The sequence below is a fragment of the Paenarthrobacter sp. YJN-5 genome, from assembly GCF_015040095.1.
Classification (GTDB): domain Bacteria; phylum Actinomycetota; class Actinomycetes; order Actinomycetales; family Micrococcaceae; genus Arthrobacter; species Arthrobacter ureafaciens.
Genome location: NZ_CP053548.1, coordinates 1 through 56,553, shown reverse-complemented (window position 1 = coordinate 56,553; position 56,553 = coordinate 1). Strand labels below are relative to the sequence as shown.

The 56,553-nt window shown below is 63.8% G+C and carries 54 protein-coding genes and 1 riboswitch (1 of these 55 only partly in view); of the genes, 23 read left to right on the top strand and 31 right to left on the bottom strand.

Features of this window, described 5'->3' with window-relative positions; genetic code table 11:
- From HMI59_RS25550 to HMI59_RS25535, 4 genes are all read left to right on the top strand, one after another.
- A protein-coding gene (locus HMI59_RS25550; protein ID WP_193594637.1) for a HEPN domain-containing protein crosses the window boundary here: on the top strand, nt 1–1,236 show its 3' portion. The gene continues 177 nt to the left of window position 1, outside the view; the window shows 1,236 of its 1,413 coding nt (coding positions 178–1,413); the start codon falls outside the window, past its left edge; its stop codon occupies nt 1,234–1,236.
- A 61-nt stretch (nt 1,237–1,297) separates the two neighbouring features.
- Nucleotides 1,298–2,251 carry a hypothetical protein gene (locus tag HMI59_RS25545; RefSeq protein WP_193594636.1) on the top strand — a complete coding sequence of 318 codons (954 nt, stop codon included), beginning with the start codon at nt 1,298–1,300 and terminating at the stop codon, nt 2,249–2,251.
- Nucleotides 2,252–2,307: 56 nt separating this feature from the next.
- Entirely contained in the window at nt 2,308–2,940 is a 633-nt protein-coding gene (locus tag HMI59_RS25540; RefSeq protein ID WP_193594635.1) for an NYN domain-containing protein, read from the top strand.
- 249 nt (nt 2,941–3,189) lie between these two features.
- Nucleotides 3,190–4,353 carry a hypothetical protein gene (locus tag HMI59_RS25535; protein WP_193594634.1) on the top strand — a complete coding sequence of 388 codons (1,164 nt, stop codon included), beginning with the start codon at nt 3,190–3,192 and terminating at the stop codon, nt 4,351–4,353.
- A 98-nt stretch (nt 4,354–4,451) separates the two neighbouring features.
- Here HMI59_RS25535 and HMI59_RS25530 read toward each other — a convergent pair whose 3' ends face one another.
- From HMI59_RS25530 to HMI59_RS25485, 10 genes are read right to left on the bottom strand one after another with little or no spacing between them, the layout of a single operon-like run.
- Nucleotides 4,452–5,033: a hypothetical protein gene (locus tag HMI59_RS25530; protein ID WP_193594633.1), complete on the bottom strand. Its 582-nt coding sequence runs from the start codon at nt 5,031–5,033 to the stop codon at nt 4,452–4,454.
- Complete coding sequence (locus tag HMI59_RS25525) at nt 5,030–6,109, bottom strand: peptidoglycan DD-metalloendopeptidase family protein (protein ID WP_193594632.1); 1,080 nt, start codon at nt 6,107–6,109, stop codon at nt 5,030–5,032. The genes HMI59_RS25530 and HMI59_RS25525 overlap by 4 nt, the downstream gene beginning before the upstream one ends.
- Entirely contained in the window at nt 6,102–6,752 is a 651-nt protein-coding gene (locus tag HMI59_RS25520) for a hypothetical protein (RefSeq protein ID WP_193594631.1), read from the bottom strand. Before HMI59_RS25520 ends, HMI59_RS25525 begins: the two co-directional genes overlap by 8 nt.
- The gene (locus HMI59_RS25515) at nt 6,749–8,572 is read right to left on the bottom strand and encodes a type IV secretory system conjugative DNA transfer family protein (protein ID WP_193594630.1); all 1,824 of its coding nucleotides are present in this window, start codon (nt 8,570–8,572) and stop codon (nt 6,749–6,751) included. Before HMI59_RS25515 ends, HMI59_RS25520 begins: the two co-directional genes overlap by 4 nt.
- A 14-nt stretch (nt 8,573–8,586) precedes the next feature.
- On the bottom strand, nt 8,587–10,170 hold the full coding sequence (locus HMI59_RS25510) for an ATP/GTP-binding protein (protein ID WP_193594629.1): 1,584 nt from the start codon (nt 10,168–10,170) through the stop codon (nt 8,587–8,589).
- Nucleotides 10,170–11,789 carry a hypothetical protein gene (locus HMI59_RS25505; RefSeq protein ID WP_193594628.1) on the bottom strand — a complete coding sequence of 540 codons (1,620 nt, stop codon included), beginning with the start codon at nt 11,787–11,789 and terminating at the stop codon, nt 10,170–10,172. The genes HMI59_RS25510 and HMI59_RS25505 overlap by 1 nt, the downstream gene beginning before the upstream one ends.
- Nucleotides 11,790–11,792: 3 nt before the next feature.
- A complete protein-coding gene (locus HMI59_RS25500) occupies nt 11,793–13,292 on the bottom strand; it encodes a hypothetical protein (RefSeq protein WP_193594627.1) in 1,500 nt (499 codons plus the stop codon).
- Nucleotides 13,293–13,313: 21 nt separating this feature from the next.
- Complete coding sequence (locus tag HMI59_RS25495) at nt 13,314–13,982, bottom strand: hypothetical protein (RefSeq protein ID WP_193594626.1); 669 nt, start codon at nt 13,980–13,982, stop codon at nt 13,314–13,316.
- Nucleotides 13,982–14,341, bottom strand: a complete 360-nt coding sequence (locus HMI59_RS25490; RefSeq protein ID WP_227471760.1) for a hypothetical protein — start codon at nt 14,339–14,341, stop codon at nt 13,982–13,984. Before HMI59_RS25490 ends, HMI59_RS25495 begins: the two co-directional genes overlap by 1 nt.
- Nucleotides 14,338–15,513 (bottom strand): hypothetical protein, encoded by a 1,176-nt coding sequence (locus HMI59_RS25485; protein ID WP_193594625.1) that lies wholly within the window; start codon nt 15,511–15,513, stop codon nt 14,338–14,340. Before HMI59_RS25485 ends, HMI59_RS25490 begins: the two co-directional genes overlap by 4 nt.
- A gap of 304 nt (nt 15,514–15,817) precedes the next feature.
- Between HMI59_RS25485 and HMI59_RS25480 the strand changes: the two genes are divergently transcribed.
- The 11 genes from HMI59_RS25480 (at nt 15,818) to HMI59_RS25430 (ending at nt 24,547) form a co-directional block, all read left to right on the top strand.
- A complete protein-coding gene (locus HMI59_RS25480) occupies nt 15,818–16,147 on the top strand; it encodes a helix-turn-helix domain-containing protein (protein ID WP_193594624.1) in 330 nt (109 codons plus the stop codon).
- A gap of 62 nt (nt 16,148–16,209) precedes the next feature.
- A complete protein-coding gene (locus HMI59_RS25475; protein ID WP_139770718.1) occupies nt 16,210–16,464 on the top strand; it encodes a hypothetical protein in 255 nt (84 codons plus the stop codon).
- Nucleotides 16,465–16,943: 479 nt separating this feature from the next.
- Nucleotides 16,944–18,461, top strand: a complete 1,518-nt coding sequence (locus tag HMI59_RS25470; RefSeq protein WP_227471770.1) for a hypothetical protein — start codon at nt 16,944–16,946, stop codon at nt 18,459–18,461.
- A 777-nt stretch (nt 18,462–19,238) separates the two neighbouring features.
- Complete coding sequence (locus tag HMI59_RS25465) at nt 19,239–19,874, top strand: AAA family ATPase (RefSeq protein ID WP_193594622.1); 636 nt, start codon at nt 19,239–19,241, stop codon at nt 19,872–19,874.
- Nucleotides 19,875–20,035: 161 nt separating this feature from the next.
- A complete protein-coding gene (locus HMI59_RS26025; protein WP_255527698.1) occupies nt 20,036–20,170 on the top strand; it encodes a hypothetical protein in 135 nt (44 codons plus the stop codon).
- A 73-nt stretch (nt 20,171–20,243) separates the two neighbouring features.
- On the top strand, nt 20,244–20,531 hold the full coding sequence (locus tag HMI59_RS25455; protein WP_193594620.1) for a hypothetical protein: 288 nt from the start codon (nt 20,244–20,246) through the stop codon (nt 20,529–20,531).
- Between the two features lie 85 nt (nt 20,532–20,616).
- Nucleotides 20,617–21,144, top strand: coding sequence for a hypothetical protein (locus HMI59_RS25450; RefSeq protein WP_193594619.1), 528 nt, complete (start codon nt 20,617–20,619; stop codon nt 21,142–21,144).
- A gap of 690 nt (nt 21,145–21,834) precedes the next feature.
- Nucleotides 21,835–22,443: a recombinase family protein gene (locus HMI59_RS25445; RefSeq protein WP_193594618.1), complete on the top strand. Its 609-nt coding sequence runs from the start codon at nt 21,835–21,837 to the stop codon at nt 22,441–22,443.
- A 658-nt stretch (nt 22,444–23,101) separates the two neighbouring features.
- A complete protein-coding gene (locus tag HMI59_RS25440; RefSeq protein WP_193594617.1) occupies nt 23,102–23,377 on the top strand; it encodes a hypothetical protein in 276 nt (91 codons plus the stop codon).
- Between the two features lie 9 nt (nt 23,378–23,386).
- Nucleotides 23,387–23,641 carry a hypothetical protein gene (locus HMI59_RS25435; protein ID WP_193594659.1) on the top strand — a complete coding sequence of 85 codons (255 nt, stop codon included), beginning with the start codon at nt 23,387–23,389 and terminating at the stop codon, nt 23,639–23,641.
- Between the two features lie 600 nt (nt 23,642–24,241).
- Nucleotides 24,242–24,547: a hypothetical protein gene (locus tag HMI59_RS25430; protein ID WP_227471768.1), complete on the top strand. Its 306-nt coding sequence runs from the start codon at nt 24,242–24,244 to the stop codon at nt 24,545–24,547.
- A 65-nt stretch (nt 24,548–24,612) separates the two neighbouring features.
- Here the strand turns inward: HMI59_RS25430 and HMI59_RS25425 are convergent, their stop codons facing one another.
- The 6 genes from HMI59_RS25425 to HMI59_RS25400 all read right to left on the bottom strand — a co-directional run bounded on the left by HMI59_RS25425 (nt 24,613) and on the right by HMI59_RS25400 (nt 30,168).
- Nucleotides 24,613–25,236, bottom strand: a complete 624-nt coding sequence (locus tag HMI59_RS25425; protein ID WP_227471767.1) for a copper resistance CopC family protein — start codon at nt 25,234–25,236, stop codon at nt 24,613–24,615.
- Between the two features lie 61 nt (nt 25,237–25,297).
- On the bottom strand, nt 25,298–25,912 hold the full coding sequence (locus HMI59_RS25420) for a hypothetical protein (RefSeq protein WP_193594658.1): 615 nt from the start codon (nt 25,910–25,912) through the stop codon (nt 25,298–25,300).
- 94 nt (nt 25,913–26,006) lie between these two features.
- Entirely contained in the window at nt 26,007–26,696 is a 690-nt protein-coding gene (locus HMI59_RS25415; protein WP_193594657.1) for a thioredoxin domain-containing protein, read from the bottom strand.
- Nucleotides 26,696–27,613, bottom strand: coding sequence for a cation diffusion facilitator family transporter (locus tag HMI59_RS25410; RefSeq protein WP_193594656.1), 918 nt, complete (start codon nt 27,611–27,613; stop codon nt 26,696–26,698). Before HMI59_RS25410 ends, HMI59_RS25415 begins: the two co-directional genes overlap by 1 nt.
- Entirely contained in the window at nt 27,600–27,986 is a 387-nt protein-coding gene (locus HMI59_RS25405) for a helix-turn-helix transcriptional regulator (protein ID WP_193594655.1), read from the bottom strand. Before HMI59_RS25405 ends, HMI59_RS25410 begins: the two co-directional genes overlap by 14 nt.
- 70 nt (nt 27,987–28,056) lie before the next feature.
- Nucleotides 28,057–30,168: a cytochrome c oxidase assembly protein gene (locus HMI59_RS25400; RefSeq protein WP_193594654.1), complete on the bottom strand. Its 2,112-nt coding sequence runs from the start codon at nt 30,166–30,168 to the stop codon at nt 28,057–28,059.
- A gap of 188 nt (nt 30,169–30,356) precedes the next feature.
- Here HMI59_RS25400 and HMI59_RS25395 point away from each other — a divergent pair, with 188 nt between their 5' ends.
- From HMI59_RS25395 to HMI59_RS25375, 5 genes are all read left to right on the top strand, one after another.
- Complete coding sequence (locus HMI59_RS25395) at nt 30,357–30,782, top strand: helix-turn-helix transcriptional regulator (RefSeq protein WP_193594653.1); 426 nt, start codon at nt 30,357–30,359, stop codon at nt 30,780–30,782.
- 42 nt (nt 30,783–30,824) lie between these two features.
- The gene (locus tag HMI59_RS25390) at nt 30,825–31,793 is read left to right on the top strand and encodes a cytochrome c oxidase assembly protein (protein ID WP_193594652.1); all 969 of its coding nucleotides are present in this window, start codon (nt 30,825–30,827) and stop codon (nt 31,791–31,793) included.
- On the top strand, nt 31,790–33,409 hold the full coding sequence (locus tag HMI59_RS25385) for a cytochrome c biogenesis protein ResB (RefSeq protein ID WP_370583608.1): 1,620 nt from the start codon (nt 31,790–31,792) through the stop codon (nt 33,407–33,409). Before HMI59_RS25390 ends, HMI59_RS25385 begins: the two co-directional genes overlap by 4 nt.
- A complete protein-coding gene (locus tag HMI59_RS25380; RefSeq protein WP_193594651.1) occupies nt 33,406–34,251 on the top strand; it encodes an SURF1 family protein in 846 nt (281 codons plus the stop codon). Before HMI59_RS25385 ends, HMI59_RS25380 begins: the two co-directional genes overlap by 4 nt.
- Nucleotides 34,252–34,437: 186 nt before the next feature.
- A riboswitch (cyclic di-AMP (ydaO/yuaA leader) is annotated at nt 34,438–34,635 on the top strand.
- A 4-nt stretch (nt 34,636–34,639) separates the two neighbouring features.
- On the top strand, nt 34,640–35,434 hold the full coding sequence (locus HMI59_RS25375; RefSeq protein WP_227471766.1) for a M23 family metallopeptidase: 795 nt from the start codon (nt 34,640–34,642) through the stop codon (nt 35,432–35,434).
- Nucleotides 35,435–35,464: 30 nt separating this feature from the next.
- Here the strand turns inward: HMI59_RS25375 and HMI59_RS25370 are convergent, their stop codons facing one another.
- The 8 genes from HMI59_RS25370 to HMI59_RS25335 form a co-directional block, all read right to left on the bottom strand.
- Nucleotides 35,465–36,895 (bottom strand): TrkH family potassium uptake protein, encoded by a 1,431-nt coding sequence (locus HMI59_RS25370; protein WP_227471765.1) that lies wholly within the window; start codon nt 36,893–36,895, stop codon nt 35,465–35,467.
- 87 nt (nt 36,896–36,982) lie between these two features.
- The gene (locus HMI59_RS25365; RefSeq protein ID WP_193594650.1) at nt 36,983–37,651 is read right to left on the bottom strand and encodes a vitamin K epoxide reductase family protein; all 669 of its coding nucleotides are present in this window, start codon (nt 37,649–37,651) and stop codon (nt 36,983–36,985) included.
- 41 nt (nt 37,652–37,692) lie between these two features.
- Complete coding sequence (locus HMI59_RS25360) at nt 37,693–38,304, bottom strand: TlpA disulfide reductase family protein (protein WP_193594649.1); 612 nt, start codon at nt 38,302–38,304, stop codon at nt 37,693–37,695.
- A 38-nt stretch (nt 38,305–38,342) separates the two neighbouring features.
- Complete coding sequence (locus HMI59_RS25355; RefSeq protein ID WP_193594648.1) at nt 38,343–39,092, bottom strand: cytochrome c biogenesis CcdA family protein; 750 nt, start codon at nt 39,090–39,092, stop codon at nt 38,343–38,345.
- Nucleotides 39,093–39,095: 3 nt separating this feature from the next.
- The gene (gene lspA / locus HMI59_RS25350) at nt 39,096–39,587 is read right to left on the bottom strand and encodes a signal peptidase II (RefSeq protein WP_193594647.1); all 492 of its coding nucleotides are present in this window, start codon (nt 39,585–39,587) and stop codon (nt 39,096–39,098) included.
- Complete coding sequence (locus HMI59_RS25345) at nt 39,584–41,542, bottom strand: cation-translocating P-type ATPase (RefSeq protein WP_193594646.1); 1,959 nt, start codon at nt 41,540–41,542, stop codon at nt 39,584–39,586. The genes lspA and HMI59_RS25345 overlap by 4 nt, the downstream gene beginning before the upstream one ends.
- A gap of 98 nt (nt 41,543–41,640) precedes the next feature.
- A complete protein-coding gene (locus HMI59_RS25340; RefSeq protein WP_193594645.1) occupies nt 41,641–41,967 on the bottom strand; it encodes a helix-turn-helix transcriptional regulator in 327 nt (108 codons plus the stop codon).
- Between the two features lie 166 nt (nt 41,968–42,133).
- Nucleotides 42,134–42,490, bottom strand: a complete 357-nt coding sequence (locus HMI59_RS25335) for a zf-TFIIB domain-containing protein (protein WP_210730856.1) — start codon at nt 42,488–42,490, stop codon at nt 42,134–42,136.
- Between the two features lie 112 nt (nt 42,491–42,602).
- Between HMI59_RS25335 and HMI59_RS25330 the strand changes: the two genes are divergently transcribed.
- Both HMI59_RS25330 and HMI59_RS25325 read left to right on the top strand, forming a co-directional pair.
- Nucleotides 42,603–42,929, top strand: coding sequence for a helix-turn-helix transcriptional regulator (locus tag HMI59_RS25330; RefSeq protein ID WP_227471764.1), 327 nt, complete (start codon nt 42,603–42,605; stop codon nt 42,927–42,929).
- Between the two features lie 155 nt (nt 42,930–43,084).
- Complete coding sequence (locus HMI59_RS25325; RefSeq protein ID WP_193594644.1) at nt 43,085–44,110, top strand: PD40 domain-containing protein; 1,026 nt, start codon at nt 43,085–43,087, stop codon at nt 44,108–44,110.
- A 61-nt stretch (nt 44,111–44,171) separates the two neighbouring features.
- On the opposite strand, the gene HMI59_RS25320 is transcribed toward HMI59_RS25325, so the two are convergent.
- The 3 genes from HMI59_RS25320 to HMI59_RS25310 all read right to left on the bottom strand — a co-directional run bounded on the left by HMI59_RS25320 (nt 44,172) and on the right by HMI59_RS25310 (nt 51,578).
- Nucleotides 44,172–48,914, bottom strand: coding sequence for a DUF4082 domain-containing protein (locus tag HMI59_RS25320; RefSeq protein ID WP_193594643.1), 4,743 nt, complete (start codon nt 48,912–48,914; stop codon nt 44,172–44,174).
- A 349-nt stretch (nt 48,915–49,263) separates the two neighbouring features.
- Nucleotides 49,264–50,499: a ZIP family metal transporter gene (locus HMI59_RS25315; protein WP_193594642.1), complete on the bottom strand. Its 1,236-nt coding sequence runs from the start codon at nt 50,497–50,499 to the stop codon at nt 49,264–49,266.
- Nucleotides 50,496–51,578 (bottom strand): multicopper oxidase domain-containing protein, encoded by a 1,083-nt coding sequence (locus tag HMI59_RS25310; protein ID WP_193594662.1) that lies wholly within the window; start codon nt 51,576–51,578, stop codon nt 50,496–50,498. The genes HMI59_RS25315 and HMI59_RS25310 overlap by 4 nt, the downstream gene beginning before the upstream one ends.
- Before the next feature lie 125 nt (nt 51,579–51,703).
- Between HMI59_RS25310 and HMI59_RS25305 the strand changes: the two genes are divergently transcribed.
- Nucleotides 51,704–52,378 (top strand): metal-dependent transcriptional regulator, encoded by a 675-nt coding sequence (locus tag HMI59_RS25305; protein ID WP_193594641.1) that lies wholly within the window; start codon nt 51,704–51,706, stop codon nt 52,376–52,378.
- A gap of 638 nt (nt 52,379–53,016) precedes the next feature.
- Here the strand turns inward: HMI59_RS25305 and HMI59_RS25300 are convergent.
- The 4 genes from HMI59_RS25300 to HMI59_RS25285 all read right to left on the bottom strand — a co-directional run bounded on the left by HMI59_RS25300 (nt 53,017) and on the right by HMI59_RS25285 (nt 56,260).
- Nucleotides 53,017–53,379, bottom strand: a complete 363-nt coding sequence (locus HMI59_RS25300) for a hypothetical protein (protein WP_193594640.1) — start codon at nt 53,377–53,379, stop codon at nt 53,017–53,019.
- Between the two features lie 219 nt (nt 53,380–53,598).
- Nucleotides 53,599–53,763, bottom strand: coding sequence for a DUF3188 domain-containing protein (locus HMI59_RS25295; protein WP_370583609.1), 165 nt, complete (start codon nt 53,761–53,763; stop codon nt 53,599–53,601).
- A gap of 578 nt (nt 53,764–54,341) precedes the next feature.
- Nucleotides 54,342–55,592, bottom strand: coding sequence for an IS256 family transposase (locus HMI59_RS25290; RefSeq protein ID WP_193591830.1), 1,251 nt, complete (start codon nt 55,590–55,592; stop codon nt 54,342–54,344).
- Between the two features lie 365 nt (nt 55,593–55,957).
- Entirely contained in the window at nt 55,958–56,260 is a 303-nt protein-coding gene (locus tag HMI59_RS25285) for a hypothetical protein (protein WP_227471762.1), read from the bottom strand.
- Nucleotides 56,261–56,553 lie beyond the last annotated feature (293 nt).

Genomic DNA, 56,553 nt, shown 5'->3' with positions numbered 1-56,553 from the left:
GTCGCTCCGGATCAAATCGCAGCAGACTTTTCGGCACGCGTGATTTTCGGCCGCCTCAGCGATGGATCGCTGATTACCTTCCTGGACGCTCATATGCAGCCAGGCCCCGACTTCACCTTTCACAGCCGCCAGCTATTCGAGGGCCACCGACGCCTGCATGGGGCTCACATATCAGGTGAGGATGAAGAAGTTGAGGGGATTCGCTGGTCCTGGCCAGTTTCTGCTTCGACGGTCAACTGGACAACAGAAACGGAGGTCGCTGGCCCCATTCCAGGGCAGTTGGCACCGTGGGAACATGACCGGAATGCCGGCCTGACTTTCATGGCCGGAACCCCGACGCCCTTGGAAGTGCTGACACAGAATGTCCAGTCGTCGGCTGCGCAGCTTATTGGCCTCTGGACCCGAAAAGAAGCACCCATGCCACTGGTGACCGAGATCTTCCTTGTGGAGCACGGGTGGTGTTCGTACGTCCACAAGGAGGAAGAAGAACAAAAGCTCCTCCGGTCGAGCGCTTTGCTACCCCTAGGAAAGCTGGGGCTGGAGCAAATGGCCTCATGGCTGCCACTGGCGGCCAAACTTGAGCCGTTCCCTTACATTGCCAACCTCCAACCAACTGTTGTGCAGGTCGAAGCACAGGTTTTGCTGACGGCGTTGGAAGGCCTGCATCGCAGGCTGCACAGCAACGAGCGCCCGTTCCATGAAGTGAGCGTGCGAGGGGTAGAGCGTGCCATGAAGGCCGCACGCCTGGCTGGCGCCCAGGCGCTGGCAAATGAAGGCCTCACAGATCAAAGTGCCGCGGAGAAGGTCCTGCGGGACGCGCTGAGTCATGTGGACCAACCCAGCTATCACGAGAGACTCGTTCAACTGGTAAATCCAGTATTGGAGGTTGCCCCAGGTGTTTGTGGACCGGAACTGGAGTCGTGGCTCGCGATCGTCAAGAAGATCCGCAACGACCAGAGCCACCAGCTGCTTGGGACCTTCGGTAATGCCGAACTCGGTCCCTACTTCGTTGCCACAACCTCCTGTAAATGGATCCTGATCCTCCGAATTCTCCTTGAGATGGTTTCCCCCGAGGACCTCAGGGAGGCAGTGAAGAAATCCCAGAGCTTCATGTATGCCCTTGCCAACATGGACGAAGAGCATATCTGGGGTGAGCCGGGTGCATTGGGAACATTCACCGCAGCGGGATCCGACAGCAGTGACCATGAGAACGGCGGTTACGAAGTAGACACGTAATGGCGTCCGGCCTGAGGAATGCACGCCGTTGTCCTAGGTGACTGGGCGCTAGGATTCCAAAGTGAATCATCAGCAGAAGAAGAGCGGTATCGTCCAGAACTCCGCTGCCGGCGCAATAGGTGGAGTCGTAGGTGCGGGGGTCATTGCGTACTTCGTAGCAATCTGGACCGGGACAGTTTCCGGACCCCAGAATCCTGCCTTCGGGCGGGACGTGGCACCGTTCGTTGTGGGTGTAGTGGTCGTTATTCTTCTGGCCGTAAGGCAAACACGAAGGTTGATCTTCAGCATATCTAGGCCCCTGAAAAGGCTCGCTATATGGCTATCCGGCATTCGGGTCTACGACAAAACGAGACGGGAGGCTCTCGTGATCCGGGGCGTGGAGGAAGCTCTGGCAGAAGTAGCTAGACGAAACGCCACCTCCACCAAGTTCACGATCAGCTACCTACCGGACTCTCCCTTGGATGGCGACTGGTTCTCTCTTACGGACTACTCGGGCATTGGCAGCCGAGGCCAAGGACCAATGACGGAAATCCATATCAGTGCACCCACGGATCAGATAGAAATGCCGGAGAAGGACGGCCCGACGATCCCCGGAGACAACCCCGAGGACCCCTACGATTTCAGCGGCCGCGTAACCGACCATGGGCACCTACACGGCGTCAACTTCAGGGTTCTCTCGAAAGATAAAGACGGCTATCCCCGCTGCAACTTTTACCGGGTCGGCCCCACCGGCCAGACATTGAAAGGGGTTAGAACGGGCGTCCCAGGCCAGATTCAATATGGGCCACTCGTCACTAATTCCAACATCAGCGACGGAACGCTCAGCGTCGAATGGACCTCTACCGGGCAGGTTATGGGAAGGCTGGTCCCGAGCGGCAATACCTGGATCGTCGAATCTGGGCGGTGCGAGGGGCGTCTAAGCCAGGTTTTCATAGTCGAAGACGAGCTAGGCGTGGCCAGCACGGCCGCCGATGGTGTTCACCTCTTACGGACCCACGCCGAACAAGATGACTGATTCGGCAAGTAACTGCGGATCACGGGCTAGTTGGATCTTCCGGCTAGCATCAACCTATGGCAAATCCGACCGTGAACGTCTACATCGATGGCTTCAACCTGTACTACGGCAAACTCAAGGGACAGCCATACAAATGGCTGAACCTTCAGGGTCTCTTTGAAGACCTGATGCCGGGCTACGAGGTCAAGCGCGTCAAGTACTTCACGGCCCGGGTGAAAGCACGTACTGATGACCCTCAGGCCCCTGCGCGGCAGAGCGCCTATCTTCGCGCACTGGCCACGCTGCCGAAGGTCACCATTCACTATGGTCAGTACACGGTTCACAACGTGCGGATGAAGCTGTCGGACCCCAATGCGGTCCCACGCACCGTGGAAGTCATCAAGACCGAGGAAAAGGGCTCGGACGTGAACCTGGCCGCCCACCTCATGATGGACGCCTTCCGGGACGATGCAGACGTCTATTTGGTGGTCAGTAACGATTCCGACCTGACTGAACCACTCCGCATGACGAAGACCCTTTTGCGCAAGCACATCGGTATCGCCAAGACATATGAGAAGGTCAGCAAATCTCTGATGAGGTGTAAGCCCGATTTCGTCAGGGACATCCGTGTTGGTGCCCTTCAAGCGAACCAGTTCCCCGACGTGATTAGCGACGGGAACGGGAAAATTACAAAACCTGCTGGCTGGTAACCCCCAAGAGAAGCTGGTTAAAAAGCAGAGACTCCCGAAGGAGTCTCGCGGCCAGCCGCCGAAGCGGACTGGGGTTATGTGTAAATACTGTCGTGGTATAGAGCAAGTGTCAAATCTGGGAACCCCATGCATTATGTCGATGTCAAGCCCTTGACAGCCTTTTAGAGGCTTCTCGGCCACGAAAAGAGCGCCAAATGCCAGATCCGGACCTGCCGGTAGGCTTTAGCTTTCGGACGAAGAAGGCAGGGCATGGGGGGAATGCATGGCTTCGGCCTGAAGGACAGGCCGCTGGCGGAGCTGTACCGGACCACGACAGGCCCTGTGGCCTTCATTGATGAGTCCTATAGGGAGCCGCTGCACACGGATGAACGGCCGTTTTATTCGATGTCGGCAGTCATCGTTGGCCGTGACCAGGGGGCCCTTGTCCGGGATGTCCTGATGGACATTCCCGGGAGCACTTACTGGCACACCACCGAGGCGTACCGCACCCCGGCCGGGAAACGGGTCATCAAGGAGATGATCGAGTACATTGCCGGCGCCGCGGAGTACAACATCGTCACCGTGCAGACCCAGATCCGCAAAGACGATCCTTCCATGAAGACCGCACGGCATGAGTGCCTGGGCGCTTTGACGAAGGAGCTCACGCGCGGTTCCGGCCCGAACGCTGTACGGCTCTTGGTGGTCGAGTCCCGCAACGCCCGTGCGCACCCGGGCGGAGACGCCGACGACGCCAACGTACTCAAGCAGTTGCGTTCCGCCGGCAGCATCGATCGTCTCGTGCATGTCCATCACACATCCCCGAGCAGGGAGCCGCTGTTGTGGGCGGCGGATCTGAGCGTGTGGGCTTTCCGCCGGAACTTGGCTGTCGGCGATAAGCAATGGTTCGAACCTCTGCAGGACATCTCCACGGTGCTGCACGTGGACGGCGCGGATGTGTCTGTTAAACGAAGCAACCCCCATCTGCCGCAGCAAAGTCCGGGGGTCCAGCAGACTGTCTCCCATGAATCCGGCCGTGGCCGGGGCAGAGGGCCCGCTGTTGCTTCTGCCTCAAGTGTAGTGTTTGACGGCTCCGAAAGCGAAGCTCTGGCCCGGATCCGGCGCATCGCCGGAGCCGCTGGGAAGACCGTGGAACAGGAGGTGACGTTGGCCGTGGCCACCAACGAACCACGCCGCCTGGTCGCGGCCGCGAACGCCTACCTCAGGCAGTCACGCCAACCAGGTGCACCGGCGAAACCGCGCACGGAAGAGGCCATCACCCAAGCGGCGCAGACCATCATGAAGCCCGAAGGATCCCAGAAGGTCAAAGACGCGTTGGAGCAGCTGCGCCAACAGCGCGCGGCCGCCGCGGAGAACCGCCCCGAGACGGCTGCCCCGAGGCAACAAAAAGACCACCGCCCCGGCTATCAGCGATAACCAGGGCGATGGCCCCCACTCCCTTTGACGGAGAGGAACGAAGGACCGGCAGAAGGTGGGAGGGCTGCCGGCCCTCCGAGACTATGGGTCGTCCTTCCTCAGGCGGCGAGGTCTTCGGTGACGTAGTCAGCCACCGACCACGCACCGTTGCTGCGCGTGAGGACCAGGAAGATGTTGCGTTTCCGTTTGTCCGCTTTCAGGTGCTTTCCGTCGGCGTCGCGCCACGTCCACGTGGCGGTGAAGTTCCGGTAGGCCACGTCCTCGGTGTCCGTGCCTTCCTCCCCATCGATGGGTACGCCAGGGCCGATCGTGGGTTCGGAGAAGGCCCCCAGCGGGGCCAGCTCAAGCCATAACGCCTGTGAGGCGTTCCGCTGTGGCTCTACTGTCCGCTTGGCCAGGGCGGGGATCATTAACGGGTGCGCCCGGACCGCGGCGGCCGTTTCCGTCCTGTCGGTCGCGACTTCCCAGCGGGTGATGAGTTCGGCGAACGCGGCCGCTACTTTGTCCGGGTTCCTCCGGTCCACCTCGAGGAGCTGCTTCACCGTGTCGTCCATGGCGGCCGGTCTCGGTGTCGCCGTTGCAGTCGGTGTTGGCGCGGACGGTTGGCTTTCTTGGCCGCATCCGGCAAGGGGCAGTGCCATTGCCACGACGATGACGGCGAGTGTCTTGGGGAGCCTCATAGAACGCCCTTGCCTTTCAGGATGGGTGTCGGGTCAATGGGTTTCACTTCGCCCAACTTGGGATCCACCGCGCCCAGGCGGGGGTCCACCGGGGCGCCGGAGTACATTTCGAAGTGCAGGTGCCGCCCTGCCACGTTGCCGGTCTCACCTTCGGTACCAAGGGGTGTGCCGGCCGATACCGTGTCGCCTTCCTTCACGCGCAATGACCCGGCGGCCATGTGCGAGTAGGTGGCCGTGAGTTTGCCGTCGAGGCTGACACCGGCGACCCAGGTTCCGCTGCTGGACTGCAGTTCGTGGGCGATGACGATCTTCATGTCCATCACGGCCACAACGGTTCCGCCGGCCCCTGGGGTGGAGAAGTCGATGCCGTAGTGGAAGTTCCCGCCGATGTTCAGCGTGCCGGGAGGTGTTGGCCGTGGCCCGTACCCGGAGGTGAACGTCGATCCGGGCAGCGGGTGGGACCATTTGCCGTTCAGGGCCCCGATTTCAACGCCGCTGGCCGGGCAGGACTCGCCGTACTTGGTTTGGGCGGTGTCCATGATCTTGTCCACGTAGGCGCGGGTCTCCGCGTACGGCGGGATGCCCTTGTGGGTCTCGACCGCGCCGGGACCGGCGTTGTAACCGGCCAGGACGAGCTTGATGATGTCCTGGTTGCTTGCCTTGGCCAGCGGAAGCAGCTGCTTGACCAGCGCTCCCATGTACCGGCCTTGGGCGGCGATCGCGTGGGCCGGGTTCCGGATGTCCCCGCCCTGGCCGTAGGTGGCCCACGTGCCGGGCATGAACTGTGCCAGGCCCGATGCCCCGACCGGGGAGGTGACGTTGGGGTTCCAGTTGCTTTCGGCCTCCAGCTGCGCGGCGAGGACCGACGCGGGCACACCGGCGACGCCGGCGGCCTTGGACACGAGTGGCCCCCAGCCGTTGGGTACTTCTTTCTCGTTAAAGGTTGTCCCGTTGACGTTCACGCACGCGGCAGCCTGCGCCGGGGAGGCGTTCCCGCCCACGGAGATCAGCGCGACACCGACCAGGGCGATGACAACCAGGATCGGCAGGGCCAGGACGAAGAGGACCTTACGCATCGGCCGGTTCCGCCTGGTTTTCCGTGTGGGCGCCGTCGGTGCTGGTTGTGTCTTCGTCCACGAACGCTTCGAAATCTTCGCTTTCGGTGCGGAGTTCCAATCCCTGGCTGGTCGAGTCGGCGTGGCTCTGGTTCTCCAGGCAGTACTTGAAGGTGCTGCGCTGCTTGAAGGTCTCCATTGTTGGCCACAGCCCGCGGCTGAACCATTCGGTCAGCTCAAAGCTTGGCTTCTTCGACTTCGCCCCGTAGGCGGCTTTGTGGGCCACCATCAGCGCGGTCAGCAGCTCCACCGCATCGGGGTGGCGGTACCAGCAGGCCGGGATCCAGCCTTCGGAGTTGGACCAGTGACGCAGGATCCGGTTCTGCAGCCACACGACAAAGGTGTCCAGCTCCGCCCACAGTTCCTTGCGCTGCTCGGGCTTCAGCTCCTTCCAGAACCACGGCCCACCAGCGGGATAACTGGTCAGTTCCTCGAACAGGTTCGCGGCGAGCTCTTCGACGCTGTCCAGCCGGTCCAGCACCTCGGGAAGGACATCCGCCAGACCCGGCCCTTCGCCTGTCAGTTCGCCCGTGGTGGTGTCCACCCCCGCCGGGACCGGTGCCCCGTCCGGTGCCCCGCCCTTGGGGAATGGTTCGCTGCTCACGACGCGGCTGCCAGGTTCGCTTCGGCTTCGGTCTCTTCGGCGGCGGCCTGTGCTGCGGTCTCGGCGGTGATGCCTTCCTGTTCCAGGCACCACACGCGGGAGGCTTTGAACTTTGCGCTGTCGGGCCGTTCCCACCAGGGAACGACGTTGACGACGGCTTCAATCTCCCGGTACATCAGCAGGACCTTGCCCTGGGAGAGCTTGCGGATCTCATCGACGCGCATCTTCGTGTCGAGCTGCTTGGTCTTGGAGGTGCTGACCGATGGCACCCCGTCCTTGCCGGTCGATGATGACGTGGAGGTGTGTTCCACCCAGTGCTTGCCGATCAGATCGGAAATCTTGGTCAGGAACTTCACGTCCGAGATACCGCCGAAGATGGTTTTCGCTGCCGCCGAGTCGAAGATCGTTTCCGCGCCTTCCTCGCCCCACCGGTTCACCAGCTGTGAGTAGGTCTGGACGAACACGGAGGTGTGGATGCCGTTGCCGCCACCTTCGGACATCAGCGACGGCAGCGACGGAAGGGCACAGGTGTTGGCCGCTTCATCCAGGACCACGGACAGCGGAACGTTCAGTTTCCCGGAGGCCAGGGACCCGGACTTCCGGATCGCCGCCTGGACCAAGGATTCGACCAGTGCGGTCACGATCGGTGCGGTGGAGGCGTTCATGGAAACACGGGTGAGGCAGTACAGGCTGTTGGGTGCGTCGGTGAAGGTGTTCAGGTCGATGCCGGGATCGTCCTCTGTCGCGCACAGCATGGACAGAACGTTCTCGTTCTTCATCGGGCCGGTGATCTTGCCCAGGGTGGTCTTGGTGTTACCGATGGTGTCCGGGTTGTTCTGCCGGCACCATTCATCAAGGTTCCCGGCCCAGGTCTTCACCGAGCGGGACTTGGAGCGGAGGATGTTGGCCGGTTCGTGCTCAGCGAAGTTCTGCGACCACCGGATCACGTCACGCATGGATCCGCCGGCTTTCAGCGCGGCGGCGTGCAGGAACGCTTCAAGGATCATCACACACCCGGAATCGAAGTACCGGTCAGCCGAGGACGGGGCGCCGGTCCGTGGCATGGCGTTGACCATGGCCGCGGCCCGTTCGGAGGCCACCTGGGGGTCCTCGCAGCCACCGACCATGTGCCAGCGGATCTTGTGCGGGTACTGGCTCAGGCCGTCGAAATCCGCGACGTAGACCGTGCCCAGGTCCTTCCGCACGCCCACGGTCAGGCGCAGCACGTCAGGGCGGGTGCTGGTGGTGATCACGGCACCGGCAGCGTCAGCCACCATCCCGGCGACCATGTAGGTGGTCTTTCCCCACTTCGGCGGGGCCACGGTGCAGGCGGTGTCTTCGGTGCGGATGGCGATCTCGGTGCCGTCAAGGACATACACCGCAGGGGCCAGGGACGACTTCTCAGCGCCCTCGATGCGCGACTTGAGCCCTTTGGCGGTGCTCAGGCCCTTCTCGCCCGTCTTGGCCTTCCTGCGCCGGGCCCGGAGGGCTTTGAGGCCGAACAGGGCACCGATGTAGGCGGCGATGAGCAGCACGACCAGAATGATCCAGACGGTGAGGGGCCAGCCCCACTGATCGGCGGGGTTGCCGTTCACGGCCACCGGGGACGTGGCCCGTCCGGGGGCTACCAACCCGATGATCGAGCCGAGCAGCGCCTTCCAGGTCTCCATCCAGTTAGAGAAGGCCAGACCCGTCGTCCAGACCAGGGCCACGTGCCAGAGCCCGGCGGAGAGGATGGCCAGGACAATCAGTTCACGCTCAGTCTTCTTCACTGTGGAACCGGACGGGCTGTGCTTTTCTACGGTGATGTTCTCGCTCATGGCTTTTCCCCTTTTTAGGCCACGTCCGCGTACGCGGAGTCGGTTTCGCGTAGTGCCGAGTCGGTGTCGGTCATTTCCACTTCCCAGCCGGAGCGGACGTGCTCAATTTCCACTTCGGGTGCGTCCGCGCCGGATTTGAGCAGGTGGTGTCCGTTGCGCAGGACCATGATGTCGTTCGCGGAGTCCGGGTTCAGCCCGAACGTCCTGACACACCACTGGGCGGCCTCGGGCTTGTCCTGCCGGAAAATGTGCACTGTCTGGGCCTCTTCGATCACGGCCATGCCCGGGGATCCCGGGGGCACGTCGGTGGCGCCCTTGTGGATGTTGTAGATGTTCGACAACCCCAGGCCGCGGGAGAGCTTGATGTTGGAGCGCTGCTGGACGGCCAGCGGGCCGCCCAGGATGTGGCCGGCCTCTTCGTTGATCACGTTGGTCCGGATGCCCCGGTATTCGGGGCGGCGGACCGTGCCCAGCAGCCACAGGTTCGCCAGGCCCATCACCATGGGAATGGCCGGGCCGGTGTCAGGCAGCTGGGAAATATCGAACGATGTCAGGGTCTTGTTCAGCCGCACGTCCTTGGACGTTTCGCCGTCGAAGATCGACCCATAGGTTTCGAGGAGTTCGTTGAAGCAGAACCGCATCGAGATGCCTGCTTCGTGGAGCCGTTCCAGCGTGGCCGTGCTCATGCCGGCCAAGGTGGGATCGGCGGGGTTGATGACGCCAAGTAGGTCATGCAGGTCCGCCGTGGTCGGCGTTCGGCCGTCTTCGAAGTTCTGCAGCATGGTCCGGTACGCCAGACGCAGGGCTTTGCGTTCCCATTCGTCAGGCCCGTGACCGTCGCGGATCAGGGCCGGGACGGTGTTCAGGTAGACGAGCTGGTTGTTCAGGCCGTCATCGTTCACCCCTGAGATGGCGGGGTCCATGATGTTGAAGATGACGCCGGTGCCGTCCATGCGGAACTTGATGTGGTCCCCGTCGAACTCCCGCACGATGGGTGAGTATTCGCCCTCGCCCTTTTCGTTCTTCTTGTCGAAGACCACGGCGCGGCGGTGCCGCAGGATCAGCGGGCGGATCACGTACACCGTTTTGGTGTAGGCGGACTTCCCGGCTCCGACGTCACCAACGACCAGGACGTTCGTTGAGGTGATCCGTCGCGGGATCGAGTTGTAATCGGTGAACGGGTCCTTGCTGATGGCCGTCTGGGACAGCACGTCCCGGCCCGCGGCCACTCCTTCAACACCCGTGGGAGCGGCGATCAGGGCCGTGTTCAGGATCTCGGCCTGCCGGGTGGTCGTCGGAGCGCCCTGGAACGCCGGAGCGTAGAACCCGTTCTTGGCCTTGCGCTCGTTCACCCGCAACCGGGTGCCCTGTTCCGTGTACGGGGGCCACTCCCCCGACTCCAGGACCTGGACCTCTTCGATGACCGGAGCGGAAAAAGTTCTGAGGATGCCGCCCACGATCGGCACCCGCTGGATCCAGGACCCCTTCGCGCCGGGACCATCGATAACGACTTTCTGTTCCGCTTCGGGAATCAGGGGAAAGCCCAACTCGCGGGGTTCAGTGATGGCTTCCTTGCTAAGTTGATCGACCGGGCCCATCAGGCCACCTTCTCTTCCTTCTCGCCACGTCCGGCAAGCTGGTTCATCATCTTGGCTCCAAGCGTCGGTGTCGCCGGACGGGTGCCCCGGTAGATCGGCCACGTGGCCCCGGCAGCCGCGGACTGGTACGAGTCCAGCCATTCAAGTTTCTGGATCCCGGCCGACTGCCCGGCGGTTTCCTCCAGACGGCTGGCGGCTTCGGTCAGGCCGGCCTGAGTTTGGGCGGAAATGGTGATGAAACCAACCCAGTTCACGCCATGCTGACCGGTACCCGGCATCAAGTCCGCGCCCCGGGCCCTCGCCGATTTCAGGTTCACGTCCGTTGCGGGGTCAACCAGTTGGCCCTTCTTCTTCTTCGCGATCACCGCAGCCTCGTCCCGCACGACGTCTTTTGATGCCAACTGGCGGGCCTGATCTGCGGGCACTGTTTCGAGCTGGAAGCTCAACGTGCGCGCCCCGGAGCCGGCGTTGTGCAGCAAGGACAGCAGCCAGTACGGGGTCCTTTCCCCCGTCTCCATGTTCTCTGCGGTGATCATCGCCGTCCGGTGGCCCCAGACGACCTCTTTGCCGGTGATCGGGTTGGTTCCTTTGACCCAGGTGGAGTTCCACTGGTCCTGGGACGGCAGGCCCATCTGATCGGCTTTGACGCCGGAAACCATCAGCGGTGGCCGCGACGGGTTTTGCTGGTGCAGCATCATGGCCACCACGGCGCGGGCGGTCAGCGGGCGGACCGTTCCGAGCTTCGCGGCCCGCAAAGCGCGGGCAAGGGAGGAAATTTCGGCGTCCATCAGCCGTCGCCAGCCGTCCCGGCCCGCCCCGTACCGGGCTGCCGTGGTGTAGAAATCCGGTGTCAGCGGCCAGCGGCCGACCACCAAGTGCCGCTGCACGAACGTGCCCCGGCCGGTCCGTTCAAGAACCTCCTGGTAAGAGCCGACGGCTTTAGGGTGGGCGTCGGCGGAGAGGTGGTCCTGAACCCACGCTTCGTTCAAGGCCAGGTCCGGTGGAAGGACACGGGTGAGGCCCTGGACGCCGCTGACAAGTTTGGACGCCGGGGCGAACCCGGCCAGCATCGAACCAAAGCCCGCCTGGGCCTGGTCCTGCTTGCGCTGGGATTCTGCCCCGCGCAGCTGCCCGGAGACTTCGAACGCGACCGACAGGTACGGTTGTTCACCGATTGGCGCATGCCAGGCAACCCCGGGCTTTCCAGTCCGGGCATCAAGCCAGCCCATGCCATCGGCCCCGTCCGGACGGGACCGGACAGCGGCCATGATCCTGGTCTTTTCGTCCTTGTTCCTGGTCATGTCCGCCAGTGCGCTGGCCTCCTCCCATGCAGCTGCGCTGTAGGGGATGAACCGGTCGGTGCCGGCTTTCTGCCGTTCCTTCCAACGGTCCCGGCGCTTGCGCCGCTCCCAGTAGGAGCCGCGGTGCGTGGAGGCAGTGGCCAGGTACACGACCACGGTCGCCAACACTCCAGCTACCAGGGCCGGCCAGCCGGTGAACATCGTTCCGAAGAAGCCGCCCACAACGCACACAGCCAAACCAACCAGTTGCGTTCTGGACTTGATGCCACCAAAGAAACTCCGGTGCCCCGATTCCCCACCAATGAATCGTGTAGCCATCGTTTATCTCCCGTACCGTTCGGTTTCGTCTTCCATTCCGCCAGCCGCGTACTCTCCCCCGGCCGCACCGAGACGCGTAGCTGTCTCGCCTGCTTCCTTGGCCTTCTCCGCCGCCGCCATGGCACCCGCGGCAAGGAGAGTAGGAACACCAATCGCTGCCCCGACACCGGTCGACGACTCAGCAGCACCCGCCGCGGCCATCTCCTCAGCACTCCCGGCGGCCGCGCCACCGGCCCCAGCCCCGGCACCAACACCGGGCTTAGGAACCCCGGTACCGGTCGTGGAGCCACTGCTACCCGGTTCAGTCGAAGAACCGGCAGTCGCTGCTGCAGGAGTATCAGGGGTGGATCCCGCATCGGCCGGAGAGCCGCCGTTCAGTTCCCGGAGCTTACGGACAAGGGAGCCTTCATCCTGGGACCGTGCCTGATCCTGGGAAGCCGATCCCTGACCTGCCGTCGATGAATCCATGTCGGTCGGATCGCTCCCGGCAGAGTCACCGCGGTTCATGTTTTTCGCGTCCCGCAGGCTCTGGGGCCCGTACTCCTTTTGCGGAGGAGTCAGCGAAGGGCCGTTCTGGCCAGCCGCACCCGCAGGCATGACAGGGGCGAACTTCAGCAACATCATGGGAGCCAGCCCCGCGATCATCAGCGCGATAAAGGACGCGATGATGTTCATCAGCGTTCCCAACCCATCGCTCCACTTCATCCAGGACGCCGACGCGGCAATCATGTTATAGGCGATGCCGAGCATGAAGAACAGCAGCGGGTGGCAGGCAAGAATCCCGAACCACAACAGCGGAATCTTCCGGCCGAACGAGCCGTGCTTGGCCGACGTGAACCAGACCATGCCCAGTGGGGCCATAACGCCCGAAAAATACAGGGTCACCAGCATGACGGCCAGCATGATGACAACCACGAACAGGCCAATGATCATGCAGACCATCAGGAGAATGCCCACGATCACCCCGCCCGGTATCGCGGCGGCGTCGGTTTTGAGCATCGAATCCATGGTGTCGAGCATCCGCTCGGACGAGGACACGATCCCCCAGTTGATAAGACTGTCCGAAAGGGCACCCAGAGCCTTCACGATCATGACCCCGATCAGAGGCCCAAAAATAGCCCCGCCGAAGAACAAACCGGTCTTTGTCGTCAGGACCTCGAGGAATTCCTGGCCCGCCAGGGTGCCGCGGGCAACCTCGACGAACTGAAACAGCAGCAAGAAGCCCCAGACGATGATCGAAAGGGCAAAGCTGATCGCATACGCCTTGATGAACCAGTAGGCCGTTAGATCCGGTTCTGTCGCGTGGGCCAAGGCTGGCACGAGATCCTTCGCCAGGCCCTGGGCCCCTGCGCGGGTGGCAGTGAAGATAGAGCCCAGAGGATCAGCGGCGAAATTCACCGCACCGCTAATGGCATCAGCGGCAGGCTTCGCAGCATTGGCGGCTCCCACGGCAGCATCAATCAAACCGCCTACAAGCCCTCCACCATCTGCCTTATCTTCCATCGGAATCTGCATGAACATGGATCAGCACCCCCCGGAAAACGCGGAACCATCGGCGAAAAGTTCATCAAGAGTCCGCTCGGTTCCGTCGCTGCGGACCTTCCACGAGTTCTCTTCCCAGACAACCGTGACGGTGGAAGCAATCTTCTGACCGGTCGGCTTTCCATTACGGACTTCGGTCCCGCCGACGGTAACGCGTACCATGTCGGCGGTCGATTCTTCGATTGCGAATCTTCCATCAGCGAAGTTCACTGATCCGGAATTAACCCCGGGAAGAGGCTTAGCTGCCGCCAAGTTCGCGGCCAAGTTCGCTACTGTCCCCGTTGCACCCTCCGCGAGGATGGTTCCAGACACCCTAGTCCCATCGGCAACGCTCGGACGGGGGTACTGGGCGATCCACCGGAGGACGGCGGCCGCGAATCCAACCGCTCCGGCTTCGTTGTGCGGTGCTTCCTTCTGCGCCTTCAAGAGGCCGGTGGCGTCGTTGGACTTGCCTGCGAGGCAGCCGTTGGGTGTGTTGGCGACGTCGCTGGTCGCGGACGGTGCTGCTGCAGGTCCGCTGGTTTGCGGGTTGGCCTGGTACCAGGCGACAACTCCGCCAACCAGGGCGATCACTGCTGCGGCGGCGACAACGATCCATGCCCAGCGCGGGAATCCGCGCTGGGTAGTGGCAGTCGAGCTACGGCGAACCATTAGCCCGCCACCGCGAGGATCGCCCCGATGATGACGCCGAAACCTGCCAAGCAGGCCAGACCGATGCCCGCTCCTCCGGCCTTCTTTTTGCCTTCCGCGTGGGCGTGGGGGTTGTTGGCATCAGCCTTGGCCATGGCAACCAAGCCGATGATCAGGTAGACGCCGGCGATGATGATGGCCAGACCCCAGAGCACAGCGAAGAGACGCTGCCACCACTCAGTGAATCGTCCGCCCAGGGACGTGAAGTCAGGGATGCCGGGAAAGGGGTTATCGATCATCGGTACCGGGCCGGCCTGAACGATGGCGGAAGGGTCCACGGTCGTTGACAGTTCTGCCAGGGTCGAAAGAATGACGCTCATCGGTTCTGATCCTTCTCAAAGACGTTCTGGTTGGTTTGGGCGACAACGCCAGCAGCGATGGCGGTCAAGGCCTGCCGGGTGGCCGGGGCTAGCTTGGCGAGGGTGAGTGCACCGCGTTCAGCGACATGGGAGTCGTAGGGAACCGAGTAGATGTGGTCCTCAGCGATGCCTTTGTCCATGAATTGCTTCTTCAATTTCGAGGGTTTGAATTCGGGGCGTCCGTCGGACATCATCACCACGATTGCGCTCCGCGCGAGTCGGGCAGCGTCCTCGCCCTGGTGCTCCAGGAACTCCAGCAGTTCAAGGGCTTCGGACACAGCATCCTGGGCCAACATGGTGGGGATAACGAGTACGTCAGCGACCTCCACGGCAGCGCCGAACGGGCCGGAGCTGTACTGGTTACCGGTGTCCATCACACGGATGGTGAAGTGCTCGTCCACAATCGAAGCCACCTTGAGGACGTTCTCCTTGGTCAGCGGCGGCCGCCACTTGGGCGTGGAGCCGATCACTGAGGCAAAGCTTGTCTGCGTCACCGTATAGCCGCGCAGCTGCGATTGGGTTCGGACGGTCGAGATATTGGCAACGAGCTCTCCCATGCCAAGCTGGGGATCACCTTCAGCGCGGTAGGCGAGCTGGCCCTTATCGTCCGAAGTCTCCAGGATCGCTACCGACCCTCCACGGATCGCTGCCAGCACTCCGCCAAGAAGGATCGAAAGCGGGGTTTTACCAGCCGTGCCCTTCTTGTTGGCCACGAGCAGGCCGACAGCCCGGGTCCAGGTGGACTGTCGGATCAGGTCTTCGAAGCGGCTCTGGGACGCCGCGAGTTCCCGCGCGGCCAGTTCCTTGGCAGACGGAGCAAGCCTCAACAACCCACCGAACAGCTGATTCAGGAAACCGTTGAAGCCTTCCTTAGCCGGGGCGACCGGTTCAGCGTCCTCATCATCTAAGTCTGGCATCGTAACCCGCTCGAATGCAGTCGCCTGGACAGTCGGAGCTTCCTGTTTTGTCTTGCCCACCGGGACCGGAACTGGGTCCCCCACCTCGTCAGGTTCGATAAAAGGGTCCGCAGGCTCCTCGAAAGCCTCCGCTGCGACGGGTGCGGACTCCGGCCGTTCTTCTGTTTCTACATACATGCCCGAGCGCCGAGCACCCGGGAAGTTCAACTCTGTCATTGGAAAGGTCCCACCTTCCTAGTTCCCCAAACAAGGCTCAAATCAGCCCTGCACCTTACAAACACAGCTGTCTCCACCCGTACCAGCGAGGCCAGACAAAATGTCCATCGCGTGGAGCAGTCGCGCGGCCGATTGTGCCCGAGACAGCCTGCCTTCGCATGTCACATCATTCATAAGTGACAGGTTTCACGAGTCCGTGACGGGTTTCGTCACCTAAGCTCGCTATTGAGCATAGCGAGTAATTAAATTCCCCGCTATGCTCAATTTATGCACCTTGATCAATCAGTGCGGCAAGATTGTCCCTATGCCCCGGTACGTTCGTCCCAACACAGCCAACTCCCTGGAGCGGGTCATTAACGCTTTCAGCAACCTCACGAAGGTTGCGATCGTCGGTTATTTGAACGAGCACGGGCCTGCTACTCGGAGCGAAGTGGCGACCGCCCTGGAGATTGGCGTGGCTACGGCGAAACATAACCTCCAGCTGCTCGCGGATGAAGGTGTCGTCCTTCAGGATCCGCCAGCAACGGAGGAGCGCAACGGCAGGAGAGTGCGCTATACGCTGGTGCGTGCCGAGGTCGAACAGCGTTATGCCGAGCTGGGACGAGCGCTCGGCCTAGCCACTAGCGGGGAGTAAAACTTCCGACACGCCGCACCTTAATGATGAGTTTTAAAGAAAACTCATTCGAGGATGAACGCATGACTGAAAAGGCGCGTCCGGGCAGGCCAGCCAAAGCTCCAGGAACCCGTGTCGTGGACTTCCACACGGTAGCAGTGCAACTTCCGCCGGCCTACTGGGCCAAGCTTCAGCAGATCGGAAAGATCACTGGAATGCATCCAGGCCGCTGGACTACTAACCAAGTCATGAATCTTCTAGACCAGATCGACCTCGATGCCCTGGCCGATAAGCAACCCCAGCAAGAGGAGGCATTTGCTTTGGCAGAGGCCAGTTAACTAGGAAGGCCCGCGCTAGGCGGGCCTTCAGTAAGTTCTGTGTTCAGATCTCGTTCTTGGCGGGACCTCGATCTGAACTATTCAAGCTTCCTCTCGCGAGGACGCTCCCTTTTTCGTACCTTCGAAACGAAAGGTAACTGCTGTAAATGGTACCCGAAGTGGACTTGGCGTCAACGCATGCCTCAAGGGGTGTCGGAACGCCGTCTAAACCACAACAGGCATGGCATCTTGCTCCCTTGATCGCTGGCGAGTCTTCTTACCGGCTCGGCCGCTGGATAGGCCAGAAATTTCAATACCCGCGCCCCGCGCGAGCACCAAAAATTACCCCAGTCCTTCCGGACCGCCCAGCGGCAGTGTCAATTCACGGCGCGGACGGCCGTGTTGCCACGTTGTGCCTGGACTTTGATACCTCGAAAGCTCTAAAGGGAGTCGTAGATTCCGACGCCGCACGGGTGGGCCAGCTCCTGTTCGGCTGTGGGATGAGGTTTGTGGAGGACTTTTCCCCCAGCGGCGGCCGTCACCTATACGTTCCGCTACAGGACCGGATGGAGGCGGCCGAGGCCCGGGCACTGGTGGAGGCCTTGGCTTTGATGGCTACGAGTTTGGACCCGAGCCCGCATCAGAACATCACCGATGGGTGTATCCGTGTGCCTGGTTCGGCGCACAAGTCGGGCGGCCACCAAACACTCATCACTCCCCTGTCTCAGGCTTATGACATCCTGCGTCGCCGTAACCCGACGCGGACCCTGGTGGAGTTGCGTGCGGCGTTGGCGCCTGAATTGGCCCGCAAGCGCGCGTTGAAGGCCCGGGAAGCCAAGACGGTGGCCGCTCAGCGTACGGGTGGGTTGCCGGCACTGCCATGGGGTACCGGTAGTGAGTCCCCGTTGCGCCGGGTCGCCCGGACCGGCCTGTACGACACGGCCAGGTACCAGAGCCCGTCCGAAGCTCGCATGGCTGTGCTGAACCACTTCAGCGCCTGCGGCTGGTCTCTGCAGCACGTCGAGAACGAGCTCGCCGGCCAATTCCCTGGCCTTGCCGCTCTCTACGGATCAGCAGAACGCCAGGCACGGCTCCTGCCCTACGAGTGGGCCAAAGCCCAAACCTTCACCAGCACGGTCTCCAGTCCACCAAAAGCTGCTTCCCGTAAACACGGGGAAAAGAGTGCCCTTATTAACAACACAAGCCAGACTTTAACCACAGGGGGGGCGGGGAAATCCAGCGTCGCTGGTGTGTACCAGCTCGTGAACGACCTGGAAAATGTTCTCTACGGAGTCCTTGACCACCGTCTTCAGAAGCGTGGCCGCGAAGGCCTGAGCCTTCGCTTGCTGATCCGTGGACTACTGGGCTACATGCGGGCCAAAGAAACGGACATTCTCGACGTTGGTTGCCGGACTTTGGCAGCGGCTATGGGTAAGCACCACGTCACTATCGCCCGGCTGTTGCCCATCCTCGCAGCAGCCTCCGACGGGATCCTCACCAAGATCGCTGACGCGCGCCAGAAATCAGCCGACGTCTACCTCATTCAACTGCCTGAGCAGTATCAACAACTTGCCAGGGAACTGACCTGGCGGAAAGGAAAAATTCACGCCATCCGCCCCGTGTTCAGGGCACTGGGCGACCCCGCAGCTCTCGTTTATGAGGCCATTGAACGTGGCCAGCACTCCCCCACCACCGCCGAGATCGTCCGCGTCAGCGGTATTAGCCGCAACGCTTGCGCGGCCGCTCTGGCCGAGATGGAAACCCTCGGCATGATCCAACGCCACGGCCGCCACTGGAAAGTCACAGCGGTGAACCTTTCCAACTTGGCGGCACGGCTGGGAGTTCTGGACGATTACCAAGCCCATATCGGACGTAACCGACGGGAACGCGCTGCCTGGCACGCCTACCTCGATCGCTTTAGGGATGGTCACATGAATGAAAAAGACCTGTACGATGCCGAGCGCGACGAATATTGGCTTCCCCCAGACGATGAGCCGGCCATATGGTTCGCGGCCTAAAACACACCACAGCCAAAACGAAGCCAGGTCGTGTTGGGGAAAGCTACTGGCGTCCCCAGCGCTCATGCGCAGCTTGTCTCGTGATTCCCAGCGAGGCTCCGATTAATGCCCAGGAGACGCCGGCCGCTCTGGCCTGAACTACTTTGCGTTTAAGGCGTTCCTGAGCCTGCTTGAGCGCTTCTGCGGCTGCTCCTAGTTCTCTGACTGCATCAGCAGGTCCTGCGTGAGCCATCCACTCCGAACGTATTGCTTCCTCTACGTCGACGGAGGGACAGGCCACACCTAGAAACGGCACATAAGCACGGTGCCGGGATGAGGTCGCTGCCTTCCGGTCGGTGACACGCTGCCATAACGGACCTTCCCAGCCGCAAGAACAAAGAGCGCGCCAGCCCGTAACGTCGTCATCCGGAACTATCTCGTGGTCCCGTCGATCCGGATGCCGTTGGTATCTCCCACTTATGCCTGGGACAAGGACGATTCCGTTCCGCAGATCTAAAGAGTTCCGGCCGTCCGGTACCGTTGCGACCAAAGAACCCTCGTGGGATGCGCTCTCCACTTTCGATTCCACTCCCCTCCGCGTTCAAACCGTCAGGATATCCTGACGGACCACTACGGCGTCGTGATGCTGTGTCACTCGTTCTGAAACCCGGTATTAACGATGTGGTACCACACTGATACCACACCAGTACCGCATTGGTGTGGCATCACACTAGTACCACACCAATGCGGTACTAGTGTGGTATTGACACTAGTTCAGTACCACACTAGTGTGATTCCATGATCATTCTTGTAGGCCACTTGAAAGGTGGCGTAGGAAAATCGACCCTCACCGTCAACATCGCCACGGAACTACAACGGCAGGGCAAGGACGTCCTGATACTGGAAGCAGATCCCACCGTGCGAACAGTTTCAAACTGGGCCAAGGACCGAGAAGAGAATGGTCACCCGCGCATACAGTGCGTGCAGCAGACCGGTAATCTGCACAGTGTCCTAAAAGACCTCGACAAGCGTTATGACGTTGTGTTGGTCGACGCTGCCGGAAAGGACAGCAAAGAGATGCGTACAGCAATGACAGCGGCGCATGTTCTTCTGGCGCCAATGCAGCCCAACCAGACAGACCTTGATGTGACTGAGTCGTTGGTTGAGACCATTGAGCAAGCACGGGATTTCAACCCGGAACTCAGAGTGCTCGGCCTTCTCAATCGTGCCAGCACGCACATCTTCGCCACGGATGTAAAGGACAGTCGCGCCTACCTAGACGAATACCCCGAGTTGCCGATGGCCAACACTGTGGTCTACGACCGGGGTGCGTTCCAGAAGTGTATGGACGACGGCAGGGGAGTGGTGGAAATGAAAGACCGAAAGGCCATGGCTGAAATCCAGCTGCTCACCCAGGAGGTTATGGGATGGTAAAGCCAAGGAGCCGGACGACCCAACCCACAGAACAAGAAATTGAAGCCTTCGGGAACATGGCGGAACAGCCGCGTAGGACCGTAGATACGTCGCCATCTCTGGCTCCAGCAGCGCTGCCTAAGAAGCGTAGGGATCCCAAGGTAACTGGATACAACTTCCGCATGACGGCAGTCGAAAAGCAGCTGCTCACCCGGGCAGCACTGGAAGAAGACATTAGTGAGCAAAAGATTCTTGAACGCCTTGTCTGGCCGGCGCTTAGGGAACGATATGCAGATTGGGGCGAAGACCAGCCGTGACGACTACGGCGAACTCCGGATCTGGCGAGCGTTTTAGGAGTCTGGCGCCCACGGGTGACGAGAGGGACAGTCGATGAGCCATATCGAAACTGTTTACGTAGTGACCGATCCGCAGCCCACCGTCGGGGAATCCGTCAAGCAGCTCGCACAGCGACTGGACAAGAACCTGAAGGACCTCGTGACAGTATTCCAGGAGGCGGGCGATCAGCTGTGGACCGCCGAACCTGCCTCGCACACTGTCACGCCCGTGCCTGTAGTGGAACGCCGGCCAACGGGGATCATCGGGCGCGAGAAGGTGCAGGTTACTCACTACATTGCATCCGCACTGGTCATGGTCTCGTTCCAGAAGAGGATCGACTGACCACAGGCGATGCGGCGCCCTGTTCATTGTCGTAGGCACATGTCACACTTTCTGTCAGGGAACCCTGACAGGAAGGCGAGACGCGGTGGGATGGACATCAAACGACTATCAACATGAAGGCTGGGTCGCGGCCGTTGCGCCCGACGGGCGGCTCACAGGGACCTCGACCGGGGCGGGAATGCTGTTCCACGGGATCACCGGGCACTACAAGCCAGCAGGTGAATTCCACCCCGACGAGGAGATCGTTCCTCACGACCTCATCATGAGCTGGCGCGGGGCCTGCACCTGTGGATGGCAAGGAGAGCTGTGGCAAAGAGTGCTCACGCCTGAAGAGGCTGATTTCGGCTCCCGTCGAGAATACTGCCAGTCAGGGGATGGAGCTTTCGTGTCCGAAAGTGTGGAGGACGCCGTCCAGGACGAGTGGATGATCCACATCGCACCATCTGAAGCGATCCTCGGCGTCGAAGCCGCCGCCAAGGAACACCGCCAAGCGGGGCACCGACTGGACAAAACCGTCGCCGCCGCGAAGGCAGCCGGAGCTTCCTGGACCGACATCGGACGCGCCGCAGGAATCAGCCGCCAAGCCGCCCACGAACGCTGGGCCGACAAATAGCAGGCCGGAGGTGCATCCGGGTTCGAGTTTGACCCAATATCCGTCGAGGATCCACGCCACGACTACATGTTCCTGGCCTCCGAGTCGGAGCCTGATGGCCCGGCGAGCAGGCTAGGGGAATGGGATGTAGGTTAGGAGTCTAGGAGCTTTGCTTGACGCCCAGCCGACCCTAACTCGCTCGCCTGGTGAGTTCGCCCACGCGAACGTTATGTCGTCCAGGTGCTCCATCAGGGATTCGACGCGAAGGGCATCACGGTTGTCGATCCCCACGTGAACGTGCCGCGCTTCTTCACCGGTCTCGTTGGTCAGCAACCAAGTGCCGCCGCCTGGTCGGCCTGCCGGTTCGAGGACCCAATCTCCGGAATTATCAATCTGCACGCTTTGAATTGTGCCAGTACCTGAAGTTTGTGCGCGCGTGAGCACCCAACGACATGCTGCCCGGAGGTGCGGGAGAAGGTTGCGGATGACACTGACTCGTTGCGTCAAGGTCCCAGAAAGCTCATTGGTGGCGTCTCGGAAAACTAAAGGTTTATGAGACGCAACTGGACCGCGTCCAGGAATCCCGGCTGACGGAACGCGAGCCTCAGAATCCCGGCTCTTTCCTCAGCACCGACTTGTCTCGATAAGTCATCTCACCACGAAGCGTCGCGCTTCACCGAGGGGTCGGGGTTTATGAGGCAGAATGGCGGAATGAGGATGCTCGGATACACGAGGGTTAGCACGGCCGCTCAAGATGCACAGCTGCAACTGGACTCACTGCTGTCCGCCGGAGTGCAACGACGAGACACCTTCTCGGACGTTACCTCTGGCAGCAGGGCCGCCGTTGACCGGCCTGGGATGAAGAAGCTTCTCAACTACGCCGAGGCGGGTGACACCTTGGTGGTGTGGCGGGTAGACCGCCTAGGCAGATCCTTAATCGATGTTCTCAACACCGTGAACGTGCTGCAGGGCAGGGGAGTGGCGCTGCGTTCCCTTTCCGACGGGATCGACCCTGCAACCAGCACGGGCCGGCTCATGCTGAACATGCTGGCGACCCTGGCGGATTACGAACGCGAGCTTATTACCGAACGGGTCAACGCCGGCATCGCGGCTGCTAAAGCGAACGGCACCAGGTTCGGCAGACCAGCGGCGGATCCCGCGGTGATCGCCGGCAAGCTGGAGATTGTGCAGCAAGAGAGAGCCAAAGGGCGCACGGCCGAAGAGGCCGCCCAGCTCGTTGGGTGGAGCCGGGCGACCCTCTACCGGCACCAGCAGGCTAGTGGATCGGACGTGAGACCATTAACTCCGGCCAGGGACTAGGAGGCGGCCAAATCCTGACGGAGGCTATCTAGTAGCTCTTCAACCCATGTCCCTGGGGACGCTGCATTGTGGCCATCGGCATCCCGCTGACGAATATCAAGCTTGATCCCATTGGCGTAATGCACCACCGCCTTCGGCTTCGATGTGGCTTTGTTCGCCGGGCGGCGGTCTCTACGGTGAGGGTCACTTTCACCAGTAGGTATGGGACCCAAAGCCTCGGGGACGTCAAAAGAAGAGTCCGGGTTTTCTATAGCTCGACGTCGTCTAGGCAAACTGTCTCACATTGGTTTTCTCAGCTGTGCTGTGTTTAAAGCGTTTGATGGGACAAGAAGTAGCGAGTCGAAAGGCGGCCAGTCGCACCGAAGCAGAGGAGTTCAAGTCGTGCCCGCCGGTGGGACAAGAGGCAGCTGTCGACGGGCAACGTCGAGTTGATTCAAGATTGGCAAGCCGTGGGTTGATACGCCCAGCTCCTGCCGGAAGCTTCGAAGGTGCTGACATTACGAGTCGAAGTCCTGTGGCCCGGGTCCCCTAGCCGCACTCAGTTTGGAGCCGAAGTGCAGAGAGAATCTGGGTCTTGTCATCGCGGACTGCCAGTGCCAAGGTCTAACTACAACGCTGCCGTGCTGCCCATGTCCCGGATCTAGCAAGGGGTTTCACAATGAATCAATGGTTCCTCCCACAAGGTGGGATTCTCGCCAATTACATTGCACCTGGAGCGACCGTCCGTCACGCCTTCTGGTGGGAAGATCGCGCTTTCGGGCCCGCGATCCTGGCTGTTGCCATGCCACCTTCGACAGTGACGTCAACAGGTGGCGTGACGACGCTCAGCAACGGATTCAGCCAAAGCCGTGACCGGCTCACGTATTTCGCTGACTTGCGAGCTGAAAGCTCATACGGCGCCAGCTACCGTCTCCTGATCACAGCGCTGCGCTAGGGGAGAACCATGAAATGTACCGTCATCAGCGACGAGAACGGCAAGGTTCTCGCCATAGGCCCTGAGCCGGGCCCAGTACCTTCCGTTGAGGGGGAAGAGCCACCTCTCTGGCACGAGATCCAGCCCCTTGACGGGCAAACCGCCCAGATCGTGGACGTACCCGATGACCTACTCAACGACCCGGAACGGCTCGCGAATCTGCATGAGACACACCGGCTCCGCGGCGGCAGTGTGGAGGCCGTCTCGGACCTGGGCGCGGAGTAGCTCGACCGGTTCCTAGCGTTGCCCGAATGGCTCTCGACCGCCGGGCCTGTGTGACCTGACGCGGCCTGCGCGCCCTCGCACAGTACCGGAAAACGTGGACCACGCCCTGCACGCATCGGCCGGACTGGTGGTGTCATGGCTGAGGGAGTCGAGCAGCCAACCATCCGAAGGCCCTGCGAAAGTCCATCGTCGCTAGTTTCGTGACCGCCGAGTTGTGTCATCTCTCTCCGAAATCGATGGTGACGGTCGTGACCCCGCGCACTGGCGAGCCCGCACAGGAAACGTAGGGTCAACTGTTCCGTGACACTGCCTCTGGCTTTGTCAGGGTGATTCGGCGGCCATCTATATGAAAGTATGTTCATATATTGGGCGGATCGAGTTGTTTGGCTCCTGCGAAGCGCCCAGTGTCTTCCAGACGGAGTCGGTAGTGGCGCCGTTATTTCCCCGAGGAGTTGCTAGAGGATGTCCCCAGAGCCTGACGCAAGTGCGTCTGTACCAGCGGCCGAGGCCACCAGGATGCCACTGTGGGCCCGGCGGCTCGTGCTCGTGGGTGGTCTATGTGTGCCTGTGGGGCTCTTTGCCGGGCCGTACGTTTTTGGATTGCAGCTGCTTGCTGTGGCGGGCGTGGTGGCGATAGCCGTTGCCTTCTCTTACGGGCACCGTCGGTCGTGGTTTTCGCATTGGACGTGGCTGACGGCTGCTGCCGGCGTTTTATGGGTGCTCGCCACCGTCGCGTACTGGCTTAGCATCATGGCCGCCGTGGATGGTTCATCAGCGCCGTCTGGTCTTCCGAATGTCGTGTTTTATGTCGGCTTGGCTTCCCTGCTGATCATGGTCGCGGGAGTCATCGCCGCCGTGGTCTCGCGCGCCGTGGCACGCCGGCGCGCATCGGCAACGTTGGAATAAACACGATCGCCCGTCAGACCGGGGTTTTGCGGTCTGGCGGGCGATGGCCGTTGTGAGCAGCGGTATTACTGGGCTGGTGTTTTGTCCCGGCGCTTACGGGCGATGAAGAACACCGCTGCCGCCACCGCGAGGATGGCTGCTGCGATTCCTACCGCCATGGGAGCGTTCGAGTCGTCAGGCCGTGCAGCTTCCGGCGGCGACTGATTCGTGGCTGCGGCCGGGGTCGCGCTTTCAGTCGACGTTGGCGTCGGCGTCGGCTCCGCGGACGGTGTGGCGGCCTGTGCAGGGTCTTGGACGGTGAAGGTGTATGTGCCTTCGATCGGGTGGCCGTCGGAGGAGACGGTCCTCCACAGAACCTTGTAGGGGCCGTTGGTCCCGGCTGTGATGGCGGTGGAGATGGTCGCGCCGTCGACGGCGACTTTGCCGTCGCTGAGCGTTTTTCCTGCCTCGTCGGTGACGGTAATGACGCTGAGGTTGAGCTGGCTTGCGTCCATCGGCGGCTCGGAGAGCGTCAGGGTCACCACGCCTGGAGCCGTGGTGACCGTGGTGTCTGCGGCTGGAACGGTGGACTCGAGGGCGTCGTGGGCCATGGCCGGCGCTGCCGACAAGGCCGGGAGCAGCACTGCGGCGGCGAGTGCCAGGCGCAGTCGGAAGCGTCGTTTGTTTCGGGGATTCATGGTGTTCTGCATTTCTGTTCGGTGAGATGGCGGCTTGCGAGTGTGCGCGCCAGCAACGCCCCGAACCCATGGCTCAGGGCGTGAAGGCGGCGGCTGGCCGGGGTGGTCCCCGCGCCGGCGGCCGTTCCGGCCTCCCGGGCCGCAACCGAAGAAGGTCTGCATCAGCCTGAACGACAAAATGCGGTGTCCTGATCGAAACCGCCGCGGGTGGTTCCACCAACGGCCTCAGCCAGGAAGCCAAAGCCCAAACTGCGGCTTCGCCCTTGGCCATCACCAGTGCCGTGGCCAGGACGGCTGCGACGTGCATGGCGAGCATCCCGGCGCTCATGTCCGCGCTGAGATGATCGTGGACCCCGGGCACACCTCCGCCGCCGGGGCCCGGACCGGGAGCCGCAGGGTGGTGCCCGGAAAGGTCATTTACCGGGGTGCCGGGTCCTGAGAGGGCGGAGAAGGCCAGGTGCAGGGCGGCCTGGCAGATGCCCAGGTACGCGGCCAGCACCGGCGTCGTCATTTTCCGTCCGGCCAGGACGACGGCTGTGAGGGTTACCACTGCCGCCAGGGCTGACAGGACCGGCAGGGCGGGCAGTTCGCCTCCTGCCAGGACGTGGGCCGCCGCGGCCAGTACAAGGGCCGTCAGGGCGACGCCGGCGGCGCGGGGCAGAAGGAACGGTGCGCGTACAGCTTTCATCGTCGCACCGGTCCTTTCAGCGGGTTTGGTCAGGTGGGTCAAGGATAGGGACAGGCCGCGGAGCTTGGGCAGGCCCGTCCGAGGGGTGGGCCTGTTACTTGGCCGCGTCCGCGAGTAGTTGCCGGAATTGTTCCTTGGAGTTCAGGGTGAGCATTTCGCCGTTCAGGAAGAACGTGGGGGTGCCTTTGACGCCAAGCGCTGTGCCGTCGGCGATGTCTTTCTTGATGCGTTCCTTGGTTTTGTCATCGGCCACCGCGGTGTCGTAGGCGGCCAGGTCGAGGCCAAGTTCCTGGGCGAAGGTCCGGAACAGGGGCGCCTGGGAGTCGGTCTTCTCACCCCATTGGGACTGGGTTTCGAACATCTTGGCGTACATCTGCTCGTACTTGCCTTGTTGTGCTGCGGCCTCCACGGCCAATGCGGCGTTGGCGGAGTTCTTGTGCGACGGGAGCGGGAAGTAGCGGTTCACGAATGTGATGCGGTCCCCGAATTCCTTCTTCAGTTCCTCGACCAGGGGTTGGGCTGCGAGGCATGCCTCGCATTCGAAGTCCAGGAACTCGACCAGTTGGGCCTTCTCGGTGACCGGGGCGGTGACGCGGTGGCTGTCGTCCCGAACGAGTTGGGCTTCGGCGGCTGGTGCGGCGGCGGTGGGGTCGGGTTTGGTGAGGGAGAAAACGGAGTACCAGATCACGCCGATGGTGACGAGGACGCCGAGCAGCACCCAGATGAAGATCCGGGCCTTCTTGGCAGTGTCCATGGGCGGGGGAGCGGATTTTGTTTGTGTCATCAGTGGTGGATGCTTTCCTGGTCGCGGTGGGCGGCGGGCTCGATCTGGAAGGTGGAGTGTTCGACGCTGATGTCGAAGTGCTTTGCCACGCAATCCTGAAGGTCCGCCAGGATCGTGGCTGCGTGCCCGTCGGTCATGCAGTTGTCTTCCACTGTCACGTGGGCTGAGAGGACGGGTGTTCCGGAAGCGACCAGGGAGGCGTGGAGATCATGGACATCGATCACGTGCGGCAGGGCCAGGATGTGCTCACGGACAAGGGCCAGGTCCAGGCCCTTGGGAGTGGATTCCATCAGGACGCTGACAGTGTCGCGCAGCAGTTTGATGGTGCGCGGGATAATGAGGACACCGATGAGCAAGGACACAAGCGCGTCGGCTTGCAGCCACCCGGTCACGGCAATGATGATGGCGGCGGTGATGACCGCAACAGAGCCCAGCGCGTCGTTGAGGACTTCAAGGAAGGCGGCCTTCATGTTGAAGTTGTGGTTCCGTCCGGAGGCCAGGATGAGCAGGCCCACCGCGTTGCCCGCCAAGCCGATGATGCCGAACCAGAGCATCATGGATTCGCCGACTTCGGGGGGCTCGAAGAGGCGCCGGATGCCTTCGACGATGACAAAGCCGCCCACGGCCAGCAGCAGCGCCGCCTGTCCCGCGGCAGCAATGATTTCGGCCCGCTTGTAACCCCAGGTCCGTTGCAGGGTGGCTGGTTTCAAGGCCAGGGATGCTGCGATCAGTGCTATCAGCAGGCCGGCTGAATCGGTGAACATGTGCCCCGCATCGGCCAGCAGCGCCAGGCTGCCGGTGAGCACGGAGCCGATGATCTCGGCGATCATCACGGTGAACGTGATGGCGAAGACCGTGATCAGTTTGCCGCGCCGGGCGGTTGCCTCAGCCGCGTGGTCGTGGTCATGACCGCTCATGGCGGACCTCCAAAGGATCGTGGGAAGCGGTGGAACGCTCTTCAGTGGATGGGGCGGAACCGGGATCGACACAATCGCCCGCCGGGTCGACCGACAAGATGGTGTCCAGCAGGTCATTGAGAGCGTGGCCGAGCCTTGCGTCGGCGAGTTCGTACCGGATGCGCCGGCCAACAGGTTCGGCAGCGACCAGGCCGCAGTCCCGAAGACAGGCCAGGTGGTTGGACAGGATCTGCCGGCTGACACCAATGGTCTGGGCCAAATCGGCAGGGAAAGCCGGCCCGTCCTTGAGTTCCTGCAGCACCGCTGCGCGTGTCGGGTCAGCCAGGGCCTTGCCGAACCGGGCCATGACGTCGATTGTCGAAAGGATCCGCATACCCGCGATAGTACAGGAATTTCTGGATTCAGAACATTCTGTACTATCTCTGGAAGGTTTGTCGTCTGGGTCAGCCTCGGTCGCCATGGCGCTGGCTCCTCTCGTTGCGTTCCTCCAGCCGGGCAAGCATGGCGTTGTAGGCGTCGAGGTCGGCGTCGTTGGTCCGTGCCGCTGCCCGGTCGCTGCGGCGCGTTTCGCGGGCGTCCGAACGTGACCACATGATCGCCACGCCGACGGCGATGAGCAGGGTTGGTATTTCGCCGATGCCCCAGGTAATGGCTCCGGCCATCTGCTGGTCATCGAGCGCCGATGCGCCCCATTCACGGCCCAGTTCCGTAAACCATTGAGGCTGGATCAGGGTGGTCGATCCCATCAGGGTGACACCGAAGAAGGCGTGGAAGGCCATGGTGGCCAGAAGCAGGAGCAGCCGAAGCGGGTACGGGGCCCTGCGGGGGATCGGATCGGTGCCGATCATGGACAGGACGAACAGGTAGCCGGTGATCAGGAAGTGCACGGTCATCAGTTCGTGGCCAACGTGCTCGCGCAGGGCGAAGCCGAAAGCATCGGAATAGTAGAACAGCACGATGGAGCCGGCGAAGTTGGCGGCAACAAAAAGCGGGTGCGTCACGACGGCGGCCACCTTGGAGTGGACCACGACCATGGTCCACTCACGGGGACCCCTGGACCCGTCCTTCCGCGGCTTCAGAGCACGCAGGGCCAAGGTGACGGGGGAGCCGAGGACCAGGAAAACCGGGACGATCATGGTCAGCGCCATATGGTCGAGCATGTGGGCGCTGAACAGGACCCGCCCGTAAACCGAGGGCCCTCCTGAGGTGAAGAACACCAGGGCGACCAGCCCGGTCAGCCAGAGTACGCTCCGGGCCCAGGGCCAGGTGTCCCCGCGGCGGCGCAGCCGCCGTGCTGCGGCCAGGTAGAAGTACGCGGCCAGGACGGCGAAGGCGATCCACAGCCAGTCCGGGCGCCAGGTGGTAAACCAGCGTTCGGGCGTCAGCTCGGGCGGAAGGAGGTATCCGGTCAGGATTTCTGCTTTGGTCAGGGCGGGGCGGATGTCTTCCCCTGCCGGTGGCGGGGTGCGGCTGAGCGCGGCGGCCAGGCCGCTGACCGCGCCCATGATCAGCAGCTCGACGACAATGAACCGCCACAAGAGCGCTGTGGACCTTCCGTTTCCGGATTTCACGCTCAGCGCCGGGATGAGGCGTTTGCGGTGCAGCAGGCCAATGGCTCCCAGGGCGATGGCTGCGGCCGTCTTGGCCATCAGCAGCACCCCGTAGGGGGAGGCGAGCCCTGAGGGGAAATCGATCCGAATCGTGGCGTTGACGATTCCCGAAGCCACGACGAGGGCGAAGGCGAAGCCGGCCAGGGTGGAAAACCTGCGAAGGACCTCGGCGGTGTCCTTGCCCAGTGCGGTTCCACCCACCGCCAGCGCAATCAACCCGCCGAACCAGAGGCATACACCGACCAGGTGCAGGCCCAGCGAGTTGATGGCCTGCTCGTGATCGTTCCCGCCGGCGGCGTGACCGATCAGCACCACCGGCAGCAGTCCACCCAGGGCCAGCAGCGCCGTCAGGGCCAACCCGTTCACGGACCGGACTCCGAAAGTCAGGGTGGCAACGGACGCGGAAATGATGACCACCCACAACCATGCGGCGCCATTGGGCAGTTCGGTGACATAGGAGGTCAGTTGCGCGGCGAATTGCGCGCTGCCCGAGAGCGGGATGCCGGCGATGTCCGAGAAGCTGAAAACGAGTACGGCCAGCGCCGACACGGTCCAGGCAAGGCTCGATACGGAGGCCAGGACCATGATCCGCGAGAAGGCCGGGTGTTCGGCGTCGGCGGACAGCTGCGCCGCCGACATGTCCGGACCACGGGAGTCGGTGCGAAGGCCGCTGCGGCGGCCCCGGGCCAGTGGTGGAACGATGAAGGCCGCGAAAATGAGGGCGCCAATCGTGGCCGCGGCGGCAACATTCTGCATGGTCTGGGCCACGCCGTAACCCCAACGCACCAATGCACCCGGATCCCGGGTCTCAGCCGGCAAACTTCCCCTGCCATAGGCGGTCGCCACGAGAACGACGATCACGGCAATCGCGCCGGCCACCGCCAGCCAGCGCAATTTCGGCGAGACGGCGGCACTGCCGCCGGCGGCGGGGGCCTTCAAAGCCACGTTGAGTCCTTACTGGTCATCCGGGCCTGACCCCGCATCACTGAGCGGGCCAGGTCGCACCGACACGGGTCCGGCACGATTCCAGATTATCTGTAGAGTTATTCAGACGTTTAATCGTACCGCTGCCCTGGTCCAGTCCGGCAGCGGCGCAAATGCGAAGCATTAGCAGGTAGAGGTAGTCTTGATGAATGACCGGAACAGTACAGGCAGCCCGCAGCACGCCCGCGTCGTCGGGCAGCGAATGCGCCGTCCGTCTGGTCGACGCCGACAAGGTCGAGGCCGTCCGGTCGAGGATGCCCGAGGAATCCGACGTCACCGATCTCGCCGTGATCTTCGGACTCCTTTCGGATCCGGGCAGGGTCCGGATCCTCATCGCCCTGCTCGAAGGGGAGATGTGCGTGTGCGACCTGGCCGCAACCACCGGGCTGAGCGAATCCGGCGTCTCCCATGCGCTGCGCTTGCTGCGCGGACCGCGCGTCGTGCAGGTCCGCCGGGCCGGGCGCATGGCGTACTACTCCCTGGCCGACGCGCACGTTCGCATGCTCCTGGACCTTGGCCTGACCCACGTCGGACACGCCGGCCAGGACCGGCTCAAGGCCGTCAGCAGCCAGTAGCCCACACCCGGCGGCAGGTACCGGCCCGGCAGGAGTCCAGGCATGGATGACCCGGGAGTCGTCGGCCCGGTCTGGCTGCCATCGCTGCCGCCCTCTTTGGGCGAATACCTTTCCCCCAACCTGCAACCGGTGCCGCTGATCCCAGTGCTGACGTTGCTGGCCGCGCTCCTGTATCTGGCCGGGGCGATCAAGCTCTGGCGGCAGGGACGGCACTGGCCGGTCGTACGCACCATTTCCTTCCTGTTCGGCTGCCTGGCCATCATTATCATCATGGGTGCCGGCATCGAAGGCTACGGCCTGCGGATGTTCTCCATCTTCATGTTCCAGCAACTGACACTCATGATGGCCGTCCCGCCATTGCTGGTCATCGGGTCGCCGGGAACGCTGCTGCTGCGCGCCACCCCGCACAACCGTCTGGGAACCCCGGTCCTGAAGATTGCCCTCTGGGGGCTGCGTTCCCGCTGGGGCAGGCTGGCCATCCACCCCGCCTTTATGGTGCCGTTGTTTTTGCTCAGCTTCTACGGCGTGTATTTCTCCGGGCTCGCTGACCTGCTGCTGCCCAACTGGTACGGCCATGTGGGCCTGGAACTGCTCTTCCTTGCCTCCGGTATCCTGTTCACCGTCCCACTGATTTCTGCGGATCCGTTGCCCACCCGCCAGACGCACTTCGGCAGGATGCTGGACATCTTCGCCGAAATGCCGTTGCACGCCTTCTTCGGTGTCGTGATCATGATGGCCACCGCTCCCATGGTCCGTTTCTTCGCGAACCCGCCGGCCAGCTGGAACCTCGACGTCATGGCGGACCAGGGTCTGGCCGGCGGCCTGGCCTGGTCCTACGGGGAACTGCCCGGGGTGCTGTTGCTGATGTTCATCCTCGTGCGCTGGCAGCGCGAGGAGGCCCGGGGATGGGTCAAAGCAGACCGGACCGCCGCGGTGGCGGGGGACCCGGACCTGGATGCCTACAACGAGTACCTGCGCCAGCTGGCCGACCGCCCGGTGCGCGAACGATGACGGCCCGCCAGTCTCCGGGACCCGTCCGGACCACAGAAACCCTGCCCGTCACCGCGCCGCTGGGCGCCAGGGGCATGATGCGCTGGGCCTGGCGGCAGATGACCAGCATGCGAACGGCCCTGTTCCTGCTGCTCCTGCTGGCAATCGCCGCCGTCCCGGGATCGTTGTTTCCCCAACGCCCGGCCAACCCGGCCCTGGTGACCCGCTACATCAAAGACAACCCCGAATACGGTGAAATCCTCGACGCGCTGCAACTGTTCGACGTCTACGCGTCCGCCTGGTTCTCCGCCATCTACCTCCTGCTCTTCCTGTCCCTGATCGGCTGCGTCACCCCGCGGGCCAGGGCCCACTACAAGGCCCTGCGCTCACAACCACCGCGCACTCCCAAACGGCTCTCCCGGCTGCCCCAATACGGGACCCTCATCCTGCCCGCCGACGCCGCGGTTCCGGCGGCACAAGCGGTCACCGACGCCGCCAGGCTGCTCAAAGAGCGCGGCTACCGCGTCCACGTCCGCGACACCGACGGGGACCTGCCCTCCGTCGGAGCCGAACGCGGCTACCTGAGGGAAGCCGGGAACCTGCTGTTCCACACCTCACTGATCGGGGTGCTGGTCTGCGTCGCCATCGGTGGGATGTTCGGCTACCGCGGACAAAAAATCATCATCGAGGGCGGCACTTTCGTCAACACCCTGGTCAGCTACGATGCCTTCACCCCGGGGACCAATTTCGACGCCGCCACCCTGGCCCCTTTCGCCGTCACCCTGGAAAACTTCGATGTCCGCTTCGACCGCGAATCAACCAAACAGTTCGGCCAGCCGATTGACTTCACCGCCACCCTGACCACCAAGGACGGCGCGGACGGCACAACGCGGCAGCAGATCCTGAAAGTCAACGAACCGGTCTATTTCGGCGCCACCGGAATGTTCCTGGTGGGCAACGGCTACGCACCCGTCGTCACCATCAAGGACGGCACCGGAAAGACCGCCTTCAGCGGCCCCGTGGTCTCCATCCCCAACGACGGCGTCTACACCTCCACCGTCGTGATCAAAGCCCCCGACGCGGCACCCTCCCAGCTGGGGTTCGTCGGATTCTTTCTGCCCTCGGCAGTCACCAACGAGGCAGGCGTGGCCTACAGCTTCGATCCGGACCCGTTCAACCCCCAATTGAACCTGAATTCCTACTACGGAGACCTCGGGCTGGATACCGGGCAACCTCAAAACGTGTACAGCCTGGACGTGAAGAACCTGACCCAGCTCAACGGCCGCGACCTCCCCGCCAAAGGCATCACGCTCGGCCCCGGGGCCACCTATACGCTGCCCGAGGGCAAGGGAAGCATCAGCTTCGACGGCCTCAAGCGCTACATCGGCGTCGACGTCCGCAGCGACCCCGGCCAAGCAGGGGTTCTGGTGTTCTCCGGCCTCGCCGTGCTCGGACTGATCATCTCCCTGTACATCAACCGGCGCCGTGTCTGGGTCCGGGCCGGGAACGCCGAGGATGGCAGGACCATGGTCGAATACGGCCTCCTGGCCCGTGGCGAGGACCACCGCCTGGCCCCGGAAGCAACCGCCATCCGCTCGCTGCTGACCCGGCACTGGGGACAGGAGGACGCCCCGTGAGCTACAGCTTTCTGCTGTCCTGGCGCTGGGCGGGATACCTCCTGGCCGCCGCGGCCTTCGCCGCGGCCTGCCTTGCCCTGGGAAACTGGCAAATGGACCGCCGGAACCAGGCGGTCGCGGAGATCCGCAGGGTCCAGGAAAACTACGACAAACCACCGGTTCCCTTCGCTGAGGCCCGGGCACACTTCAACAATCCCGCACCCGACGCCAAATGGATGACCGTAGCCGTGGAAGGCCGCTACCTGCCCCAGGACCAGCGGATCATCCGCAACCGGCCCAACAATTCCGCGCCCGGCTACGAAGTCGTCGTTCCCTTCCGGCTCGCCACCGGCGAAACCATCGTCATCAACAGAGGGTGGCTGCCGATCGGGAACCAACGCCCCGGTTACCCGGACAGCGTGCCCGCCCCACCGGAAGGGCAGGTCGAGGCCGTTGTCAGGATCAAACCGGCCGAACCGGACCTGGGCCGTGACGCTCCCGCCGGCCAGCTGGCCAGCATCGACCTGGCCGGCTACCAGCAGGAAATCGGTTACCCCCTCATGACCGGCAGCTACGGCCTGATGGCCTCCGAATCCCCGCAGCCGGGAAACCTGCCGCAGCCCTTGGCCGCCCCGGCCGTGAAGGAAGGATCCAATCTTTCCTACGCCCTGCAATGGATCACCTTCGGGATCCTGGCTTTCGTCGGCTTCGGCTATATGGCCCGGCAACACGCCCGCATCAGGGCCGAGGAACACGACCAACCCGACGGGCAAGACCGGGAGGAACTCCGCTCCAAGCCGTCCCGGCGGGACCGCAGGGGAGCCGAAGAGGAAGATGCCCTGCTGGACTCCATGGGCCTTTGACTGGGCCACCGGGCACGAAGGACTACGGGCCGCCTCGACTGATCATCTGAAGATTCCTTCAGGTATGGTGGATTCCAAGCGCGGCCCGGCCTGTCGTGGCACGTCATGGACTGGCTTGGTCACGGAATTGTAACGATCGGGCTTTGTCGCTACTATTGATTCAGGTTTTTCTGTAATAAAAGCCTTTGATGCCGCACGCTGAACCCCGCCGGTGGCATTGATCGACGATCTTTTCCGCGGCGGGGGTGGAGGACCCAGAACCGGCAGCCAATCTGCCTTGGGGTGAAGCCGTGCGTCGAGGGCCAGAGGGCAATCGATGCGCGGCCGGGCTTGTTCCTTGGCCCGAACCCGACAGCTAACTTCGCAGGCGGATCGAAAGGATCCTTGCGTGGCAACTTCATCTCCCCGTGGCCGCCGCCGGAAACCCACCACCGCCATCATGGCGTTGTCGGCCTCCCGGACCGCGGCCGCCCGAACACCCCGCCACGCCTCAGCCAGCGGCATGACCTGGAGCCGGGGCAAACAGGTGACAGCCGCGACGACCTTGGGCGTGGCCACGGTCCTCACCGTCGCGCTGACCGCCGCGCACGCCAACCCGGCTCCCACCGCCACCACCGAACAGGTGGCAGCTTCCGCGGCAACGGCCGCGCCGGTGCAGGCCTCGGCGGGGGCGTCGATCAGTTTCGAACGCCCGGGGGTCACCACTAAGGCGGCCCCGCCCGCGAAGGCGCCGGTAGCGGCGGCCGGTGCGGTGGCTGCCCCCAAGGGAGCCAGCACGTCCCCTGCTGCGTCCTCGGGCCGGCTCGGAGCGCCGTTGGCCAGCATGTCCATTGCGTCGCCGTTTGGCATCCGAACCAGCCCGATCACCGGAACAGGTGAACTTCACACCGGCCAGGATCTCGTCGCGGCCTGCCAAACCGCGGTGTTCGCTGCGGGCGCCGGGACCGTTGTGGAGGCCGGCTGGTCACCCTATGGCGGCGGAAACCGGATCGTGGTCGACCACGGCAACGGACTCAAAAGCACCTACAACCACCTGGCCGCCATCGAAACCGCTGTGGGCGCGACCGTCGGCGCGGGCCAACGGATCGCAGCGGCCGGGACCACCGGAAACTCCACCGGCTGCCACCTGCACTTCGAGGTCCTGCTCAACGGACAGACCGTCAACCCCCAGGGATGGCTCTAACCCCTGGCTCCGGTGCCTGCCGTCAGGTTCTCAGCCAATGATGGGTCGCTCTTCCGGGTAGTGGAACAGCTGGCTGCGCTGGCGCAGGGCCAGGCCCGCAGCAAGGGTGACAGTCCCCAACCGGCCGGCGAACATGAGGGCTGTGAGGACGTAAACGCCCGACGGCGGCAGCTCGGCACTGAGGTTGGTGCTCAGTCCCACGGTGGCAAAGGCGGAAATGGTTTCAAAGAGCACCCTGTCCAGTGAAGCGCCGCTGATGGAAAGCAACAGGAATGCGGCGACGGAGACCAGGGTGGCTCCGGCAACGATCACCGAGATGGCCACCCGCATGGTGCCTTGGGGGATGGTGCGGCCGTAGACCTTGACGTCGGCGTCGCCTCGGGCCTCGGCAACAATGGCGAGGAACATGACGGCAATGGTGGTCACTTTGATGCCACCGGCCGTGGAGGCGGAGCCGCCGCCGGCGAACATGAGCGCATCCGTGAGCAGCATGGTGGTGGGCTCCAGCTGGTTCTGGTCCACCAGGTTGAACCCGCCGGACCGCGTCATCACGGACGCGAACAGCGAATGGACAACTTTCTCGCCGGCCGTCATGGTGCCGATGGTCCGGGTGTTGTCCCACTCCATCAGGGCCCAGAGGACGGTACCTGCGAGCAGCAGGATGAAGGACACCTGGATGGTGAGCTTGGTGTGGAGGTTCCACTTCTTCCAGTTCAGGCCGTTTTGCTGGAGGACCATCACCACGGGAAAGCCGAGGCTGCCCAGGAAAACGCCCAGCATGAGCGGGATGAGGATCCAGAGGTCTGTCTCGTACGGGACAATGCCGTCGGAGTGGGGCGTGAAGCCGGCGTTGTTGAAGGAGGAGATCGAGTAGAAGACTCCGTGCCAGACCGACTGCCAGAACGGTTCGCCCAGGAGCATGAACCGGGGAATCAGGGCCAGGGCAAGGGCGGCCTCGATCACCACGGACGTGACAATGACGATCCGCAGGAGGGTACCCACTTCGCCGAGCCGGCCCGCGTTGTTCATGGCTTCCTGGGCAATGAGTTTGCCACGGACACCCAGCCGCTTGCTGACCATGAGGGCCAGCAGGGAGGCGAGGGTCAAGGTACCCAAACCACCCACGAAGATGCCTATGAGGATGACCAGTTGCCCGAAGAAGGACCAGTGCGTGGCCGTTGATACCACCGTCAGGCCCGTGACGCAGACGCTGGACACTGCCGTGAACATGGCCTGGTGCAGGGGCGTGGATTCACCCGATGCGGAGGAAGCCGGCAGGGACAGCAGGCCGGTAAAGAGCAGGATGACGAAAACGAAGACCGTGAACGCCAGACGGGCCGGGTTGGTGTTCGCGATCGAGTCGACAAAATCACGCAGTCCGGTGAGGACGGTGGGCCGGTCGGGCCCGGGGACCGGCCGCGGTCCGGGACGGTGGTGATCCGGGCGTTGCTTCTGCTCCATGCGCGGTGGTCCTTGTCCTTGGTCGTGAGGGGCACTGCCCGTCACAGGAGATTCCCTCGATGGCCGCCGCGCAGCGGGGTGGGGCTGCTAAAGGCCGGGGGTGCCCACGAAGACGTGGAGGAAGGCGAAGAAGATGCTCGCCGCGACGGCCACGTACAGCAAGGCGGTCATGACCCAGCCCGATTCGCCGACGACGCGCGCCGCCCGGGCGGGGAGGGTGATGATGCCGTGGGTGATGTTCCGTGCGGTGACCCAAACGAACAGCGGAATCATCACCGCCCAGACGACCATGCAGAACGGGCACAGGACGTGGATCGCGTACAGCGCCTGGGACCAGAGCCAGATGACGAAGGCGAAGCCCAGCGTGACACCGGCTTGGAGTCCGAGCCAATACCAGCGCGCGAAGACCGCCCCGGACAGCAGGCCCGTGCCGGTGGTGATGATGACAGCGAACGCCACGATCCCGATGAACATGTTGGGAAACCCGAAGACCGAACTCTGCCAGGTCTGCATGACCTGGCCGCAGGAGATCCAGGGGTTGATGTCGCAGACGGTCTCATAACCGGGGTTGCTCAGTTTCTGGAGTTTCTCCAGGACCAGGATCCCGGAGGCCAGCCAGCCAAGGACGCCGGCAACGACGAGGAGCCACCCGAAGGGCTTGTCGCGGGTCATCAGCACGGGTGCGGCGTCTCTGGCGGCCGCCGGGGCGGTGTCCCCGGCGGGGCCGGTGCCGGTCGGGGGTGTGGTGGTCGTCATCGTGGGGTGTCTTTCGTCGTTGCTGCCGGGGGTGGACCGGTTCAGGTTCCGGCCGCGGCTGAGGTGATCAGGGCCTTCAGGGTGCCCTTCTGGGTTGCTCCGAGGATGCGGGCGCTGACGCGTCCTTGCTTGTCCAGGACCAGCGTCGTGGGCACCGCCCGGGGCGGGACATACTCTGTCATGGCCAGCAGGACGGCCCCGTCGCTGTCATCAAAGCTCGGGTAGGCGATGTTGAAGGTCCGTTCGAAGGCCGCGGCCGTGGCGGCGTCGTCGCGGACGTTGACGCCGTAGAACAGCACGCCCTGGTCTTTGAACTCTGCCGACAGGGCTGCCAGGTCCGGTGCTTCCACGCGGCAGGGGGCGCAGGCCGCGTACCAGAAGTTCAGGACGACCACCTTGCCTTCCCAGTCCCGTGCATTGACTTTTTCCCCGCTGAACAGTTCACCTTCCAAGGTGACGGGGGCTCCGCGGGACCCGGGAGGGTATTCGTTGACCGAACCGTCACCGGCTATGTAGTTCTTGTTGTCTCCGGCGTTGGCCTGTTGGGCCAGGTTGTCCTTGGACCCGCAGCCGGCCAGGGCCAACACGGCCACGCCGAGGCCGAGCACGGTACGGCGTCCGGGGCGGGGATTGGGTGGGAACTGTGGGGTCATCGGTTGTGGCCTTTGCATCTTCCAGGTTTTTCAGCGGGTTAGACGGGCATGAGGAAGGTCCCGGCAAGGTTTTGGAGCTGGTAGATCCATTTCACCCAGATCCCGGAGACCATCAGGATGCCCAGGATGATGAGCATGACGGCGCCGCCGATGTTGACGGCCCGGATGTGCCGGCGGATGACCGCGAGGGCTTTGGACACCCAGTTCAGTCCGAGGGCGACGAGCAGGAACGGGATACCGAGTCCGAGGCAGTACACGAAGGCCAGCAACGCCCCGCGCCAGGCGTTCGCCGACGTCACGCTCAGGCTCAGCACGGCGCTGAGTGTGGGGCCCATGCAGGGCGTCCAGCCCAGCCCGAACACGACACCGAGTAGCGGAGCGCCGGATAACCCGCCGCTTCCGGGCAGTTTGAACTTCCGGGTCTGCTGCAGCCAGGAGAACCGTCCCAGGAGCACCAGGCCCATCAGGATCACAATGACGCCCAGGACACGCATGAGTGGGTCCTGCCAGCGCAGCAGCCAGGACCCGATGGCCCCGAACGCCGCCCCGTACAGGGTGAACACGGCCCCGAAGCCGAGGATGAACAGCGCCACCCCGGCCAGGACGCGGCGCCTGTTCCTGGGCTGGGCCGGGTCCGTGAGCCCCGAAACGAACCCGAGGTAGCCTGGCACCAGGGGGAGGATGCAGGGGGAGAGGAAGGACACCAGGCCTGCGACGGCGGCCAGCGGCAGGGCCAGGACCAGGGCCCCGGAGACCACCGTGGAGGCGAAGAAGTCACCGATACCCATGGATCAATGACCGTCCCGGGTCGCAGCGGGAGTGCGCAGGTACCCCAGGATCAGCAGACCGACTCCGCCGACAACGAACACGTCGGCGAGGTTGAAGGTGGGGAACCAGCCGGTGTGGAGGTAGTCAACGACGCCCGCCCCGTCCAGGCGGTCGATCAGGTTCCCCAGCGCACCGCCCAGAAGCACCGCGGCCCCGACCCTGGACAGGCGGCTGTATCCGGGGACCGAGCGGAACAGGAACACCGCTATGCCTGCGACGATGACAGCCGTCGCTGCCACGACGATCCACGGGGACAGGGACGCGCCCAGACTGAACGCGACCCCGGTGTTGTAGTGCAGGCGCAGATTGAACAGGCCAAGGTCCACCATCCTGCCATCGGCCATGGTGACCACGACAAGGGTTTTGACCACCAGGTCCAATGCGGCCAGGGACAGGGCGGTCAGTCCAAGGAAAGCCCGGCCCGTCCGGGGACGACGCTCCTGCGCGGCGCTCACGCCGGCACCGGGGCGTTGTGAACTGCCGGCGCGGCCGTGCCCGGTGGAAGGGCTTTGGCCCGTCCTGCCCGGATCCCGTTGCCGATGACGACAAGTTCGAACAGTTCGTGGATCAGAACGACGGCGGCGAGGCCTAGGACGCCGAACAGGGCCAGCGGGATCAGGACGGCGATCAGGGCCAGGGACATCCCGACGTTTTGCAGCATGATGGCCCGCGTCCGGCGGGCGTGCAGCATCATCTGGGGCAAGTGGTTCAGGTCCTCGCCCATCAGGGCGACATCGGCTGTTTCGATGGCGACGTCCGTGCCCATCGCCCCCATGGCAATCCCGACGTCGGCCGTGGCCAGGGCGGGGGCGTCGTTGACGCCGTCGCCGACCATGGCGGTCCGCTGCCGGCTCTGAAGCATACGGATGACCGTGGCCTTGTCTTCGGGACGAAGTCCGGCATGGACTTCGGTGATGCCCGCTTCACGGCCCAGGGACGCGGCGGTGAGTTCGTTGTCTCCGGTGAGCATGATGGTCTCGTAGCCATGCCGGTTCAATTCCCGGATGACCGAAGCCGCTTCGGGACGGAGCTCATCGCGGACCGCGATCGCGCCGATGAGCTGACCGGCTTCCTCGACCAGAACCGCGGTGGCCCCGTCTTTCTGCATTCTCGTGACGTCAGTGGCCAGGCCCTGTGGTTCGATCCATCCCGGCCGGCCCAGACGGGCCATGGTGCCCGCCACCACACCCCGGACTCCCGCGCCGGGCACGGTCTCGACGTCAACGGCAGGTGGCGGGGTGGGGTTGGCGGCCAGGATGGCCCTGGCCAAAGGGTGTTCCGAGCGTGACTCCAGGCCGGCGGCAACGGCCAGGACGCGTTCCCTTGTCGAACCCCCGACGGCAACGACCTCCACCACGGTCGGCTGGTTCCGGGTCAGGGTGCCGGTCTTATCCAAGGCGATCGTGCGGATCCGTCCCAAGGATTCCACCGCGGCGCCGCCCTTGATCAGGACACCGATGCGGCTTGCAGCACCGACCGAGGCAACAACGGTAACCGGGACGGAAATCGCCAGTGCGCACGGGGACGCGGCGACCAGGACCACCAGGGCCCGCTCAAGCCACAGCGCCGGTTCCCCGACCACCACACCGTAGCCGGCGATGAGCGCGGCCATGATGAGAATGCCGGGTACCAGCCAGCGGGCGATGCCGTCGGCCAGGCGCTGGCTGGAACCCTTGCGGGACTGCTCGGTCTCAACAATGTGCACAATCCGAGCCAAGGAATTCGATTCCGCGGTGGTCGTAACTTCGATCTCCAAGGCGCCGGTGCCGTTGATCGACCCGGCAAAGACCAGGCTGCCGGGCCCGGCTTCGACGGGTACCGATTCGCCGGTCAATGCCGAGGTGTCCAGGGCCGTCCTACCGGTCAGGACGGTTCCGTCCGTGGCCAGGCGTTCACCCGGGCGGAGAACGAGCCGGTCGCCGATGACCAAAGACTGTGGAGCGACCGTTATCTCCCGCCCTCCGCGGAGAACCGTGGCCTCTTTGGGGACCAGGTCCAGAAGAGCGCGCAATCCATGGCGGGTCTTTGCCAGCGAGTATTCCTCCAGGCCTTCGGAGATGGCGTACAGGAACGCCAGGGTCGCCGCTTCCATGACTTGCCCCAAGGCAACGGCACCGAGCGCGGCGATGGTCATCAGGGTTCCGACGCCGATCTTTCCTTTAAAAAGCCGGCGGAGGGTGGAGGGAACAAAAGTCCATCCTGCCACCAGCAGTGCCGCCGCCTCCAAAGGCAGCGTCACCCAGTCCCCGGCCCCGGAGACCGACGTGATCCAGGCCGCGAGCAGCAGGGCTCCGGAGACCATGGCGGCCCGGATCTCAGGGCTCCGCCAGAAACTGGGCTTCTCGTCCGGGTTTTCGCGGGCTTCTCCGTCAGCTTCCGGGCTGTCGTGGCTGCAGCAGGCGTCGCTCATCGTCGTCTCTCCATTTGTGTCGCCGGGCATTGAAAGCCCGGGCCATGCGTTCAGACCCCTTCCAAAGGGTCCTGGCCGGTGTCAGGGGTGTGCTGCCGTTAGGTCAGGCGTGGGCCGTCAGGTGTGCAGCAGGCAGGATCCACCGCCAGGACCACACCAAGCAGATCGGTGATGGCGTGGCTCAGCCTCGCGTCGGCGAGCTCATATCGGGTCCGGCGACCATCCGGTACCGCCACGACCAGACCACAGCCGCGCAGGCACGTCAGGTGGTTGGACATGTTCTGCCGGGAAACACCCAAGGTCTCTGCCAGTTCGGAGGGGTACGCCGGTTCCCTGGTCAGGGCCAGCAGGATCCGGGCTCTCGTGGGGTCCGACACAGCGTAGCCGAACCGCGCGAGCACGGGGGCGTGGGTCAGGGTTTCCATGCCCTCAAAGTACATTGAATCGTGAATACACGCAATTATGTACAGAGGGGTGCCCGGCCTTCGAGGCCAATTTCCTGCACATACCAAACCGCTCCGGTCGCGGGCTGGCTACCGCTGCTGGATCCGGCACGCCCCCACGGAGGCGCCGTGCGGTCGGCAGGAATTGCTAGTGGTGGCCGCCGCCATGATGTCCGCCGCCGCCATGGCCGCCCCGGCGGCGGTCTGTGGACCCGCCGAGCAGGTCGCGCAGGAAGCCTCCGGGGGCTTGGCGCCCGCGGTCCTGCTCGGGGTAGTAAGGCGGAGGCTGGGGGGTGTAGCCGGGCGGGGTAGGTGGCTGGGCATAGAACCTGGCTTCGGCGGCCATGAGTTGTTCCAGTTCGCCGCGGTCCAGGAAGATGCCGCTGCAGCCGCTGCACTGTTCGAGGGTGACCTCGAAGCGCTGCATGGGCAGCATCGTCGAACCGCATTTCGGGCAGGGCATCGTGGCGCCCTGCGCTGCTCCGCCGGGTTGTGTGAACGACATGATGGTGGGCTCCTGTTGGTTGGGCGCGGCAACGTGAAAGAACTGTGCCGTATCCCGCCACGCGGTGGGCGGCATAGGGGCATTGTTACACAAGAACCTGTAATATCAACCTGTGAAGACAGCGATTGAAACAGGTGTCCTGGCACGCTTCGGCAAGGCTCTGGCGGATCCCACCCGGGCCTCGGTGCTGATGCGGTTGAAGGAGGGCCCGGCTTACTCGGGGGAGCTGGCCGAGCTGGTGGGTGTGAGCCGGCAGATCCTTTCCAATCACTTGGCGTGTCTGCGCGATTGTGGTCTTGTCGTGGCCACGCCCGAGGGCCGCCGGGTCCGGTACGAACTCGCCGACCCGAAACTGGCGCACGCCCTTGAGGACCTGCTGGGAACCATTCTGGCGGTGGAGTCCGTCTGCCAGTGCACAACCCCCGAGGTTACGCCATGAGTTCCGGGCGGTCTTCTGTGGTCCGCAGTGGGCGCGGCGGCAGGAACGCTTGCCTCCGGCCCGCCTGCTGAGCGAGCCGGCGTGGGCCAGGTGGGCGTCCTCAGTTTGCCGGGTTCGGTGCAGGTAGCTGTGCACGGGCGTTTCCGGGGGCTGTCTTGAGCGGGCTCGGGGCGGGAAGGCTCCGGTGGGGTGTCCTGTTGGCTGTCACTGTCCTGGTGCTGGCCGCGGCGGGCGTGTATGCGGTGGGAGCGTTTCAGCGGTTTGAGCAGAGCCGCCTGGCCGAGCCGAACGTTGGTGTGGTCGCTGGGCAGTCTTTGCCGCAGGAACCGTTTGTCCTTTTCCGGAACACAGCGACCGGCCAGGGGTATGGCAACGCGGCGACGGTGCCGTTGGCAGCGCCCGGTGGCGCCCGGGCTGTCAGCGGGCAGCAGTGCGACCGGGTGTACGGTGCGGCGCGGACCGTGGTGTGTCTTCGGTCCAATCGCGGATTGGTGACGACCTACGACGTCTCGGTGCTCGATGATCAGTGGCGGCAAACGCGTTCCTGGCCGTTGTCCGGCATCCCCAGCCGGACCCGGATCAGCGGCGACGGATCCAGGATCGCGACCACCGTGTTCGTCTCGGGCCACTCGTATGCCGTGGCTGGGTTTTCCACCGCCACGGAGATCAGGCAGGGGACCGGCAGCCCGGTGAATCTTGAGGATTTCGCTCTGATGGTCAATGGCGAACGGCTTGTCTCGGCCGACCGGAACATCTGGGGCGTGACCTTCGCGCCAGGGCAGGACGATCTCTTCTACGCCACGGCCGCTTCGTCCGGACGGATCTGGCTGGTGCGCGGGTCACTCGACACCAGGACCCTGACCGCGATCGCCGACAATGTCGAATGCCCCTCGCTTTCACCGGACGGGACCCGGATTGCCTTCAAAAAGAACATCGGCGGACCGCTCGCGGCGCACTGGTCCGTCGCGGTGCTGGATCTTGCCACCGGGCAGGAAACGGTCCTGGCGGAGAAGCGCAGCGTCGATGACCAGATCGAATGGCTCGATGACCGGACCCTGTTGTATGGCCTGGCCGACGAGGCCACCTCGGGGGACACCAACATCTGGAAGCTCGGCACGGATCCGGGCACGGCACCATCGCTATTTATCGAACACGCCTGGTCACCGGCAGTACTCCGCTGAGAACCATCGGCTCCGGGCATCGCGTTGGGTTCACTGGTTGCCGCGGCGAGGCGCGGGCAGCTCAGGGGCCCGGAGACGGGGCGGTTCTGAAGAGAACGTCGACGAAGTAGTTGGTGGCGTTCCACGAATTGGTGGGCGCGAGGCCCCCTGTGCCGTAAACGTAGCGGCCGTTGGCAGGCCCGGGAGCCGTGAAAATGCCGGCGGCCCAGGTGTCGGTGAAGAAAGCCGGCGTGTAGGAGTAGCCTCCGTTCGGTGCCAGGTAGGACACGATGTAGGTCTGCCCGGGTGTCAGGGTTATGGGGCTGGGCAGCGCCGCGGTTTGCCAGCCGGTGCCGGTCTCGTCCGTGAAGGTGACATGGGCAAGCCGGGTTCCTGCCGTGTTCCAGAGGGACCCGGTGTGTGTTCCGGTGTTCCCGGGTCCTTTATAGAACCGGATGCCCGTCACGGTGCCGGGTTCGGTGACTGCGAACGCTGTCCCGAGTTCCACGGATGAGGAGTCCTGCGCGGACGCTGTTTGTGGTTCCTGGCCACCGAACATCGAGGTTTGGGTGGCGTCCGGATCGGCTGTGGTGAACTGCCAGGTGGTCGTGGGCAGGCTCTGGCCTTGGTTGGTCTCGATGTTGTCGACGCTGGCCACAATGGTTGCCTTGGCCGGCAGGACAGTGGCCGGGGTGAAGGTCAGGGTCCGGCCGTCGCCGGACAGGGTGGTGGTTCCGGCCACCGTCGAGCCGCCGGCGGTGAGGGTGAAGGTCGCCCCGGTGGTGATGGGGGCGGAGAAACTGAGGGAGGGTTTGACAGTGTCCGGGACCATGGTTGCACCCGGGGCAGGGGTGCGGGAGGTGATCGTCAGTGGTGGCAGGGCCGGGGAGAAGACCAGGTCCACGAGGTAGCTGGCGGTGGAGGCCGAGCCGGGGTACCCGCCGGTGTAGGTGAACGCGCCCGAATCCTCGGCGGTGCGCAGGGGTCCGGAGGAGAACCCGTTGCCGAAACCGGCCTGGGTGTAGGAGTACCGCCCGGTGGGGGCGGTGTAGGCGACGATGTATTCGGTGTTGGCCTGGATGGTCACGGGCGTGCCCAGGGTGGCCGTTTGCCAGCCGGAGCTGCTTTCGTTGGTGAAGGTGACGGTGGCCAGTTCCTGGCCGGAGGTGCTGTACAGGTATCCGGTGTGGGTTCCGGTGTTGCCGGGGGCTTTGTAGAAGCGGATGCCGGTGACGTCCCCGGCGGTGTCGGTGGCGAAGCGGGTACCGAGGGTCAGCGGCACTCCGTCGTTGACTTCGCCGGTTCCGGGCAGGACGGTGTCCTGGTAGAGGGTGCACGGGCACACCCCGGGTGTCCGCGGTGCCGGGACGGTGGTGAAGGACCAGGTTCCTCCGGTCAGCGGCCGGCCGGAGGCGGACGTCGCGTTCACGGTGGCCGTGTAGGAGGTGCTGGCGGTCAGGGGCGCTCCGGGGGTGAAAGTGACCTGCCGGGTGTCGGGGTCGTAGGCGTTGGTCCCGGGAACGGCGGTCCCGGAGCTGGTTTTCAGGGCCAGCGCGGCGCCGTTACTTCCGGTGGCTTCGGACAGCACGGCGGTCACGGGGGCTTCCAGGGCGATGCTGGAGGAACCCGGCAGCGGGGTTTGCCCCGTGAGGGTGAAGGCCGGTGGTGGGACGTTGACGAGGACATCGACCAGGTAGCTGGCGGTTGAGCGTGAGCTGGGGAAGCCTGCGCTGTAGGTGTAGGCTCCGGCGTCTGCCTCGGTCCGCAGCGGCCCAACGTTCAGGCGCGGGCCGAAGCCAGCCGGTGTAGCCGAGTAGGTTCCGGTGGGGGAGGTGTAGGAGACGATGTAGTCGGTGTTGGCCGTTATGGGCACGGGTTGGCTGAACAGGGCCGTTTGCCAGCCGGAGCTGCTTTCGTTGGCGAAGGCAACGGTGGCCAGTTGCTGGCCCGTGGCGGTGTACAGGACGCCGTTGTGGGTGCCGGTGTTGGTGGCGGACTTGTAGAACCTGAGGCCGGTCACCTCACCGGCCGCGACGCTGGAGAACCGGACGCCCAGGGTCAGGGTGGTGCCGTCCTGGATCTCTGCGATGCCAGGTGTGGTGGAGTCATTGAACAGGCTGCAGGGACAGTCCCCGGGAACGGGGAGGCTCGCCCCGGTGGTGAAGGACCAGGTGCCCCCGGCGGTGACGGGGCCGCCTTGGGCGTTGGTGCCGGCCACTGCAGCAGCGTAGGTGGTGCTGAAGGCCAGTGCGGAGGATGGGGTGAACGTTGCCCGACGGGTGGCTGGGTCATAGGCAGTAGTTCCGGCAACGGGACCGGCGGGGGACTGCAGGGTCAGTTGGACGCTGGCGGCGGTGACTGGTTTGGAGAAGACCGCGCTGACCGTGGTGGTGGCGGGGACACTGGAGGAGGACGGGAACGGTGCGTGTCCCGAGACCGTCAGGGGTGAAGTGTCCACGGTGGTGAACAGGGCATCGGCGAAGTAGTTCCCGCCGTTGTAGCTGCTGGTGGGGTAGCCGGGAGAGGTGCCGTAAACACCGGCCGGTTCGGCGCCGAAGCCGCCAGCGACCCTTAGCGGGGCGTCCTCGGATCCGGAGCTGGCCCACTGGTAGTTCTGCACGGAGTAGCGGCCGCTGGGCGCCCAGTACGAGACCGTGTATTTCTGTCCTGCCGTGACGGGGACCGCCTGGCTGAACAACGTGCTTTGCCACCCGGAGGCTGTTTCGTTGGTGAACGTGGCCGTGGCCAGGCGTTCCCCGGCGGAGTTCCACAAGGACCCGGTGTGGGTGCCGGTGTTGGCGGCACTCTTGTAGAACCGGACACCGGTGATGAACCCATCCACCGAGGGTGTGAAGCGCAGGCCCATTTCGTAGGCGCCACCGTCGCCGGAGTCCTGCACGGCCGGGACGGTTTGGCCGAAGACGCTGTAGGGGCCCTCCAGGGCCACGGAGGCGGTCGCGGCGGGGCCGATATTGGCGCTGTCGTCGACGGCGCGGACCTTGATAGTGGCTGTGGCGAGGCCTTTCTGGATGTAGGTGTAGGTCCAGTTTTGTTTGCCTTGGGCGGGGTGCCAGCTGGTTCCGCCGTCGGTGGAGACTTCCACACCGGCCACGACGCCTCCGGTGTCGGTGGCTGTTCCGGTGACCGTGACGCTGGCACCGTGACCGATGGTGGCCCCGTTGGCCGGTGTGGTGACGGTGGTCGATGGCCCCGTGCTGTCGTTGCTGGCTGTTGCCGTAACGAGCCCGGCGGCGAGGGTTGCCGGTTGGGCGCCCATGTCGGCCAGCAGGTTGACCTGGGCTTGCCGCATCCGCGGGTCCGCAGGGGCGCCCTCGCCGTCATGGACCTGGTCCAGGCCCCAGCTCCACTGCACGCTGCCGGCGGAGAACACCAGGGCCCCGCTTGCAGCCCGGTAGAGGGTCACGTGGTGTTTGGTGGTGCCGGAGGCGACGGTGGTCCCGAAGTCCTGCAGGTATTGCGGGACATCCCCGACCGTGGTGGAGAGCCGCACGAGGCCCGCGGGCCGGAACCCGTTATCGAGATCCTCGTCCGATTCGTACCCTACGGTGTGGGGTGCCAGCTCGGCAGAGGAACCGGCCGGCAGCGACGCCAGTGGGGTGTTGCGCCAGAGCCGCGTTTTGCCTTCGTCGGAGGAAACGGTGACCGGCAGGTCGGAGTAGTTGGACATGTAGATGGTGCCGGTCAGGGCGTTCTCGGGCAGGCCACCGCCGTTGGCCTGGGAGGCGAACCGCGGGTCGCGCCAGGTGCCGGTCCATTCCGGGCTGGGATCGATCTTTTCGTTGGCCCAGGTTTCCTTGTAGGAGGTCAAAGTCCTGCCGGCTGAACTGTCCACGGGTGAGGGTTCGAAGCGAGTGCGCCAGTAGCCTTCGTTGCCGGAGAGGAACTGCAGGTTCACGCCCGCGTCCCGGGCCGCGGCGATGTTGGCCCGTTGCGGGCCGGACCAGTATTCATCGTGGCCCACGGAGAGGAACACGTTGTGGTTGAGCAGCTGGGCGCCGTTCCGGTGGGTGTCGAGGCCGCTGATGTAGCTGACGTCGTAGCCGTTTTGCTCCAGGAAGCGCACCATGGGGTATTCGTTGGCGAAGTAGAAGTCACGGCCGCCGGGTCCGCCGCGTGTCGCTACCGGACGGTTGTAGCTGACCTTGTACGCCCGGCCGTTCGGACCCTGGTAGAAGTCCGAGCCACCATAGGAGTTATAAGCCTGCCAGGACGGGTCGGACGTTTGGAAGACGACATCGGAGGTGCTGCCATCGTTGCGGACGATGAACGTGATGTGGCTTTGCCCGCCGGTGTCGGGCCGGGTCAGCAAGGCGACGTAGATCCCGGACACCGCGGTGGCCGGGACCTGCCACGTCGCCGACACCGCCCAAGTGCCGCAGTCGTAGAGGCCGGTGGTGAGGTCGTTGAGGCATTGCGGTTGGTTCTGGCGCATGGTCGAGGGTGTGACATCGGCGATTTTGCGAGCCCCGTCGCCGCCGTACCAACCGGTGCGGTAGACCGCGATGGTGTAGGTGGGGGCATCGGTATCGATTTTGAACCGGATGGGATCACCGGCGTTGACGCTGATCTCGGTGGAGAAGCCCTGGATGCTGTCATCTCCGGGTCCGGTGATGTCCCACTCCGAGGCCGGGCTGCCGGGCTTGGAGTTTTCGCAGACCACCGGATTCACCACGGGCTCGCACGGCCCGGCCGCCGTGGCCGCGGGGACGCCCAGCGGCAGCACCGTGGCGACCATGGCCAGGACCAGGGGCGCGACCAGGCGCGTGAAAGTGGGGCGGGGGCGGTTGGCTGAACGACCGGGCATCGGAACTCCTGCGAGGGGGGCACGCCTGTTGCGGTATGGGTCCATGCCTGCCGCACAGTCCCTGCTTGCCGCTCCCCAGCCAGAGTCAAACCATGTTCTTCGATTCACTGCCGGGCAGTTGTGAACGTTCCGACGACACCAGACCTGGCACACCACGTCCGGAAAAACTCGACCGGACTGCGGCGAGCCACCGGAACCATCCCAGTCACCCTTGGCAGGAGTGTAAAGGTCCCCGACAGGCGGCCGCAAGGCCATCACCCCAAAGGGCGCCTGCCTCGGGGCCTGAGGTACTGATCCGGCGGCGTCCCAGGGTGCCCGGCCGACGGGGCCACGGTCGGGTGGGAGGCGGTCAGGCTTGGACGAGCAGGCCGGTCAGGAACATGGTGGCGAGTCCGAGGATGATGCCGGCGCTGCCGAGGGGGGTGAGGATTTTCCCTGCATGGTCTTTCATGAGGGGGAGGATTTTGAGGGCTACCTGGGCGACGGCGCCGGCGCCGAGCCCGAGGAGGAAAGCCGCGAGCGTGGGTTGGTAGACGCTGGCTCCGATGAGGGCCCCGGCGATGGCCGGGGCACCTGCGATCAGGCCCAGCACGGCGAGCCGTCCCAGTCGGGCGGGTTCTTTCGCGAGCGGGGTGACGATGGCCAGGCCTTCGGTGGTGTTGTGGATGGCGAAGCCCACGATCAAGGTGGCCCCGAGTGCCAAGGAACCTACGGCGTAGGCCGAGCCGATGGCCAGCCCTTCGCCCAGGTTGTGCAGGCCGATGCCGATGGCAATCAGCAGCGCGAGTTTGCGTGGCGGCAAGACCGCCGGTGTTCCGGCCGGTGCCGGTTCCTGGTGTCCTCGCATCCAGGCGTCGGTTGCTTCAAGGACCAGGTAGGCGGCGAAGGCGCCGAGGAATACCACCAGCGGCCCGCCGAACGCGCCGTTGCCGGCGACGAGTTCCATCCCTTCGAGGGTGGCGTCGACGGTCAGGAAGGCAAGGAGGCCGACCGTGACACCGAGCAGGAGCCGGATCCAGGAGGCGGAGGAGCGGCGGATGAAGGGCATCCACAGCATGCCCAGCGCTACCGGGATCACGCCGACGTAGATGCCCAGCAGGGTCATGAGTCCGAAGAACGATGTGCCGCGTTCCGGGCTCGGGGCCGCAGCGTCGACGGTGGCGGGGATTTTGCCGCCGATGGAGGTCAGGAGGGCGATCTCGTATGGGTCCCCGTCCACCCAGTGGTAGTTGACTGTCAGGGTTGTGGCCTCCAGCGGGGCCATGGTGTCGCGGGATTGGGTGAAGGAAGCGTAATAGTCCGAGACGTTCACCTGGGCGATGGCGACCGGGTCGGGGCCTTCGTTGCGGGCGGTGATCTGGATCTGCCCGGGAAGGAAGCGGACGTCTTCGATCGTGACTTCTTCCTTGGGAGGGGCGCCCTCGCCGAGTTTGGCCAACCCAGGGCCGTTGAGCAGGGCGAACACTGCCATCAGCACGGCGATCAGGACCACCGGTCCCAGGCCTAGCAACCAGCGGGGCATGGACGGACGGCCGTCTGGGGCCGCGGCGGGTGTGGGCGTGTTGGTTTTTTCGTCGATGCTCATGCCGGGCTCACCTCGAAGAAGCCCATCCAGCCGAGCTCGGCGAACTCGGTTTTGTGGGCGTGGAACATGTACTTGCCCGGGTAGGGGAAGCGGATCTCCACGATGCCGCGTTGGCCTTGGACCTGGGAGATGGTGTCCGTGAACTCGCTCGGGGTGAGCATGGTCCCGGTGGGGTAGTAGTGGAAGAAGTTCCCGTGCACGTGGAACGAATTGATCGGATCGTATTCGAGGACGTTGATCAGGTGGATCCGGATCAGGGCGTTTTGCTTGACCTGGACGGGAAAGTCCATGAAATGGAAGGGCAGGCCGTTGACGGAGTAGAACTCGTTGTCGTCCCCGCCGTCGGTGTTGTAGCCGTTCATCACCATCACCATTTCGTCATCCGCGGCGGGCCTGCCGACCTTCGGCTCAATGATGAATCCGCCGTAGAGTCCCTTGGCGATGTGCGGTGCCAGCGGTGACTGGTGGCAGTGGTAGAGGTGGGTGCCAAACGGTGTGGCATCGAATTCGTAGGTGAAACTTTGGCCGGGGGAGATCGACCCGGCACCGATGCCGGGTGTACCGTCCATCTCGGCGCGGTGGACACCGTGGAAATGCATGGTGTGCGGGTGCGCGCCGGCGTTCGTGAAATGGATCCGCAGCAGATCCCCTTCACGCGCCCATAGCGTCGGTCCCGGGATCCTGCCGTTGTAACTCCAGCCCGGGAACGTCACTCCCGGGGCGATCTCAAAATCCTTATCCACCGCAATGATGTCCCACTCGCGCAACGTCCGGCCGTCCGGCAGCGTACTGGTCTTTCCCCGGTCGAAATCCCGCAGGATCGCTGTGGGGTCGATGCCGGCCCTGTCAGGCATGACCGAGCCTCCGGCGAACCCGGCGTGGCCGGCATGGCTCATGCCGGTGGCGTCCGCCGTCCCCGCCTTGGCTGTGACCTGCTCGCCGGTGGATGCGGGAGCGGCCGCTCCTTGGTTCGGGGTGCCGTGGCCGGCGTGCTGCCCGCCATCACTGGCGCGGGCCCCCACGGGCGTCAACGCCGAGAACGCCGGGACGGCGGCGAGGGCCGCGGCGCCGGAGAGCATAGATCGCCGGGTGAGCAGCTTCTCGATGCTGAATTTCGGCACTGCAAACTCCTTGGGTTTCCCCTTTGAAACAAGATTGTTCGATAAGGCTAACATTTGCGGGCCCGGCAAAGTAGTATGAAGCAATGCTTGTTTCTGACCTCTCCGCATCGGCCCAGGACTATCTGAAGCTGATCTGGTCCGCCACGGAGTGGACCGCGACGCCGATCAGTGTTGGCGCCATGGCTGAGCGCCTTGGCGTGCGTCCCCCCACGGTGTCCGATGGGATCAAGAAGCTGGCGGCGCAGGGATTGGTGACCCACGCACCCTACGGCAGCATTGAGCTGACGGATGAAGGTCGAAAGCATGCCGTCACGATGGTGCGCAGGCATCGCCTCCTGGAGACATTCCTCGTCCAGGTTCTGGACTACGGCTGGGACGAAGTCCACGAGGAGGCCGAAGTCCTCGAGCACGCCGTCTCTGACAAACTGATCGAACGCATCCACCAGCATCTGGGACGTCCCACGCGCGATCCGCACGGGGACCCCATTCCTTCCATCGGCGGGCCGCAGTGGCAGCCCATTGCTACCCAGCTTTCGGCCGCGGAAGCCGGTGTTACCGTAACGGTCACCCGTATTTCCGACGCAGACCCGGAGATGCTGCGGTACTTCACCGAACTTGGCTTGTCACCGGACACTGAGTTGTCCGTCCAGGAGCATCGCCGCTACGCAGATCTCACGACGATCCGTCTCAGCGGCCAGGAACGAAGCATTGATCTGGGGTCTTCCGCCTCCGACGCGATCTGGGTAGTGGCCGTTTAGCCGGACCACTTTTGACCCTCACCCATGCCGCGGACCCAGCATCTTGGCTTGCAGAATCAGTGGTGGTCTCCGTGTTGGAAGACTGCCGCAGCAATGGTGCTGCGTGGACAGCATGCGAACCAACACGGGCCGGAGACCCGTGCCACCGTTTTGGTCCGGCCGGTGTCGGCCGTTTGTTGGTGCGGCGTTCTTGGCACTCCCGGTGAAGCTGCCCGACGCGCACACGGGGCTGAAGAGCTGGGGCAGTGGCCCCGCGGGAAGCTCCGTGCGCGACCACTGCCTCCTTGGTGCTCAGCTAAAGAGCTGCTCCCCGACGAAGCCGCCGGGTTCGCATCCTGGGGAAATGGCGAACACGGCCGAGCCGACCGGGGTTGTCCACTCGTTCAGCAGGCGAAGCTTCGGTCAAATAGCGGTTGACCGAAGCTTCGGTCAATTATGCCTATGTGAACCTTGAGACTCGCTGGGAAGGCGGCAGCGGGTCCGATGTCCCGTCGGCAGCGGGCCGAGAGGGCGTTGTAGGTCCGGCTGACTGATCACCGCAAGCGCTCATTGGAGTGTCGATCCAGCTAGAACGGCATCCGGTGCACGGAACTTGGCCCCGTGCCATTGAGGATGGTCTAACTGTCCCGCAGGCTGTGCTATTTGCTGCTGGGTGCCGGGCTCGGCGTGAGACCGCAGGCCTTGACTAAGGCTGTGACCGAGGCAACGGGGACCTGGTCGCCGGCCTGAGCTATCTCCTCTAGCGGGGTGATGAACTGGGCCGGGACACCGGCCGTCTGGGCAGTGGAGAGCAGGCCCGAGAGGACTTGTTTGTCTTGTGCGCTGAGCTGCCCGTCCTGCAGCGGCGAGCAGATCTGACCCCGAACGGCGTCGGCGGCGGCCGTCGCTGCCTGCGACGCGGCGTCACTGGCGACGCTCTTGGCGGCGTCCTGCACCTGCCCGCAACCAGCCACGGCGAGGAGGACAGGGATCCCGATGAGCATGGCTAGGCGACGGTTCATCTCCCCATCCTAATGCGGACACTCCTTGCGTACCGCCCGACGAGGATCGACCATGCTGCGCGGAACGCGTATTGGAAACTCCGGTTCTTCAATGAGGCAAACCTGCCCTCGCTTCCAGCTCACCTGAGCTGAATGGTTTGACGAGTTCATGGTGGTCGGCCTGCGAATGCCTCAGCACAGTGGGGCCCGGACGGAATCCCCAGTCGCGGGTGGGCCCGGCTATTTCCGAAGCATCCTACTGACGGTCCGGCCCCGGATCACCCTTCCAGCACCGTGGAGCACAAGCCCCGCACCGATGACCGGCAGCGCAGCGAACGCCACTCCCTGGTTCTGAGAGGCATTCCCAACAATCGAGAGAACGATTCCGGCAGCGATTAAGGCCATTGAACCGAAGACAAGGACCTTGTAAGGCGTGGTTGCAGTAGCCCAAAACTCGTTCAGCACCTCACCAGCATATCGGCGCGCTGGCCTCTCCTGTGCCTGCCCGAGGCCGCGATGTGCACAGTCTTAACCATGGTTCGTCACCGTCGTCCCCGGCGGGTCATCTGACCAGCTATCACCGTTCAATGCGCGATTCTCTCATCCAGTTACGACTCGTTCGCAACGCCGATAACCGTGATTTCGTCTACCATCAGGTCTCTGTCGAGCCAAACACCGAGCGGCTTCTTTGGCTGTCTCCTGAGTGAGGAGGCCGCCAAAGAGCATGGCGGCCTCCTCACTCAGGATAGGGATCATTACCTCTTGGGTTGCTTCGATCTAACTATCGCAACAACCGTGGCGACAATCGCAAATAAATGGCACCGCCAAAGGACAAAACTATGACATTCATAGGTCAAGTCCCGTGGAGTGGTGTAACCGTTTCGTGATCCTTCAAGGATGTGGGGGCTAGTTTTCGTTGTGATTGCAGATGCTCGCGACGAGCTCACTCACGGTGTCGGAGTACAGCCCAGGAGTGGGGGCGCTCATGCTGCGGCCCCGAGCTCGGGGAGCTCATGGTGCTGGCCGATAGTGTCGGTACCCACGAGCGTGAGGCGGCACCTCGCGAGAACGTCAAGACCGAGGTAACGACGACCCTCGGCCCATTCGTCAGACTGCTCCGCAAGAACGGCCCCGACGAGGCGGGTGATCGCGGCCCGGTTCGGGAAGATCCCCACCACATCGGTCCTGCGGCGGATCTCACGGTTCAGGCGCTCGTTCGGGTTATTCGACCAGATCTGCTGCCACACATCTTTCGGGAACGTGGTGAACGCGAGAATGTCAGCCCGGGCAGCATCGAGGTGGTCGTGCACTTCGGGGAGTTTGTCCTCGACGTAGTCCAGGAGCCGGTCGAATTGGGCCTCAACACTTTTCTGGTCGGGTTGGTCGTACACGGAATGCAGCATCGCTTTCACCGCCGGCCACATGCTCTTCGGGGTCACTGACATCAGGTTCGCAGCGTAGTGCGTGCGACACCGTTGCCACGACGTCCCAGGGAAGTTCGCGCGCATCGCTTCAACGAGGCCAGCGTGCGCGTCAGAGGTGATGAGTTTCACCCCGGTGAGGCCGCGCGCGACAAGGTCTGCGAAGAACCCGTTCCACGCCATCGTGGTCTCCGCGGTCGCCACTTGCATGCCCAGGACTTCCCGATGCCCGTCAGCGTTCACCCCGGTCGCGACGAGCACCATGGTGTTGATCACCCGCCCGCCCTCACGCACTTTCATCGTGAGTGCGTCGCACGCGACGAACGTGAACGGGCCGGCCTCACCTAACGGCCTCGTGCGAAACTCACGCACATGCTCGTCCATATCGGCGGCCATTCGGGAGACCTGCGACTTCGACAGGGAATGGATGCCAAGGGTCTTCACGAGTTTGTCCATCCGCCTCGTTGAGACGCCAGCGAGGTAGGCGTCAGCGACGACGGTGATCATCGCCGCTTCTGAGCGTTTGCGACGTTCGAGGAGCCACTCGGGGAAGTACGTGCCGGAGCGGAGCTTCGGGATCGCGACGTCTATGGTTCCGACACGCGTATCGAGTTCACGGGTGCGGTATCCGTTGCGGGAATTCACTCGGTCAGCAGAGGGCTTCCCGTACTCGGCGCCGCAGATCGCATCTGCTTCGGCTGAGAGGAGGGTGTTGATCATGGTTTGCAGCAGGGTGCGCATCAGATCCGGTGATGCGTCGCCCAGCGCGTTGGTGAGGACGGTGGCAGGGTCGACAATAGAGGGAGTGGTCATCGGTGTGACGCCTTTCGAGTGGGATGTGAGAGTTTCCTCGAAGGAAGATCCCGGTGGCCACGCTGACGTTTACTGGCCGGGATCGTTACACCACTCTACGGGGCACTACTCATTCATAGGCCAAGCGGGCCCAGGTCGCACCTGACTCTCGGGCGGATTTCATGACGTACCAGCGTCTGGCCGTGAGCAGTTCGACGGCCTTGGCGTTCGCCCGCAGCGCAGTTTCTGGCCGCGACTTCCCGTATCTCGGCCAGAAACTGGGCTGCGGGCGTCCGGGCCTTGTCACTGCCGGTCGCGAAGACATCACGCCAGGTCTCGCCGTTGTTGAAGTTCTAGGGGCACCGGCCGCGCCACGGGGAACCCACCTACTGGTGGGGTCCATCCTCCGAGGTGGTTTCCGCCGTGTCGTGTGCATCTTTGATGAGAGCTGTCATGGCGCGGACAGACTCCGGATCGTCTTGCCAGTGGCTCCCGTCGCGGCTGCAGGCATGAAGGGATTTCAGCCCGGATTCTTCGGCAACGCGGAGGAACTCGGTCCGTGCCGCGGCGAGGTCTGCCAGTTGTGCTGGCGTCAGTGGCTCACGCGCAGCGGCTTGAACCCTGTGAAGTGCGGCGGGGCTCGATGAATCCGGTGTCCTGCGCCTGGTGAAAAGGCTTCTCAGTCCCACGGTCGTTGTCTTCCTTCTAAGAGGTTGTCCCGTTGGCAACATGGGGGGCGTCTCCGGCGGGACATCTCCACCGTACCAACCTGTCCCGGCACCACGAGATAACGCCAATTCCCTGGCTTTTAAGGACCCAGAACGGGCGTCCTCTCCGCTTCGCTGCGTGGCCGGCTGTTGGGTGCTGCCGGTTAGTCGCAGGGCTCCTGCCCGTCATCACCTGTCGTGTCTACGACGATGCTCCTATAGCCGTCAAATCAGGCAGAGAGTGCTCCGAGGAGCGCCGCTGCTGGTCCGGCGGG

What these genes read in the sequence shown, in the direction of transcription:
- HMI59_RS25355 (WP_193594648.1), bottom strand. Translation starts at nt 39,092, where the DNA reads ATGGGTATCGGTGACTTCTTCGCCTCCACGGTGGTCTCCGGGGCCCTG.
- HMI59_RS25395 (WP_193594653.1), top strand. Translation starts at nt 30,357, where the DNA reads ATGACCGGAACAGTACAGGCAGCCCGCAGCACGCCCGCGTCGTCGGGC.
- HMI59_RS25440 (WP_193594617.1), top strand. Translation starts at nt 23,102, where the DNA reads ATGAATCAATGGTTCCTCCCACAAGGTGGGATTCTCGCCAATTACATT.
- HMI59_RS25470 (WP_227471770.1), top strand. Translation starts at nt 16,944, where the DNA reads ATGAGGTTTGTGGAGGACTTTTCCCCCAGCGGCGGCCGTCACCTATAC.
- HMI59_RS25495 (WP_193594626.1), bottom strand. Translation starts at nt 13,982, where the DNA reads ATGGTTCGCCGTAGCTCGACTGCCACTACCCAGCGCGGATTCCCGCGC.
- HMI59_RS25410 (WP_193594656.1), bottom strand. Translation starts at nt 27,613, where the DNA reads ATGAGCGGTCATGACCACGACCACGCGGCTGAGGCAACCGCCCGGCGC.
- HMI59_RS25315 (WP_193594642.1), bottom strand. Translation starts at nt 50,499, where the DNA reads ATGAGCATCGACGAAAAAACCAACACGCCCACACCCGCCGCGGCCCCA.
- HMI59_RS25305 (WP_193594641.1), top strand. Translation starts at nt 51,704, where the DNA reads ATGCTTGTTTCTGACCTCTCCGCATCGGCCCAGGACTATCTGAAGCTG.
- HMI59_RS25360 (WP_193594649.1), bottom strand. Translation starts at nt 38,304, where the DNA reads ATGACCCCACAGTTCCCACCCAATCCCCGCCCCGGACGCCGTACCGTG.
- HMI59_RS25475 (WP_139770718.1), top strand. Translation starts at nt 16,210, where the DNA reads ATGACTGAAAAGGCGCGTCCGGGCAGGCCAGCCAAAGCTCCAGGAACC.
- HMI59_RS25465 (WP_193594622.1), top strand. Translation starts at nt 19,239, where the DNA reads ATGATCATTCTTGTAGGCCACTTGAAAGGTGGCGTAGGAAAATCGACC.
- HMI59_RS25535 (WP_193594634.1), top strand. Translation starts at nt 3,190, where the DNA reads ATGGGGGGAATGCATGGCTTCGGCCTGAAGGACAGGCCGCTGGCGGAG.
- HMI59_RS25540 (WP_193594635.1), top strand. Translation starts at nt 2,308, where the DNA reads ATGGCAAATCCGACCGTGAACGTCTACATCGATGGCTTCAACCTGTAC.
- HMI59_RS25480 (WP_193594624.1), top strand. Translation starts at nt 15,818, where the DNA reads ATGCCCCGGTACGTTCGTCCCAACACAGCCAACTCCCTGGAGCGGGTC.
- HMI59_RS25455 (WP_193594620.1), top strand. Translation starts at nt 20,244, where the DNA reads ATGAGCCATATCGAAACTGTTTACGTAGTGACCGATCCGCAGCCCACC.
- HMI59_RS25505 (WP_193594628.1), bottom strand. Translation starts at nt 11,789, where the DNA reads ATGGCTACACGATTCATTGGTGGGGAATCGGGGCACCGGAGTTTCTTT.
- HMI59_RS25420 (WP_193594658.1), bottom strand. Translation starts at nt 25,912, where the DNA reads ATGAAAGCTGTACGCGCACCGTTCCTTCTGCCCCGCGCCGCCGGCGTC.
- HMI59_RS25530 (WP_193594633.1), bottom strand. Translation starts at nt 5,033, where the DNA reads ATGAGGCTCCCCAAGACACTCGCCGTCATCGTCGTGGCAATGGCACTG.
- HMI59_RS25370 (WP_227471765.1), bottom strand. Translation starts at nt 36,895, where the DNA reads ATGGAGCAGAAGCAACGCCCGGATCACCACCGTCCCGGACCGCGGCCG.
- HMI59_RS25445 (WP_193594618.1), top strand. Translation starts at nt 21,835, where the DNA reads ATGAGGATGCTCGGATACACGAGGGTTAGCACGGCCGCTCAAGATGCA.
- HMI59_RS25425 (WP_227471767.1), bottom strand. Translation starts at nt 25,236, where the DNA reads ATGCAGAACACCATGAATCCCCGAAACAAACGACGCTTCCGACTGCGC.
- HMI59_RS25340 (WP_193594645.1), bottom strand. Translation starts at nt 41,967, where the DNA reads ATGGAAACCCTGACCCACGCCCCCGTGCTCGCGCGGTTCGGCTACGCT.
- HMI59_RS25365 (WP_193594650.1), bottom strand. Translation starts at nt 37,651, where the DNA reads ATGACGACCACCACACCCCCGACCGGCACCGGCCCCGCCGGGGACACC.
- HMI59_RS25300 (WP_193594640.1), bottom strand. Translation starts at nt 53,379, where the DNA reads ATGAACCGTCGCCTAGCCATGCTCATCGGGATCCCTGTCCTCCTCGCC.
- HMI59_RS25435 (WP_193594659.1), top strand. Translation starts at nt 23,387, where the DNA reads ATGAAATGTACCGTCATCAGCGACGAGAACGGCAAGGTTCTCGCCATA.
- HMI59_RS25490 (WP_227471760.1), bottom strand. Translation starts at nt 14,341, where the DNA reads ATGAGCGTCATTCTTTCGACCCTGGCAGAACTGTCAACGACCGTGGAC.
- HMI59_RS25500 (WP_193594627.1), bottom strand. Translation starts at nt 13,292, where the DNA reads ATGGAAGATAAGGCAGATGGTGGAGGGCTTGTAGGCGGTTTGATTGAT.
- HMI59_RS25515 (WP_193594630.1), bottom strand. Translation starts at nt 8,572, where the DNA reads ATGAGCGAGAACATCACCGTAGAAAAGCACAGCCCGTCCGGTTCCACA.
- HMI59_RS26025 (WP_255527698.1), top strand. Translation starts at nt 20,036, where the DNA reads ATGACGGCAGTCGAAAAGCAGCTGCTCACCCGGGCAGCACTGGAAGAA.
- HMI59_RS25415 (WP_193594657.1), bottom strand. Translation starts at nt 26,696, where the DNA reads ATGACACAAACAAAATCCGCTCCCCCGCCCATGGACACTGCCAAGAAG.
- HMI59_RS25320 (WP_193594643.1), bottom strand. Translation starts at nt 48,914, where the DNA reads ATGCCCGGTCGTTCAGCCAACCGCCCCCGCCCCACTTTCACGCGCCTG.
- HMI59_RS25485 (WP_193594625.1), bottom strand. Translation starts at nt 15,513, where the DNA reads ATGACAGAGTTGAACTTCCCGGGTGCTCGGCGCTCGGGCATGTATGTA.
- HMI59_RS25310 (WP_193594662.1), bottom strand. Translation starts at nt 51,578, where the DNA reads ATGCTCTCCGGCGCCGCGGCCCTCGCCGCCGTCCCGGCGTTCTCGGCG.
- HMI59_RS25295 (WP_370583609.1), bottom strand. Translation starts at nt 53,763, where the DNA reads ATGGCCTTAATCGCTGCCGGAATCGTTCTCTCGATTGTTGGGAATGCC.
- HMI59_RS25510 (WP_193594629.1), bottom strand. Translation starts at nt 10,170, where the DNA reads ATGGGCCCGGTCGATCAACTTAGCAAGGAAGCCATCACTGAACCCCGC.
- HMI59_RS25390 (WP_193594652.1), top strand. Translation starts at nt 30,825, where the DNA reads ATGGATGACCCGGGAGTCGTCGGCCCGGTCTGGCTGCCATCGCTGCCG.
- HMI59_RS25405 (WP_193594655.1), bottom strand. Translation starts at nt 27,986, where the DNA reads ATGCGGATCCTTTCGACAATCGACGTCATGGCCCGGTTCGGCAAGGCC.
- HMI59_RS25385 (WP_370583608.1), top strand. Translation starts at nt 31,790, where the DNA reads ATGACGGCCCGCCAGTCTCCGGGACCCGTCCGGACCACAGAAACCCTG.
- HMI59_RS25525 (WP_193594632.1), bottom strand. Translation starts at nt 6,109, where the DNA reads ATGCGTAAGGTCCTCTTCGTCCTGGCCCTGCCGATCCTGGTTGTCATC.
- HMI59_RS25335 (WP_210730856.1), bottom strand. Translation starts at nt 42,490, where the DNA reads ATGTCGTTCACACAACCCGGCGGAGCAGCGCAGGGCGCCACGATGCCC.
- HMI59_RS25345 (WP_193594646.1), bottom strand. Translation starts at nt 41,542, where the DNA reads ATGAGCGACGCCTGCTGCAGCCACGACAGCCCGGAAGCTGACGGAGAA.
- HMI59_RS25290 (WP_193591830.1), bottom strand. Translation starts at nt 55,592, where the DNA reads ATGACCACTCCCTCTATTGTCGACCCTGCCACCGTCCTCACCAACGCG.